Origin of the sequence: Rhizobium sp. CFBP 13726 (assembly GCF_014841925.1) — a bacterium.
GTDB lineage: Bacteria > Pseudomonadota > Alphaproteobacteria > Rhizobiales > Rhizobiaceae > Neorhizobium > Neorhizobium soli.
The window spans coordinates 115344-173014 of the sequence record NZ_JACYUU010000005.1 but is presented as its reverse complement, the minus strand read 5'-3'; the positions used below and the strand labels follow the sequence as shown (position 1 = coordinate 173014).

General features: G+C 59.0%; 51 protein-coding genes and 1 pseudogene (2 of these 52 cut by a window edge). 25 read left to right on the top strand and 27 right to left on the bottom strand.

What is annotated here, in order from left to right:
* From IFT66_RS19915 to IFT66_RS19895, 5 genes are all read right to left on the bottom strand, one after another.
* Positions 1–73: the start of a tripartite tricarboxylate transporter permease gene (locus IFT66_RS19915; RefSeq protein WP_092664340.1), read on the bottom strand. The gene continues 1442 nt to the left of window position 1, outside the view; 73 of the gene's 1515 nt are visible here — the first part of the coding sequence; the start codon lies at positions 71–73; its stop codon lies off the left edge, out of view.
* A 17-nt stretch (positions 74–90) separates the two neighbouring features.
* Positions 91–585 (bottom strand): tripartite tricarboxylate transporter TctB family protein, encoded by a 495-nt coding sequence (locus IFT66_RS19910; RefSeq protein WP_192078665.1) that lies wholly within the window; start codon positions 583–585, stop codon positions 91–93.
* Positions 586–655: 70 nt separating this feature from the next.
* Positions 656–1645 (bottom strand): Bug family tripartite tricarboxylate transporter substrate binding protein, encoded by a 990-nt coding sequence (locus IFT66_RS19905; RefSeq protein WP_192078664.1) that lies wholly within the window; start codon positions 1643–1645, stop codon positions 656–658.
* Between the two features lie 623 nt (positions 1646–2268).
* Positions 2269–3246: an amidohydrolase family protein gene (locus IFT66_RS19900; protein ID WP_113110112.1), complete on the bottom strand. Its 978-nt coding sequence runs from the start codon at positions 3244–3246 to the stop codon at positions 2269–2271.
* The gene (locus IFT66_RS19895; protein WP_192078663.1) at positions 3247–4566 is read right to left on the bottom strand and encodes an MFS transporter; all 1320 of its coding nucleotides are present in this window, start codon (positions 4564–4566) and stop codon (positions 3247–3249) included.
* Positions 4567–4701: 135 nt separating this feature from the next.
* Here IFT66_RS19895 and IFT66_RS19890 point away from each other — a divergent pair, with 135 nt between their 5' ends.
* Complete coding sequence (locus IFT66_RS19890) at positions 4702–5748, top strand: LysR family transcriptional regulator (RefSeq protein ID WP_249406518.1); 1047 nt, start codon at positions 4702–4704, stop codon at positions 5746–5748.
* Positions 5749–5789: 41 nt separating this feature from the next.
* Here IFT66_RS19890 and otnI read toward each other — a convergent pair whose 3' ends face one another.
* Positions 5790–6557 (bottom strand): 2-oxo-tetronate isomerase, encoded by a 768-nt coding sequence (gene otnI, locus IFT66_RS19885; protein WP_062458704.1) that lies wholly within the window; start codon positions 6555–6557, stop codon positions 5790–5792.
* 4 nt (positions 6558–6561) lie between these two features.
* On the bottom strand, positions 6562–7476 hold the full coding sequence (ltnD, locus tag IFT66_RS19880; protein ID WP_192078662.1) for an L-threonate dehydrogenase: 915 nt from the start codon (positions 7474–7476) through the stop codon (positions 6562–6564).
* Between the two features lie 123 nt (positions 7477–7599).
* Here ltnD and IFT66_RS19875 point away from each other — a divergent pair, with 123 nt between their 5' ends.
* Genes IFT66_RS19875 through otnC form a run of 3 tightly spaced genes read left to right on the top strand, consistent with a single transcriptional unit; the run spans position 7600 to position 10583 of the window.
* Positions 7600–8643 (top strand): LacI family DNA-binding transcriptional regulator, encoded by a 1044-nt coding sequence (locus tag IFT66_RS19875; RefSeq protein WP_249406517.1) that lies wholly within the window; start codon positions 7600–7602, stop codon positions 8641–8643.
* Between the two features lie 33 nt (positions 8644–8676).
* Complete coding sequence (gene otnK / locus IFT66_RS19870; protein WP_192078660.1) at positions 8677–9939, top strand: 3-oxo-tetronate kinase; 1263 nt, start codon at positions 8677–8679, stop codon at positions 9937–9939.
* Positions 9936–10583 (top strand): 3-oxo-tetronate 4-phosphate decarboxylase, encoded by a 648-nt coding sequence (gene otnC, locus IFT66_RS19865; protein ID WP_062458713.1) that lies wholly within the window; start codon positions 9936–9938, stop codon positions 10581–10583. The genes otnK and otnC overlap by 4 nt, the downstream gene beginning before the upstream one ends.
* A 32-nt stretch (positions 10584–10615) precedes the next feature.
* Here otnC and IFT66_RS19860 read toward each other — a convergent pair whose 3' ends face one another.
* From IFT66_RS19860 to IFT66_RS19850, 3 genes are all read right to left on the bottom strand, one after another.
* The gene (locus tag IFT66_RS19860; RefSeq protein ID WP_062576577.1) at positions 10616–10825 is read right to left on the bottom strand and encodes a hypothetical protein; all 210 of its coding nucleotides are present in this window, start codon (positions 10823–10825) and stop codon (positions 10616–10618) included.
* 145 nt (positions 10826–10970) lie between these two features.
* Positions 10971–11852, bottom strand: a complete 882-nt coding sequence (locus IFT66_RS19855) for an MBL fold metallo-hydrolase (RefSeq protein ID WP_192078659.1) — start codon at positions 11850–11852, stop codon at positions 10971–10973.
* A 46-nt stretch (positions 11853–11898) separates the two neighbouring features.
* Positions 11899–12099 (bottom strand): hypothetical protein, encoded by a 201-nt coding sequence (locus IFT66_RS19850; protein WP_062576573.1) that lies wholly within the window; start codon positions 12097–12099, stop codon positions 11899–11901.
* Between the two features lie 276 nt (positions 12100–12375).
* Here IFT66_RS19850 and IFT66_RS19845 point away from each other — a divergent pair, with 276 nt between their 5' ends.
* Together IFT66_RS19845 and IFT66_RS19840 are read left to right on the top strand one after the other, a co-directional pair.
* On the top strand, positions 12376–12711 hold the full coding sequence (locus IFT66_RS19845; RefSeq protein WP_062458725.1) for a hypothetical protein: 336 nt from the start codon (positions 12376–12378) through the stop codon (positions 12709–12711).
* Positions 12712–12910: 199 nt separating this feature from the next.
* Positions 12911–13315 (top strand): host attachment family protein, encoded by a 405-nt coding sequence (locus tag IFT66_RS19840; protein ID WP_062458727.1) that lies wholly within the window; start codon positions 12911–12913, stop codon positions 13313–13315.
* A gap of 134 nt (positions 13316–13449) precedes the next feature.
* Here the strand turns inward: IFT66_RS19840 and IFT66_RS19835 are convergent, their stop codons facing one another.
* The 6 genes from IFT66_RS19835 to IFT66_RS19810 form a co-directional block, all read right to left on the bottom strand.
* Positions 13450–13857 carry a response regulator gene (locus tag IFT66_RS19835; RefSeq protein WP_062458730.1) on the bottom strand — a complete coding sequence of 136 codons (408 nt, stop codon included), beginning with the start codon at positions 13855–13857 and terminating at the stop codon, positions 13450–13452.
* Positions 13858–13868: 11 nt separating this feature from the next.
* A complete protein-coding gene (locus tag IFT66_RS19830; protein ID WP_062458733.1) occupies positions 13869–14975 on the bottom strand; it encodes a PAS domain-containing protein in 1107 nt (368 codons plus the stop codon).
* Between the two features lie 182 nt (positions 14976–15157).
* Positions 15158–15694 (bottom strand): hypothetical protein, encoded by a 537-nt coding sequence (locus IFT66_RS19825; protein WP_192078658.1) that lies wholly within the window; start codon positions 15692–15694, stop codon positions 15158–15160.
* A 78-nt stretch (positions 15695–15772) separates the two neighbouring features.
* On the bottom strand, positions 15773–16534 hold the full coding sequence (locus IFT66_RS19820) for an amino acid ABC transporter ATP-binding protein (protein WP_113110105.1): 762 nt from the start codon (positions 16532–16534) through the stop codon (positions 15773–15775).
* On the bottom strand, positions 16531–17211 hold the full coding sequence (locus IFT66_RS19815) for an amino acid ABC transporter permease (RefSeq protein WP_062458746.1): 681 nt from the start codon (positions 17209–17211) through the stop codon (positions 16531–16533). Before IFT66_RS19815 ends, IFT66_RS19820 begins: the two co-directional genes overlap by 4 nt.
* A gap of 94 nt (positions 17212–17305) precedes the next feature.
* The gene (locus tag IFT66_RS19810; protein WP_113110284.1) at positions 17306–18079 is read right to left on the bottom strand and encodes an amino acid ABC transporter substrate-binding protein; all 774 of its coding nucleotides are present in this window, start codon (positions 18077–18079) and stop codon (positions 17306–17308) included.
* 272 nt (positions 18080–18351) lie between these two features.
* Here IFT66_RS19810 and IFT66_RS19805 point away from each other — a divergent pair, with 272 nt between their 5' ends.
* From IFT66_RS19805 to IFT66_RS19795, 3 genes are all read left to right on the top strand, one after another.
* Complete coding sequence (locus IFT66_RS19805) at positions 18352–18558, top strand: hypothetical protein (protein WP_174197460.1); 207 nt, start codon at positions 18352–18354, stop codon at positions 18556–18558.
* A 424-nt stretch (positions 18559–18982) separates the two neighbouring features.
* A complete protein-coding gene (locus tag IFT66_RS19800) occupies positions 18983–19648 on the top strand; it encodes a DUF6030 family protein (RefSeq protein ID WP_192078657.1) in 666 nt (221 codons plus the stop codon).
* 1251 nt (positions 19649–20899) lie between these two features.
* A complete protein-coding gene (locus IFT66_RS19795) occupies positions 20900–21580 on the top strand; it encodes a sugar transferase (protein WP_256413911.1) in 681 nt (226 codons plus the stop codon).
* Positions 21581–21665: 85 nt separating this feature from the next.
* On the opposite strand, the gene IFT66_RS19790 is transcribed toward IFT66_RS19795, so the two are convergent.
* The 4 genes and pseudogenes from IFT66_RS19790 to IFT66_RS19775 all read right to left on the bottom strand — a co-directional run bounded on the left by IFT66_RS19790 (position 21666) and on the right by IFT66_RS19775 (position 29566).
* Positions 21666–23903, bottom strand: a complete 2238-nt coding sequence (locus IFT66_RS19790) for a glycosyltransferase family 4 protein (RefSeq protein ID WP_192078656.1) — start codon at positions 23901–23903, stop codon at positions 21666–21668.
* The gene (locus IFT66_RS19785) at positions 23900–27133 is read right to left on the bottom strand and encodes a glycosyltransferase (protein ID WP_249406516.1); all 3234 of its coding nucleotides are present in this window, start codon (positions 27131–27133) and stop codon (positions 23900–23902) included. The genes IFT66_RS19790 and IFT66_RS19785 overlap by 4 nt, the downstream gene beginning before the upstream one ends.
* A gap of 52 nt (positions 27134–27185) precedes the next feature.
* Positions 27186–28352 (bottom strand): annotated as a pseudogene (locus tag IFT66_RS19780) (glycosyltransferase family 1 protein); the annotation flags it as partial.
* A 71-nt stretch (positions 28353–28423) separates the two neighbouring features.
* Positions 28424–29566, bottom strand: a complete 1143-nt coding sequence (locus IFT66_RS19775; RefSeq protein WP_192078655.1) for a glycosyltransferase family 4 protein — start codon at positions 29564–29566, stop codon at positions 28424–28426.
* A gap of 216 nt (positions 29567–29782) precedes the next feature.
* On the opposite strand from IFT66_RS19775, the gene IFT66_RS19770 reads away from it, so the two are divergent.
* A complete protein-coding gene (locus tag IFT66_RS19770) occupies positions 29783–31456 on the top strand; it encodes an FAD/NAD(P)-binding protein (protein WP_192078654.1) in 1674 nt (557 codons plus the stop codon).
* Positions 31457–31460: 4 nt separating this feature from the next.
* On the opposite strand, the gene IFT66_RS19765 is transcribed toward IFT66_RS19770, so the two are convergent.
* Positions 31461–32192 carry an MOSC domain-containing protein gene (locus tag IFT66_RS19765; protein WP_192078653.1) on the bottom strand — a complete coding sequence of 244 codons (732 nt, stop codon included), beginning with the start codon at positions 32190–32192 and terminating at the stop codon, positions 31461–31463.
* A 99-nt stretch (positions 32193–32291) separates the two neighbouring features.
* Here IFT66_RS19765 and IFT66_RS19760 point away from each other — a divergent pair, with 99 nt between their 5' ends.
* From IFT66_RS19760 to IFT66_RS19730, 7 genes are all read left to right on the top strand, one after another.
* Positions 32292–32693, top strand: a complete 402-nt coding sequence (locus IFT66_RS19760; RefSeq protein WP_192078652.1) for an NUDIX hydrolase — start codon at positions 32292–32294, stop codon at positions 32691–32693.
* 175 nt (positions 32694–32868) lie between these two features.
* Positions 32869–34692, top strand: a complete 1824-nt coding sequence (gene malQ, locus IFT66_RS19755) for a 4-alpha-glucanotransferase (RefSeq protein ID WP_249406515.1) — start codon at positions 32869–32871, stop codon at positions 34690–34692.
* Positions 34693–34854: 162 nt separating this feature from the next.
* The gene (locus tag IFT66_RS19750; RefSeq protein ID WP_249406514.1) at positions 34855–35769 is read left to right on the top strand and encodes a hypothetical protein; all 915 of its coding nucleotides are present in this window, start codon (positions 34855–34857) and stop codon (positions 35767–35769) included.
* A gap of 222 nt (positions 35770–35991) precedes the next feature.
* Entirely contained in the window at positions 35992–37020 is a 1029-nt protein-coding gene (locus tag IFT66_RS19745; protein ID WP_249406513.1) for an HWE histidine kinase domain-containing protein, read from the top strand.
* Positions 37021–37162: 142 nt separating this feature from the next.
* The gene (gene recX, locus IFT66_RS19740; protein ID WP_062576544.1) at positions 37163–37672 is read left to right on the top strand and encodes a recombination regulator RecX; all 510 of its coding nucleotides are present in this window, start codon (positions 37163–37165) and stop codon (positions 37670–37672) included.
* Between the two features lie 437 nt (positions 37673–38109).
* A complete protein-coding gene (locus IFT66_RS19735; protein WP_192078650.1) occupies positions 38110–39057 on the top strand; it encodes a class I mannose-6-phosphate isomerase in 948 nt (315 codons plus the stop codon).
* Positions 39054–41342 (top strand): glycosyltransferase family 4 protein, encoded by a 2289-nt coding sequence (locus IFT66_RS19730; protein ID WP_192078649.1) that lies wholly within the window; start codon positions 39054–39056, stop codon positions 41340–41342. Before IFT66_RS19735 ends, IFT66_RS19730 begins: the two co-directional genes overlap by 4 nt.
* A gap of 36 nt (positions 41343–41378) precedes the next feature.
* Here the strand turns inward: IFT66_RS19730 and IFT66_RS23960 are convergent, their stop codons facing one another.
* Positions 41379–41594 carry a hypothetical protein gene (locus IFT66_RS23960; protein WP_446737935.1) on the bottom strand — a complete coding sequence of 72 codons (216 nt, stop codon included), beginning with the start codon at positions 41592–41594 and terminating at the stop codon, positions 41379–41381.
* Positions 41595–41633: 39 nt separating this feature from the next.
* Between IFT66_RS23960 and IFT66_RS19725 the strand changes: the two genes are divergently transcribed.
* Positions 41634–42680, top strand: a complete 1047-nt coding sequence (locus tag IFT66_RS19725) for a glycoside hydrolase family 130 protein (protein WP_446737934.1) — start codon at positions 41634–41636, stop codon at positions 42678–42680.
* A gap of 49 nt (positions 42681–42729) precedes the next feature.
* Here the strand turns inward: IFT66_RS19725 and IFT66_RS19720 are convergent, their stop codons facing one another.
* Entirely contained in the window at positions 42730–43656 is a 927-nt protein-coding gene (locus IFT66_RS19720; protein ID WP_113110092.1) for a manganese catalase family protein, read from the bottom strand.
* A 216-nt stretch (positions 43657–43872) separates the two neighbouring features.
* Between IFT66_RS19720 and IFT66_RS19715 the strand changes: the two genes are divergently transcribed.
* Positions 43873–44784, top strand: coding sequence for a PhnA-like protein (locus IFT66_RS19715; RefSeq protein WP_174197472.1), 912 nt, complete (start codon positions 43873–43875; stop codon positions 44782–44784).
* A gap of 144 nt (positions 44785–44928) precedes the next feature.
* Here IFT66_RS19715 and IFT66_RS19710 read toward each other — a convergent pair whose 3' ends face one another.
* From IFT66_RS19710 to IFT66_RS19700, 3 genes are all read right to left on the bottom strand, one after another.
* Entirely contained in the window at positions 44929–45720 is a 792-nt protein-coding gene (locus tag IFT66_RS19710; RefSeq protein WP_192078648.1) for a metallophosphoesterase family protein, read from the bottom strand.
* Positions 45721–45821: 101 nt separating this feature from the next.
* Entirely contained in the window at positions 45822–47126 is a 1305-nt protein-coding gene (locus tag IFT66_RS19705; protein ID WP_062576530.1) for a UDP-glucose dehydrogenase family protein, read from the bottom strand.
* Positions 47127–47358: 232 nt separating this feature from the next.
* The gene (locus IFT66_RS19700; RefSeq protein ID WP_192078647.1) at positions 47359–48378 is read right to left on the bottom strand and encodes an Ldh family oxidoreductase; all 1020 of its coding nucleotides are present in this window, start codon (positions 48376–48378) and stop codon (positions 47359–47361) included.
* A 215-nt stretch (positions 48379–48593) separates the two neighbouring features.
* Between IFT66_RS19700 and IFT66_RS19695 the strand changes: the two genes are divergently transcribed.
* The 5 genes from IFT66_RS19695 to eutC all read left to right on the top strand — a co-directional run bounded on the left by IFT66_RS19695 (position 48594) and on the right by eutC (position 54283).
* The gene (locus IFT66_RS19695) at positions 48594–50888 is read left to right on the top strand and encodes an FdhF/YdeP family oxidoreductase (protein ID WP_192078646.1); all 2295 of its coding nucleotides are present in this window, start codon (positions 48594–48596) and stop codon (positions 50886–50888) included.
* Positions 50885–51175: a hypothetical protein gene (locus tag IFT66_RS19690; protein WP_342344800.1), complete on the top strand. Its 291-nt coding sequence runs from the start codon at positions 50885–50887 to the stop codon at positions 51173–51175. Before IFT66_RS19695 ends, IFT66_RS19690 begins: the two co-directional genes overlap by 4 nt.
* A gap of 605 nt (positions 51176–51780) precedes the next feature.
* The gene (locus IFT66_RS19685) at positions 51781–52035 is read left to right on the top strand and encodes a hypothetical protein (protein ID WP_244631534.1); all 255 of its coding nucleotides are present in this window, start codon (positions 51781–51783) and stop codon (positions 52033–52035) included.
* 74 nt (positions 52036–52109) lie between these two features.
* Positions 52110–53507 carry an ethanolamine ammonia-lyase subunit EutB gene (locus IFT66_RS19680; protein WP_192078645.1) on the top strand — a complete coding sequence of 466 codons (1398 nt, stop codon included), beginning with the start codon at positions 52110–52112 and terminating at the stop codon, positions 53505–53507.
* A complete protein-coding gene (gene eutC / locus IFT66_RS19675; protein ID WP_192078644.1) occupies positions 53504–54283 on the top strand; it encodes an ethanolamine ammonia-lyase subunit EutC in 780 nt (259 codons plus the stop codon). Before IFT66_RS19680 ends, eutC begins: the two co-directional genes overlap by 4 nt.
* 63 nt (positions 54284–54346) lie before the next feature.
* Here eutC and IFT66_RS19670 read toward each other — a convergent pair whose 3' ends face one another.
* Positions 54347–55675, bottom strand: coding sequence for a dicarboxylate/amino acid:cation symporter (locus IFT66_RS19670; protein ID WP_062458822.1), 1329 nt, complete (start codon positions 55673–55675; stop codon positions 54347–54349).
* 187 nt (positions 55676–55862) lie between these two features.
* Here IFT66_RS19670 and IFT66_RS19665 point away from each other — a divergent pair, with 187 nt between their 5' ends.
* Positions 55863–57671, top strand: partial view of a sensor histidine kinase gene (locus IFT66_RS19665; RefSeq protein ID WP_446737938.1) — the 5' portion only. The gene runs 108 nt beyond the window's last position; the window shows 1809 of its 1917 coding nt (coding positions 1–1809); the start codon lies at positions 55863–55865; its stop codon lies off the right edge, out of view.

Below are 57671 nucleotides of genomic sequence, written 5' to 3'. Positions count from 1 at the left end.
CGATCATCAGGGTGATGTGCATCGGCGTAAGTGCCGTCGCAAAGCCACCCATAAGCAGTTCAAAATTTTCCATGATCAAGCTCCGGGTGCTTAGTAAATGCCGAGCATTTCTTCGATCGGGCCCTTATGCAGCGGCACCTGGAACGCTTTTTCGAAGACGAAATAAAGCGCGATGGAGAAGACAACACCGATCAGGATCGCGATCCACGGCTTGTAGCCGCCGTTGCGCCAGGCAACGTAGAAGAGATACAGCGCCGTCCCGATATAGGTGCCGAGAAAGACCGTCACGATGACGAAGACGATCATCGGCAGAAGGAAGGAAAGAACCCTTCGCGTCTGTTCCGGTTCGAGGAACGTCTCGCGCATCTCCTCGCTGCCCATTTTCAACCTGAAAATGGCCTGGGCCGCACTGGCGAAAGCCGCAACGATCAGGATGATGCCGACGTAAAACGGAAAGTAGCCGGGCATGGGACCTGATTCACTCCAGCTGACGCCGAGTTCCAGGGCACCTGTTGCACCCAGCGCGCCGACGGCGGCAAGCGTGATGGCGGTGACGATCTCGACATGGAGTCGCTTGATATGCATGATTGTTTTCCCTCGATCGCAAGATCCGGCATGAAAATGCCGGATCTAAAATCGCATTGGCGTCAGGACTTTACTTAACCAGCCAACCTTCGGCCTCGAAGACACCGACGGCGTTCTTCTCGCTGGTCACAATGAAGTCCTGCAGCTTCTGGCCGGACATGAAATCGCCGGTCTGAGAGGTCTTGCGGACATAGTCGGCCCATTCCGGGGTCTCGCTGACCTTTTTCAGAACGTCGCTGTAGTAGGCGACCGCATCATCAGGCGTTCCTGCCGCGGTCCAGACCGTGCGGGGCATCTTGTAGGACGGAATGTTGACGCCGCTCGAGGCGCAGGTCGGGATGTCGCCCCAGCCCTTGCCGTCATGGACCGGGTCGCTCTTGGCCATCGGCTTGTCGGAGAAGACGCAAAGCGGCTTGATCGCACCCGCCTGCCACTGACCGACATTCTCGTTCGGATTGTTGACGTTGGCAGCGACATGGCCGCCAGCCAGCTGAACGCCGACTTCGCCACCGCCATTAAAGGGCAGATACTTGAAATTGGTGCCTGTCGTCTGCTCGATCAGAGCGACCAAGGTTTCATCCGTGTCCTTCGACTGGCTGCCGGCGAAGGAAAGCTTGTTCGGCGCGGCTTTCGCGGCATCGATGAGATCCGTCGGCGTCGCGTATTCGGAATCGGCCTTCACCCAAATCAGAAATTCGTCGAATGCGAGCGCTGCGACGGGACGCAGGTCCTCCATCGAATAGGCGAGCTTTGCGACATGCGGCAGGAGATAAGCGTTGTTGGTTCCGAAGTAGAGCTTGTTCGGATCGCCTTCATTCTTGCGAGCGTATAGGAACGCTTCCGCGCCGCTGCCGCCGCCCTTGTTGAGGACCACCATCGATTTTTCCATAAGCTTGTGCTTGGCGATGATCGACTGGATGGTACGGGCAAAGTTGTCGGTGCCGCCGCCCGGGCCGGATGCGACGACAAACTCGACGGGGCGTGTCGGTTCGAAGGCAAGCGCCTGTCCCGCCAGCACGACCGCGGCCGCAAATGTCAATCCTACGGATAGCTTCTTCATCTTATTCCTCCTTTAGATGAAATGGCTGCAGGTTTGCCTACAGCCGATCGGTCCTCGTGTTCACGAAGCGGCAGCGAACTGCGTCCTCGGCGCACCTCGTGATATCGACCCGGCAATGAGCGGCCAGGCAGACGCCGGCTGCGATCTCGTGATGTCGGGCAGTTCTTTGAATTCGAGTGAGAAAGAAGCGAGCGCGCTGAAGCCACTCTGATCGTGGCGGTTGGGCCTCGCCGAGACGCCTCTTGCGGGCGCAAGTCCGACTGATTTTGGGCTTCGTCCTGACGCCATAATCTCCTCCATCCGAGGAAAATCATAGGCCATCTATTAGCACACATCAAGTCTTCAGAATTTTGTATACAAAATTTTGCGGACAGGAGAGCGCAGGCGGCGATACGATCGATCAGCGCGATCTAATCGATTTGCTCTTGCTTTACGCGATAGCCCGACTGTTCAAACTCGCGTTTGCGAACGCGAGTTTGAACGGATCGCGAGATTTTTTTTAGCGAACTTAGGCTGATCGGCACCGGGAACCGTCATGCGGATAGCACAACAGCAACCTTAGATTCAGGTCCCGATCGGCGATTCGCGATCGCAGCCAGGTCTATTCAGCCTTCGACTGCGTGCTACCCAAAGAGAGCCGTCCGGGCGACCTCAGGCGCGGTGCCGGTCATGCCGGCTTCGTTCGCCATCGGCAGCCGGTAGTATTTGCGTGCAGTCCCCGCAAAGAGTTTTGCCTGATCTCTCAGGGAATAGCGTGCCGCCACGTCCTTGAAGCCCGAATAGATCGTGTCAAATGAACCGCATAGACTATCGACCGGGAAATTGCTGGCAAACATCGTCCGCTCGGCTGAGAACATAGCAATGGTTTCGGTAATGATGGCGCTGTTGTCCTCGATTGACCAAGGCCGCCCTTTCTGGCCGATCCCAGAAATCTTGACGCAGACATTGGGCATATCCGCAAACTTGCCCATCGCCGCGTGCCATCCCTTCATCCCTTCGCTGGATCGATCCGATGGCAGACCCGTGTGGTTGAGGATGATGGTCGTGGAAGGAAAATCCCGTGCCAGCAGCATGGCCTCGTCGAGATGCCACCAGTTCGTCTGGAGATCGAAGCTCAGTCCATGCGTCTCGAGAAGGGCGTAGCCTTTGCGCCAGGTCTCGTCGGTCATGAGAGTTCGGTGATCGGCAGCAACAGCGGCGCTTTCGGCGCCGCCCGGCTTGTGACGCACGCTGCGCACCAGCTCGAACGCTGCCTGATCGGCAAGGACATCAGCCACATCGGGCCTATCGAGCCATGCCTGGGCGACGATGGCATTGGGAAGCCCGAATTCATCCGCGACCTTGGTTGCGTATCGGCTTTCCCCAATGGGATCGGCCGGATCCCACTCGGTCTCGACATAGACCGTCTGCACGACGTTGTGACCTTCCGCGTCCTTCAGGTAGTCGGGCGGAAGATAGCGCCGCTTGATCGAGCTGTAGTCGCCATACCGAAAGGGGATTTTTGCCTCCGGCTTTAGCCAGGGATGGTCGTTGGCGACGGGGTCCCAGAAATGCTGATGCGCATCGACGATAGGGCCGTCCCAAAGAGGAAAGTCGTCCAATTAGCTGCCCTTCCGTTCACGAGTACCTTCGTTGAAGTCGATGGTGAGAGTGGCGATGACATAGACGACGGCGCAGCCCGCAAAGAAGCCGAGCACGGTGCCATAGGAGCCACCGGTCCATTGAAGGATGAAGCCTGTCAGGATCGGGACGATGATGCCGCTGACACTGCCGGCAAAGTTCATTGTGCCGCCGATGACGCCGACCCGGCTCTTCGGCGCGAGGATCGAGGGGAGGCTCCAGTAAAGGCTGCCGAAGTAGAGCAGGAATAGTGTGGCGGAGAGAAGCGCGACCGCGGCAACCGGGCTGCTCACATGCGGCAGAGCGATGAATGTGGCGGCGACGCCGAGGCCAGTGATGCCCAGAAGAAGCTTGTAGACGACGGATCGTTTGAACCCTGCGGCCACCATCTTGTCGGCGACGAAGCCGCTCGCGAGCGAACCCAGCATGCCGGCGAGGAAGATGACGAAAGTCGCTCCGCCCATTTCCTTGAGGTTGAAGTTGCGCGCCTGCGCAAGATAGCTCGGGCCCCAGGTCAGCAGACCGAAATTGATCATCGCCCATCCTGCGCGACCTGCCACGAGGCTGACGATCGACCGGCGAAGGATTTCGGTCGGTTCGCTTTCCGTAGCCTCGAACTTCGGTTGCCCCACTTCGTTGATGATATCCATTTCCGCAGCGTTGATGCCCGGATGCGTGGACGGATTGTCACGGAGGTAACGCCATGCGAGCCAGCCCAAAAGGATGGTCACGAGCCCGGCGACGATGAAGGCAAGCCGCCAGCTGCCGAGCGTAAGGATGAGCCAGCTGATCAGGACGCCGCCGATAGCAGCCCCGAGCGGGGCACCGCTATCCATGAAAACGGCACCGCGTGCCCGTTCCCGTTTCGAAAGCCAGATCGAATTGAGTTTTGCTCCGGCCGGGAAGAGAGGCGCTTCCGCCGCGCCGAGACCGATGCGGGTCAACAGAAGCGAGATGCCGCCGGTCGTGAAGCCCGCAATGGTCTGGAAGATACCCCAACCGAGTGTGGACACCGTGATGACCGAGCGTGCGCCAAAGCGGTCGATCAGCATGCCTCCGGGGATCTGCATCAATGCGTAGCTCCAGAAGAAGGAGCTCAGGATAAGACCCTGCATGGCGGGGCCGAGCGAGAATTCGGCGGCAATGCTGGGCATGGCGATCGACAGAGCCGTACGGTCGACCATGTTGATGACAACGAGCAGGAAAACGACGACGAAGATGTACCATCGTACATTCGTTGCCGCTTTACCCTTTAGCTCCACGCGGCCAGCGGCAACGGGTTGCTGTTCAATTTCGGACATAGATACAAATCCTCCCTGACTTGTCGGCGCAGGCCTCATCAGGCTTGCATCCACCCGGTTGTCACCGACCTCCTTGATCGGCGTTCCTCTCCACCGTGCATCCCGGGAATATAGTTGACTGGCTATGCCGAAATAATGAAATATACAGATCATGTGATCGGCTTTTCCGATCACGGCATCCGCCGGCTGAAATGGATTGCGCCAATGACATCAGAGCGTTTCGACCGCGGGCTGTCGCTCCTTCGCCATCTGAAAAGCACGCAACTCCTGCTTCTCATCGAGCTTGGAACGGTCGCGAGCCTGCGAAAAGCCGCCTCGGCTCTCAACATGACGCAGCCGACGGCGACGAAACTGATCCAGGATCTGGAAGCGGCCGTCGGCCATCCGCTGTTCGAGCGCAGTTCCAGGGGCATGCGCGCAACGCCCTATGGCGAGGTGATGATCAGACATGCGCGCCTGATGCAGATGGAGATCGTCCGGACGAGGGAGGATCTCGATTCGCTGTCGTCGGGCGCATCCGGCACGTTGCGGATCGGGGCTGTCATCAGCGCCGTTCCGTTTCTGCTGGCAAAGGCTGTCGCTGCGCTCAAGCGCGAGCATCCCGGCCTGCAGGTCTCGATCGATGCCGGAACGAGCGATGCGCTCGTTGGCTCCCTGTTGAACGGTCACCTCGATGTGCTGCTGGCACGACCGATCGTGCTCGGCGATCGCAACGACTTCGATTACGTCGATCTCATCGACGAACCGCTGAAAGTCGTCGGCCGGCGGGACCACCCGCTCGCGAGCAGGTCGTCCGTCACGGTGCGCGAGCTGGGCGAATGGCCCTGGACGCTTCTGCCGGCCGGAAGCCCCATGCGAAAGGTTCTGGCGCCTGTCTTTGCCGAAATGCGACTGTCCGGTCCCCAAAACATCGTCGAAACTTCGTCAATGATGACGATGGTGGCGCTGATGCACGAGAGCGACATGCTGGCCGTGATGCCCGGCGACGTATCGGACTTCTACATCCGCCATAACCTGCTGGTCGAGATCCCGGTCACGCTGCCTGCGGTAATGGGATCATACGGGATCGTCACGCGTCGAGATCGGCCGATGACGCCAGGCGTCGAGGCGTTCTTGACGCAACTCCAGACGGCGCTGCAAGAACAGCGACGGATCAGGGCGGAACTGACGAGCGACGGATGATGCAAGCCGGATGCATACTTCGGTAAAGGGGTGAGCCTGGTTCAGATCGAACTCATCCAGCCCAGTCCGTCCTCGGTTACTCCGGCAGGCCGGTATTCGCAGCCGACATAACCCTGATAGCCGAGCGCGTCGATCTCTTCGAAGATCATGCGGTCGTTGAGTTCGCCTGTCATGGGTTCATGCCGGGTAGGAACCGCCGCAATCTGGATATGCCCGATGCGCGGCGCCATCTGCCTCAAGGCTGTGATGACATCTCCATGCATGATCTGGCGGTGATAGATGTCGAACTGAAGACTGACATTGGGGCGATCGAGATCGACCACGAGATCAAATGCGCGATTGAAGTCGTTAAGAAAATAACCCGGCATATCGCGTTTGTTGATCGGCTCGATGACGAGACCGATCCCGGCCTCGGCCGTTGCATCGGCCGCCTTTTTCAGATTGTCCACATAGCAGGAAGCAGCGGTGGGATCATCCGCTGGCGCGATCCCGGCCATCATGTGAAGAAGCGGCGTTCCGAGCGCCTTGCCATAGGCAATTGCCTTGACCAGCGACGACTCGAACTCCTCGCGCCGGTCGGAAAGGCTCGCAAGACCCCGATCGCCGCCTGTCCAATTCCCGGGTGGCATGTTGAACAGGGCCTGGTTTAGCCCGGCATCACGAAGCTTCTCGGCGACGACCTCGGCCGGATAGTCGTAAGGGAAGAGATACTCGACGGCGCTAAAGCCAGCCGTGGCCGCAGCCGCGAACCGCTCCAGGAACGGTCGCTCGTTGAACATCATCGACAGGTTTGCGGCAAACTTCGGCATGGGCCTATTCTTTCTCTGGCATGCCGGGCAGGTGAAGCCCGGTGATCTGGGCGAGCAGCCGCGCAACCGAACTGTCGTCATCGCGACCCATCCCGGCGGCCTCGGTCATGATGAAGAGTTGCAATGCGGCCGCGGTGATCGGAAGCGGAAACTTCTGCTGGCAGCCTATGTCGGAGACGATGCCGAGATCCTTGGTGAAGATCGAAACGGCACTTTGGGGGCTGTAATCACCGTCGAGAACGTGCGTTATTCGGTTTTCGAACATCCAGCTATTGCCAGCCGATTTGGTGATGACGTCAAAGACCCTGGCAATGTCGAGATCGAGGCTTTTCGCGAATGTGATCGCTTCGCAGGCGACCGCTATATGGACACCTGCCAGCAACTGATTGACGATCTTGAAGGAGGAGCCGACACCCGGCTGGTCGCCAAGCTCGTAGACGGTGGCCGCCATCGCATCGAGCGCCGGCCGCGCCGCCTTGAATGCTTCAGGCGAGCCCGATGCCATGAAGGTCAGTTCTCCCGAATGCGCCTTCTTTGAGCCCCCGCTGATCGGGCCGTCGAGATAAAGCAGCCCGGCTGCCTCGGTCCGTGCGGCGAAGGATTTCGCATCGCTGGGCGAGACGGTGGCGCAGCAGACGATGACGCCGCCGGAATGCATCGCGCTGACGATCCCGGCCTTGCCGAAAAGGACTGTTTCCGTCTGTGCCGCATTGACGACCACGACGACCGCGATGTCAGCGCCTTCAACAGCATCGCCCGGCGAGGAGGCAGCAACGCCACCCTCATTTTCGAGGGTCGAAAGCGCGTCCCGGTTGACGTCGAAGCCGCGAACCTTGTGACCGGCGCTCAGCACAGAGCGTGCCTTGCCTAGTCCCATTGAGCCGAGGCCAATGATGGCGATAGTGGTTGGGCTGGACATGAGCGGCACCTCCATGAAGCGCTGTGTAGTTAGAATCTCAGCGCTAACATGTTTTCAACCACATCCTCTTGCCCTGTTCAAGCGACATATGTTAGCGCTGAGATAAATGGAGGAGAGAACGACTTGGACGGGGAGGGGAGGTCGATTGCAGACGATAGCGTGCCCTCGGCCGCTGAGACGCCGACGCTTGCGCATGTCGCTCGGCTGGCAAAAGTTAGCGAGAACACCGTCTCGCGCGTGATCCGCAACAAGGGGCCGATCGCACCGGAGACAAGACTCCGCGTCAATGCGGCAATCGACGCACTCGGCTATGTCCCTAACAGGGCTGCCGGTTCGCTTGCGTCCTCGTCTTCGCCGATCATCGGCGTCATCTTGCCGTCGTTGTCGAACATCGTTTTTCCCGAAGTGCTCAGGGGTATAAATGCTGGGCTGATCGGCACGTCCTATCGCCCGATGATCGGTGTGACCGATTACAGTCTCGAGACCGAGCAGGATATTATTTCGTCGCTTCTGGCCTGGCATCCGGCGGCGATCATCACCACAGGTTTCGAGCATACCACGGCCGCAAGACGCATGCTTGAAGGCAGCCGGGTGCGGATCGCCGAACTGATGGATATCGATGACCGGCCCATCGACCTTGCGGTCGGCCTGTCGCATCGCGACGCCGGCCGCGCGATGGCACGCCATCTCGTTCAGCGCGGCTATTCGAGGATCGGCTATGTCGGCCATGACTGGGCTGCGGATCGGCGCGCGCGTTTGCGGTATGAGGGGCTTTGCGAAGGTTTGTCTGAGACGGGCTTGTCACTGGTCTCGGAGTATCGGACAGAGGCGCCAAGTTCGACGCTCGAAGGACGTCGAGCTCTGGCGAGTCTTCTTGCCGACGGTGCCGCCATCGATGCGGCGGCGTTTTCCAACGACGACATGGCGGTGGGCGGTTTCATGCACTGCATGGCGGCCGGAATGCCGGTGCCGGACGGTCTCGCGCTGATGGGCTTCAACGGGCTCGAGATCGGACAGGTTCTGCCAAAGCCGCTGACGACGGTGCTTTCCAATCGCTTTGCCATCGGCAAGACGGCAATCGAAGCCTTGCTGGAGACGCCTCAGCGTCCGCAGGAGGCAAGGATCATCGACACGGGATTTTCAATTATAGAGGGGGCAACCGCCTGAAGGCGGAGCCCATCCTCAAGACGGGAGAATGATATGCTGCTTGGCGCAATCGCCGATGATCTGACCGGCGCAACGGACCTTGCCCTGATGCTGTCGAGGGAGGGCATGCGCACGATCCAGACGGTGGGCGTTCCGCCCGCCGATTTCGATCTGAGCGATGTCGACGCGGTCGTCGTCGCCCTTAAATCCCGTACCAATCCCGCTGAAATGGCCATCGCGATGTCGCTCGAGGCACTGCGATGGCTGAAGACGGCCGGTGCCCGCCAGATCATCTTCAAATACTGCTCGACCTTCGATTCGACGCCGAAGGGCAATATCGGGCCGGTTACCGATGCGCTCGCACGCGAGCTTGGGACGGATCTGACGATCGTTTGCCCTGCTTTCCCTGCCAACCGCCGGACGATCTACAAGGGTCATCTCTTCGTGGCAGATCAACTGCTGTCGGATAGCCCCATGCGCCATCACCCCCTGACGCCGATGACGGATTCGTCGCTGGTGCGTCTGATGGCGGCACAATCCAAACTTCAGGTCGGCCTTGTCTCACATGAGAACGTCGCAAAGGGTGCCGAGAGCGTTCGTGCGGCCTTCGACGAGGCGCGTCGGCGTGGTGACGGCGTCGTGGTCGTCGACGCGATTACCGACCAGGATCTGCGCGTGATCGGTGAAGCAGTCGCGGAGTTCCCGCTTATCACCGGCGGTTCCGGCATCGCAATCGGTCTGCCCGAGAACTTTCGGCGCGCGGGGCTTTTGCAACGAGACATCACGGCAGGACAGTTTCAGGCGCCGGACGGGAGGGCCGCCATTCTTGCCGGTTCCTGTTCAGAGGCGACACGGGGCCAGATCAAGGCCGCTATCGAGGCCGGCATGCCCACGCTCAAGCTCGATCCGGTCGATATCGCACAAGGGCGTATGGACGTTGACGAAGCGATCAGATGGGCTCTGGCGCAGGAAGGCGTTCCACTGATCTACTCGAGCGCTGATCCGAAGGATGTTCTGGCAGCTCAAGAGAGCCTTGGACAGGAAAAGGCTGGCGAGATCGTCGAGCAGTTCCTCGCAAAAACCGCCATCGGACTGCGCGAAAACGGGGTCCGGAGGCTGATCGTCGCCGGCGGAGAAACGTCAGGCGCCGTCGTTGGAGCACTGGCGCCGTCCGCCTTGTTTATCGGCCGCGAGATCGATCCGGGTGTGCCCTGGACACTGACGATGGGTGATGGCGCACCTATGGCGCTTGCACTCAAATCCGGCAATTTCGGCACCGCCGACTTCTTCCTCAAGGCGTGGGAGCTTTTGAAATGACGGCAGTTCTTTCCGAGGAAACAAAGCTTCGCGACGAGATCGTCACGGTTGGCAAGTCGCTTTTCGACCGGTGCTTCACGTTCGGATCGACCGGCAACATCAGTGCACGGCTATCGAATGGCGATATGCTGATGACGCCGACAAACGCATCGCTTGGCGCGCTCGATCCGGCGCGCCTTTCGAAATTCTCCGCTGAGGGCGTGCATGTCTCCGGCGACAAACCGACCAAGGAAGCGTTTCTGCACCAGTGCATGTATTGCGAACGCAGCACGGCTTCAGCGGTCGTTCACCTTCACTCGACGAATGCCGTCGCGATCAGCCTCATCGAAGGACTGAACCCGGAGGATCTTCTTCCGCCACTGACGGCTTATTACGTCATGCGGGTGGGAAAACTGCCGATGGCTCCGTATTTCCCGCCAGGCGATGCCGCTTTGGCGGAGGCGGTGCGGGAGCGTGCTCGCGACAGTCACGCCGTCCTGCTCGCCAATCACGGGCCGGTAGTTGCCGGGAAATCGCTTCGCGAGGCGCAATACGCGACCGAAGAGCTCGAGGAAACGGCGAAACTGTTCCTGATGCTGCGTGGCGAGAAAATCAGGCCACTGACGCAGGAGCAGCGTGACGATCTTATGGAGCGCCACGGCTGATCCTGCTGGCGTAGGTGACCGCGTGCTGTGCTTCAGCCGCGGAAACTGCCTTCGTTCATGTCCTTGGGGTCATAGTTGAGATCGAAATCTTTGTCGGATTTCTTTCCCGGCGCATCGCGGTGAACGGTCGCGTCTTCAGAGCCCGTCACGACTGTCGGCTTTGCGCTGTGAACCCCTGTCGCCTTGCGATCGGCCTGGGACGGGGCGTACTGACCCTTTGCATCGTCTTCCGGTTTACTCATTTCAGTGCTCCTTTTCTGTCCTATCCAACAGGTAGCAAGAGCAGGAGTTCCGTGAGGCTCAGCCTGATACTCGCAAAAGGGGAACGAAGATTGTGCTCTCGCTCCGTCCGGTTCGAGCAAACACGCGTGCCGGAGGACGAACGGTTCAGATATAAGCGACACCGGCCTTCCGGGCTTCCGCTGTCGCATAAAGGTTGGACCGATGGCAGCGTTCGTAAAATGCTGCCGTCTCGCCCGGCATATCCTCTGGCAGGCTCACGAAGTCCCGCAGGCGCAAGCCGTCTTTCTGGTCGAGATCAGCGTTGGCCAACGCGGAGCCGTCAAGAGCGGCGATGCGGTCGTGCAGTCGTGAGAAGTAAGCAAGGTTCGCTTCGACGATCGACGGTGCGGAGGTCTGGCCGTGAGCTAGAACGACGTGGCGGGCATCAAGATCACGGATTGTTTTCAACGAGCAGCAAAGCGCCTTGAGATCGTGAGGATCCTTGCTCCAGACCTCGGGGATCGGCCACTCGACGGCATCGACCGCAAGACAGGTTTGGATGGAAGGGATCCAGACCGCGACATGATCCGGCGTATGTCCGGGCGTGTGAAGCAATTCGAGGACCAGATCGCCGCCATCCAGGATCATGCTCTCGCCAGTGAAGCATAGATTGGGGGCAACAATCTCGACATCCCGAAATCGTGCGTCGCGCTGTTTTTCGACAAGCTTATCTCGTGCAGCGGGATCGTTTAGCCGCTCCAGCGCCTTGGCGTGCGCGATGATCGGTATGCGATCGTCAAGCCCGGAATTGCCCCAAAAGTGGTCCCAGTCCATGTGGGAGTTGATGACCAGCAGAGGCCGGTCGCCCATCTGGTCGTCGAGCAGTGCTAGCGCTTCCCGACACAGGGATGGGGTGCCAAGCGTATCGACGAGGACATTGAACCGATCAGTCCGCACGAAGACGGCATCGACCTCGTCGCCAGCCCTCACGATGACAATCCGATCATCGAGGCCAGGGTAAGTCGTGAGCCGAACCGAAATATTCATCGCCAATCCCTTGCGATGCGTCACTTGAAAAGGCGATGGCCCGCCGTCAGCGGAACGAGGGCAACCCATGACTAGGTTTCGGCATATCCAGCTTCGGCAGAGAATTCGCGAGAGCCGCAGCCTCGCCGGAATAAGGGAAGTCATCGCCCAACTGGCGATCGCCTTCGTACACCTTGAAGGATGGCCCATCGACCTCGACGATCTTGTAACCGTTCACGTATTCGACCTTTGGCGTTTTCCAACCCATATCGATCTCTCTTTCTTGAAAGCTGACGCGACGGTCAGCGCGATGTCATGACGGTCGATCCGTTGGCAAAGGTCTAACAGGTACACGCTCAAACGCCTAATCATGACCGAGCGGCAGCCGAGTGCTTGATCGGCGCAGGAAATCGATAAGGCCACCACGCCGTGCGTATCCTGTTGTGCCACAATCGGCGCGGCTTAGCCTCAGGGTGGAAGGGAACAAATCGAGGTCAAATGCATTCGAAGTCGCAGTCAATGCCGACTTTTCTTGGGGGCCCTTATGAAACGACTTTCCGTGACCGCCTTTGCCGCTCTTTGCCTCACCGCCGGAGCAACCTATGCCCAGACGAACAACGACGAGGCAGCCCAGGCATGCCAATCGACCGGCTTGCTGGCGCTGCAGGAAAAATCGTCCGCCATCACCGACCTGGTGCTCGACATGGAAACCCTGGCCGTGAGCTCCGCGGATACCAAGGTCGAGAATGTCGCGGTGAAGACCGTCGTCATGGGCGATGCCTATATCGCACGCGGCGGCGAAACCGGTAAGCCTGATCGTTTCGTCTGCCTTCTGGGCGAAAAAGGAAAAGTGCTTCTGACGTTTTTTACCGCGCAGTAGCCGACGGAGCCGCGTCGCAGTTGGTGCCGGATTTGCGACAGTTCCGTCAGGTACGGCGGGTGTCAAGGATCAGATAACTCAGCGCTATCCACGTCGTTTGCTCGGAACCGATCCGCCGCTGCGGGATTACTGTAGGCCTCGAAACATGCACCGGCTGGTTCCTCGAAGGAAGCAGGCGGTGCTGACTATGGAGACCCTTATGCAGCTACCACAGAACACGATCGTTGCCGTTGCCGATGGCGAAAAGCTCAGCCTTTTCAAGAATGAAGGTGACGCAGCAAACGTCAAGCTGAGAGCGATGCCGGCCACGGACATCGACAGCTCGAAAATCTCTTCCGGTGCGCGCCATTCCAGCAGCTCCGCAAACCCGGATGACAGCCAGCAGGACGAAGACGGTTTCAGCAACGGCATTGCCGACATGCTGAACAAGCATGTGCTGGATGGAAAGATCAAAAATCTTGTTGTCGTGGCGGCGCCCCGCACACTCGGTGAAATGCGCAAGAGCTACCACAAGTCGCTGTCTGACGTTCTGATTGGCGAACTCGACAAGGACCTTACGGGCCATTCGATCCAGGATATCGAAAAGGCGCTGGCTGCAGCCTGATCGCTACAACAGCACCAGAAGTGGAGGCCCTGCAGCAGCGGGGCCCTACTTTCGAGAAGTGAAGGCCATCAGTATCCGATGTCTGCGGATAGATGGACACTGTTAGAAAGGGCGGCGCCCACGCTTCTAAACAGTCAGGCGACCTCGGAGGCCAGGATTAGGCCAGGAGGGGGGCTCGGTACTTCCCCACCTTCGACCCGTAGCGCCAGATAATCCAAGGCGTTCTGCAGTCCGTTCATCGTGTACGGCTTCTCGATTGCGCCGAGCGCGCCTGCAAAATCGTCCGGGATCCGCTTCAAATTTCCTGAAACAAATATGTAAGGGACGTTTTTCGAAGCAAGGAATTTTCCGACGTCGATCCCTGTCGGGCCATCAAGAAGTTGGATGTCGACGAAAGCGAAGTCAGGCGCAGTCTTTTCAGCAAGTTCGTATGCGGTCGAGCTTGAAGCCGCCTGGCCGACAACATCGTGACCCGCAGCCTCGACCTCAGTTTCAAGTTCGAGCGCCAGCAGCGCCTCGTCTTCCACGATCATCACGCGCAAAATTCTGTTCCTTACTCATTGACCATCAGGGTAACGCTCACTTCTGTGCGCTTGCCATCCGTTTTCCGTTCGATTTCAGCGCCCAGCTGCCTGGCACAGGTCTCCAGCATCAGTCTGCCGAAGTCGTGTTCGCGCTGGTCAAAGACAACGGGGGTGACCGTGTCGACGACCCTTACCAAGAAGTGTCCGTTCAGGCGTCTCACTTCCAGGTGAATTTCGCCGCCGCCATCGCTCAAGCCGCGTCGAACGACATCACCGATCAGCTCGTTCAAGATAAGAGCGAGAGGTGATGCCTTGTCAGCCGGGACGATGACTTCGTGCAGGTCGGTTGTCATCACAATGTCAGATCGCCTAAGCGCACCGACCACATCGACGATCAGGTCGCCTGCGAACTCTGCAACATCGAAATGGCCGACATCATCGTCATTCAGAAGCTTGCGGTGAACAGTGCTCAGCGCCTCGACGCGGCTGAGGACGGAAAACAGGGTCCGCTTTGCCACTTCGTCCTCCGCCATCCGCGCCTGGAGCTTGACGATCGAGGCGATGGTCAGAAGATTGTTTTTGACGCGGTGGTCGACTTCGTGAACGAGCGCGGTCTTCGTTGTCAGCGCGTCCGTCAGGTCCGCTGTGCGCCTTGCGACTTCCTCTTCCGCGATATGCCGAGCCGCCGCTAGTTCTGCCTCTTTGCTCTTGATGTTGGTAAAGTCCAACTGAGACGCGAAGAAGTAGATGACTTGCCCATCTTCGTTTCGAACCGGGCTGACGAACAGAGCATTCCAGAAGGTCGTGCCGTCGCGCCGATAGTTGAGAATGTCGATCGCAAGATCCCGCTCTTGCGACACCGCTTCCCGAATTTTGGCAACAGCCGCAGGGTCAGTTTGCGGACCCTGTAAGAGGCGGCAGTTGCGCCCAACAAGTTCCTGCGCCGAGTACCCGGTTAACTTCGAGAACGCTCGATTTGAAAAGATGATCGGGTTATCGACCTGGCGTGGATCGGTGATGATCATCGGCATGCGTGTTGCTTTGAAAGCTGCTGCGAACGGATCTCCGGATGCGTGGGCGGCGATTAGCCGGTCGCCTGCGTCTCTTGCGCCGCGAACATCTTTTTCCACAGCCATAAAGTCCGTCGCCCCTCATAAGCGTTGCGAAAAATAATGCTTTAACCGCGGACAGGTTCCGACATCCTGTTAAAATTGACGGTCGTCAGCAATCCGCTCCATTCTCTAGGGAAAACCTGAAAATTCCGTGTTTCCAGATGTTGCGGAGATTAGGCACTGTGCAGTCGCGGGATCACAAATGGTTAGTGGCGCTCACGTCTGGTCTCAAGACCGGCATAACGTATGGCAATAAAGGCCATCAGGCATGCGACCGAGAACATGTTGAGCCTGAGCAGGATGGCAAGGTCAGGATCGCTCCAGACCCGCAATGGTGGACCGAGAAGATACTGCGAGAATAGAAACACAGCGAAGACAAAGGCCGCCATGCTGCGCTGCCACCACTTCTCCTGGGCAAAAAAGGACAGTGCGGAAAGCATGAAGCAGGCACCAAAAAAAAGCGCCGTCCCCGAACCATGCCCGAACAGTTTTGTCTCGAACAACGTGTCGAGCGTGCCGACGATTGGCAACGCCAACCGCGCCATAAAGGGTGATTGGCGAGCAATGAAAGGGATCGCGAGAAACAGGGGGGCGGCAAGCAAGGTAGCGCATGACGCAGCCACGCCATTGCCGACGAGATACCAGACATAGACGGGATAGAATGGCTTGTTGAATACGATCACCCAGGCGATCGTGACCGTCGCCTGGGTGAGGGGATCGAGTGGCGGTCGTGTCTGTGTCATCGCTCGGCAACCCCTGTCTTTGAATATGCAAACAACGGCCGCACGCGGTTTCAGCAGTGGCGTGCAGCACCGGAATGGCTACGCCGAGAAGGTCTGCGCGGCGTTGATCGACGACACGAACTGACGTGTGCGTTCGTGGACAGGGTTGCGAAAGACCTGTTCGGCGCTGCCGATCTCGACGACCTGCCCCGCCTCGAGAAAGACAACGAGATTGGCAACCTGCGAGGCAAGTCGCAGATCGTGCGTCGCCATCACCATGGTCGTGCCCTCTTTGGCAAGGGTGCCGAGCACGTCGACGACCTCGGCGGAAAGCTCCGGGTCAAGCGCCGAAGTCGGTTCGTCGCACAAAAGAACCTTCGGCGAGGGCGCGAGCGCCCGTGCAATTGCCACACGCTGCTGCTGGCCGCCTGAGAGATTGGCGGGCCAGGCATCGGCCTTGTGTTCCATGCCGACTTTCGTCAGCAATTCCAGGGCGCGCGCCCTGGCTTTTTCGCGGGACCATTTCTGGACGACAAGCAGCCCTTCCATGACGTTTTCGATGGCCGTGCGATGTGGGAAAAGCTGGAAGTTCTGAAACACCATTCCCGTCTGGCTGCGCACTTTCTGAATGGATTGCCACGGCGCCTTGCGGCCGGGTGCAAAGTCGACGCTCTCAGCGCCGATGCGCACGCTTCCGGCGGTCGGTTGCTCCAGGAGGTTGATGCAGCGGAGCAAGGTACTCTTGCCGCCGCCCGACGGTCCGACCAGAGCCGAAACGCTGCCCTCCGGAAAGCTGAGAGAGATATCCTTCAGAATGACGGCGTCGCCGAAACGCTTTTCGATATGCGACAGTTCGATCATCGGTTGGCCTCCAGCATGCCGCCGTATCGGGCAAAGCGAAATTCGAGCCGGGACTGCAGGTGAGACAGGATGGAGCTCAAAGCGAGATAGATGATGGCGGCCTCGATATAGAGGATGAGCGGCTCATACGTCGTGGCAACGATACGCTGCGCGGACTGGAAAAGTTCGGGCACCGTGATTGCCGCGGCAAGCGAGGTATCCTTGACCAGTGATATGAACGTGTTTGACAGAGGCGGCACGGATACCCGGCTTGCCTGCGGCAGGATCGTGCGCCGCATCGCCTGGCGCCAGTTCATGCCGGTGGAATAGGCGGCTTCCCACTGACCCTTGGGGACGGAGGAGATGGCGGCACGGATGATTTCCGACGTGTAGGCACCGACATTGAGCGTAAAGCCGATCAGGGCCGCCGTAAAGGCATCAAGCAGAATTCCCACACTCGGCAGGCCGTAGAAGATGACGAAGAGCTGCACAAGGAGTGGTGTACCGCGAATGATCCATACATAGAAGCGAGCGATTGCTGAAACCGGCCACGGCCCGAACAACCGTGCGACCGCGGTGACAAGCCCCAGCGATAGGCCCAGCACAAAGGAAAGGAGTGTCAGCGGGATCGTAAATTTCACGCCGGCCCACAGAAGTGTCGGCAACGAATCGATCATCAATTGAAGCCAGTGCGGCACGGCGAACCTCAAAACATATGACGCCCGGCGATGGTCGCCGAGCGCTCTGATCTCAATACATATGGCGCAGTTTCAAGAACGGAACAGTCCGTTCTTACTTCGAGACGTCCTGACCGAAATACTTGTCAGAAATCGTCTTGTAGGTTCCGTCCGCCTTGATGTCGGCGAGCGCCTTGTTGATGGCTGAAACCAGCTCGTCGTCGCCCTTGCGAACGATGATGCCAGAGAAATCGGCATCCGCCTTTTCGGCAACGATCTTAACGGGAGCCTGAGGCTGCTTCTTCTTGAAATCGAGGAAGGAGAGGCTGTCGTTGATCGTGGCATCGGCGCGGCGGGTCAGAACCAGCTGGATCGACTGGTCAAAGCCGTCGGTGCCGACGAGCTCTGCTCCAGACGCCTCGGCCAGCTTGCCGAAGTTGCTGGTCAGCGACTGTGCCGACTTCTTGCCCTTTAGGCTTTCGAACCCTTTGATCTCCTCGTCATTGCTGCGAACGATCAGCACGGCCTTGGACGCGATATAGGGGTCGGAGAAGGCATATTTCTGCTTGCGGGCTTCGGTGATGCCGACCTGATTGATGACGGCATCATAGCGTTTGGCATCGATGCCAGCGATGAGGCCATCCCACTTGCCTTCGATGAATTCTGCCTTCACGCCAAGCTTGTTGGCGACAGCCTCGCCGATCTCGACGTCGAAGCCGGTCAGCTTGTTGGCGCTGTCGTGGAAAGTGAAGGGGGCATAGGTGCCTTCCGTCCCGATCTTGATCACGCCGGCGGCCTTGATCTGGTCGAGGTTTTCGCCAGCGACAGATGGGGTGATGGCAACGGCCTGCAGCATGGCGGCAGCAGCGATGGATTTCAGCCAGTTCATGGTCATTCCTTTCGGGCATCAGGCCTGATGGCCTTTCGATGCGGTGTTATCTAGGAAAACCTGTGCTGTTGGAGGAGAGGATCGAGCAAATAAAACAGGCAAATGAGATTATTTTGCTCATTTTTCTTCGCGCATGACCCGACGCAACCACGACACAGCCTTCGCGCAGGATTTCCGGCAAGACGCCATCGTGCCGCAATCTGCTGTCCCGGAAGACCCGGGCGGAACCCTTGCGTTCTCTAGCTGTTGTTTCGCCGAACAGGAGCAACATCATGACCGACGAAAAACGCGACGTAACCGGCAATGAGGAGGCACAGGCGGAAGGGAGCCCGCAGGGCGAGCATAGCCCGGAGCGCGAGCAGACGGCGAGCGATTCAAAGCCTCATAGCAGCTCGCCGCAGACGTGGTCGGCCGATCACGGCGGAGGTGTTTCGCCGCCAACCAGCAAGCCGGTGAGTTCAGACGATAAGGCGGATTAGGCGTCTGAACATCTAAAGCCTTCGAACTGTACCAACGCCCTCGCCAACGGATTTTGGCCGGAGGCTGTGATGACCCGCGTCTAAGCTCGAATCATTCTTCGTTTAGTAGCAGCTGAATAATAAAACGCCTCTAGCGTGCGCTGCGGTAGCGAGATATTATGCTTTCCGTTAGCGCATGCGCTCGGGTTCAGTGCAAACGTAATATTGGAATAATAAAACGATCGATATTGCCATTTCTGTAAATAAGAAAGTCGGGTTCGCGCATTTCTAATGCACGCCAGATTGTTCTCAGTTTTTATTTCCTAAGTACCTTTCCTGTTTTTTGCAGTGCTCACGAGGTTTTCTTGGCTTGAGCAGATATTACAACGATAGGCGGTTCGCGGAAGGGGGAAGGCATCGGGGGCCGGGAGGTCTCGTCGTCTTCATGCTCCTGTTCGCCGCCTTCTCAAGCGCAATCGGTGCAAGCCTCCTCCTGTCCAATGATCACACGCGTCTCAAGCTTTTGTTGCTGCGGCTGGGTTTCCAGCAAAGCAGCGTTGCGAACCTGAGCGTGCCCTTTGTCAATGCACAGTCCGCCGCGCAGGCAAGCATGGGGGTGTCGGTGGTCTTTGCAAAGAAAGCCCGCCTCTTGAAGGGCCGCGCCCCGATACGTGCTGACGAGCAGTGCGCTACTCTTGCAGCCCTTGCCGAGGTGGAGCCTGTGTTTACCCTCGAAGATGGTGGCGCCAAATGGGAATGCAGCTATCTCGTGACGGGAGCGGATTTGGGACGTCAGTCATCGATATTCGTCCAGATCCGGGGTAGGGAGGCTGCAGGGAACGCGACATTTCGGCTGAAAATAAGCTTCGGACCTTTGTCCGAACGGGAAGCGCTCGCCTATCAGGCGTCCGCAATTGCAGCACGCTTGCTCGATCTCGATGCGTATCTGTCCATTTCGCTCGGAGACGCCTTGGCGCGCGGGCAAGATTTTCGCAGAGAGATTGCGGCGGCGACCATTTCATATAGGCGGGAAATGCTGGATGAAAGTCGATACAATCTCGTTGGAACGTATCCGCTTCCGAAAGCCCCTGCTCAGCAAGTCAAAAACTGAGTTGCTTTTCGTATCTACTTGATACTTGCCGTGACAGTCGTGTCGTGAGGCGTGCCGATGTGCTCGGCAATCTGGCTGATGCCTTGGATGATGACAGCCCAGAGAGCAATGGAGACACCGAAAGCAAATGACAGATTTCTGAAACGACGTGACATTTTTCCCTCACAAGATGAGGAATATGTACCGCACAATAGTTCGAATACAGTTAGTGTGATCGGTCAAATTGAAGCGAACTGTAGCGCCCGCCAATCGACCATGAAAACGCTCGCCGAGAAACTTCGCGCTCAGAAAATCGGCGGGTAACAGACCCTGACGATTTCGATCTGGCGCGGTTCTTGGTAGGTGATCTCAAGCAGTTCGCATTCCTCTGTGACGTAGCTCGAGCGGACAAGATGTGTGTTCGGTTGCGTCTCGTTATACCTCGACCGCTGAATGATGTCCGCCGCGTATGCCGACGCCCCGAGCGAAGCTGAGAGGAGTAATGTCGCAATAGTTAACTTCGAAATTACGTGTAAAGCGGCCATCTCAACCTCTCTAATCACCCGTGCTTTGCGTCTATATCTAGTATATTTTTCAGATTAAAACGCAAGACGCAAATAACATCACGCCGAATGGATCGTCGCTGTTGGCGAGTGATGTGACCATTGTCCTGGAGTGCTGCGGCAAGAGCCTGATCGAAGGTCGGAGCGATCACCTTTTCTGGTGATCATTTCAAAGCGCGTGGCGTCAGTTTCGACGCTCACGCAATCTTTCTGTCCGTTCGGAAATCGCAGGCAGATCTTGCCGTTGTCGATCTTGTACCCGATCGTCTTACCCGTTTGGTAAGTATACCCGTCCCCTTTTTTTGCAGCGTTCCCCGAACCTTCGCTCATGCGCCCGGGGATTTCTGCTTGGAAGCAACGCACATCTCGGTATGTGCATACTGTGCGGGAAACGACGAAATTATTGCGGCAATGATAGCTAAAACTGTGCAGCGGATAACTTGATCGATCTCTCAAGTCGTCGCCGCAAAATATCACGGTTCTCTCGAACGAACCGGAGGGCTTCGCCGCACGTTGCTGCGAATCTACGTATCGAATCTAATTTCATATGTAATAATAAAGCAATATTGCTTGTTTTATATTTAACCATTTATTAAGTTCCGGGCTGACTCGTGTTTAGAATCGAGATATGGAGTATTGATAAGACGGTCATATATTAACTCTCGTATATTGGATGGTTCCCTTGAGTGCTGTGGAGCTTGTGGTACAACTGGATGCTAGTGAGTACCTCGCCGGTAGTTCGGCGAATGATAATTATAAGCTTACATACAGTGATCAGCCTGCGGCTTGGGAATTTGCGGCCAAGCGCGCAGTCGACATGCTGATATCCCTGATTGCCCTGGTTACGCTTCTTCCCCTGTTCGTCCTGATATGCGCGATCATCCGTGCCGAGAGCAGAGGGTCACCGCTGTTTTCCCAGATTCGATGGGGGAAGGACGGTCGCAAAATTAAAATCTATAAGTTCAGATCGATGTTTACCGACCGGGGAGATGTGTCTGGCGTCGCACAGACAACTCGGAACGATCCCCGGATTACACGGGTCGGCCAATTCATTCGCAAATCCAATATCGACGAACTGCCGCAACTCATCAACGTGCTCAAAGGGGACATGTCTCTTGTCGGTCCGAGATGCCACGCCGTCGGCATGCTTGCGGCCGGCGTTACCTATGAGGAACTCGTTCCGGATTATCACCAGCGACACAGCATGCGGCCTGGTCTTACCGGGCTGGCGCAAATGCGCGGCCTGCGAGGGCCAACGGATCGTGCTTCGAAAGCCCGGGCTCGCATCGCCTGCGATCTCTATTATGTTGCCAATTTCTCGATCTGGCTTGACGTCTACATCATCCTCCAAACCATCAGGATGGAACTGACGAATGGCAAGGGCTTCTAAGCCAACCGTTCTTCGAACCGATCTAATAGCAAACGGCGGCACACTCGTGCCGCCGTCGCTTGTTTGATATTTCGGCGGTTGGGTCTCAATCAACGCTGCCTTGGATCGCCGACGACAACCCGGGGTCAACCGCTCGGCCCCCTGAAGACACAACGCTTGCTAGCAATCCGTTTTGACAAGCCCGTCCGTCGTCCCATCCCGGATGATTGGCGATCGGGTAAAGGCAAATCCCCTCGAACGGGACACCGGACTGCATGGCACGTTTTGCCTGATCCGAGACATAACGGTACCAAGGCCCACGCCGCTCGTCCTCGATGCCAGTTTCTGCAATCAAAATCGGCTTGCCATAACGCGCGTAGGTTTCGGCAAGGATCCTGCTCAGCGGCTTGTAGCTGGGATGACCGATGTCGATCGGCGGCCCGCCATGGATCCATTGGTTGTTGAAATAGTAGTTGACGCCAATGATATCGAGAAACCGCTCCTGACCGCCGATCTGCGGCCACATGCGGCCGGCGATGAGGTCCCATCCCTGGAACTGCGACTGCCTGTGACCTTCAGCAACGCCTGACTCGAAAGGTCTCGATTGGTCCGCCACGACATTGATAACCGGATCGCAGTGAACGAAGCGCGCGCGGGGGTCGACCAACAGGATTTCCTCCATGGCAGCGATTGCGGCCCGGGCAAGCTGAACCTTGAGCTCGAATCCTCGACCACGCGCGAACGGGTTGAGATAGGCGGCATCTCCGCCGCCCCACGAGAAGAATGAGATTTCGTTGACGGGGCAGTAGAACGGCACTTCGCTTGTGTTGTCGCGAACCAACCGTGCGCAGGCGCCGGCGAAGGCTGCAAACCGATCGACGAATTGCGGCGACCAGATATCGAGATCGTCAGGCCATCCGTAGTGTAAGAGGTCCCAGATGACCTGCGTGCCGGTTTTCTGCGCGGCTTCGATCATCGGCAATACGCTCGACCAGTCATAGGTCCTGGACTTTTCGATCAGATGCCAGCGAAAACCATCGCGGACCGTACGGATTCCAAGTCCTGCAAGCTGACGATAATCCTGCTCCGCAAAGCGATCGTGCTCGATTGCCGCAATCATATCCAGGCGTCGACCGGTTGTTTCGCCGTCAGCGGGACTTAGCCGATGCGTCGAGCATTCGAAACCGCCCATCAGAAACGATTTGAAGATGCCGGTCGGCCCCTGCGGCGATTTCTCCGCAAGGACGTCGCTGAAAAGCTGTGTCCACTGCGGCAACACGGCCTCGATCGAGTAGCTCGCCTCGACCTTGCGCCGCAACGCTTGTCCGAGAGAACGGCGGAAACCTTCGTCGCCCGCAAGTAAGCGGATCTTGTCAGCGACGGCGGCCGGATCGTTATAGGGCACGAAGAGGCCGGAGACCTGGTCGTCGATCTGCTGCTGGGCGCCGTTGTCAGGTGTTGCGATGACGGGCAGGGCGGCGGCACCTGCCTCGGCAATGACATGCGGCATGCCTTCGCCGCGCGACAGCCAGACAAATATGTCGAACGCCGACAGAAGCTCGGCCACATCCTTGCGATCGCCTAAAAACGTGACCCTGTCTGCCAAGCCCAGCCGGCGGGTGAGATCCTTCAAGTGATCGGCATAGTCCGGCATGAAAGCATCGGGTCCGCCGACGATGACGAACTGCGCATGCGCATTATCTCTGACGACCAGTGCGGCGGCATGGATGAAGTCCTCGACATTCTTTTTCGGATCCAGCCGACCGACCCAGCCGATGACAACCTGCTCATCCCGGAACCCAAGCTTTGACCGCATGACCGAGCGGTTCGCCGAATTGAACTCGGAGAGATCGACCATCGAGGGTATCTCGAGCGCGTGCTGCTCGCGGCCGGGCATTCTTGACGCAGCCGCGTCGCGGATGGAGCGGCAGACGCCGACATACCGGTTCGTGAGGTGCTTCGGGCCAGCTTCCGCCTCCGAAACAAGACCGCCATGCTCGATCAGCGGGGGGCGGAGATGGAGCCGTTCGAGCGCCGGATAGATGTCGGCAACGTTCTGGCTGGAAACGACGATGTCGTATCCAGGAACCTTGCCGGCCAGATAGCCAACCGTATCTTCGAAGGACAGATCGTAAGGCGTCGTATCGACATCGACCCCGAGCGCCCGCAGTTGCTCGTGAGTCTGCTCCGGCATTCCGGGCTTGCGGAAGCAGGCAACGACATCGATCCGGTAGAGATCAGGATCGAGGTTTGCCGCGAGGAGCCGCACTTCGGTCTCCTCGCCGCCGACCACCAACCACGCGAAGACGAACAGAATCCGTACAGGCTGAGGTTCAGGTGTCATTCGCCCACCTTGAAGACAACCTGCAGGAATTCCGGACGGTTTTCGATCAGGTCCGTCAGGAAGGCCGGCGCGTCGTCTATCGGAATGACGTGGGTGATCATCTGCTCGCGGATGATGTCGCCATGCGTCCGGAGAAGATCGACCGTTGCGCGGGCGAGCCGGCCGCGGTTCCAGAGCGCACCAAGACCACGCGGAACGCGGTTGATCTGCGCGCAACGGATGTTGAGGCCGTTGTGGTGGAACTCTTCGCCCAACCGCAACTGATCCGCGCCGCCTTGGTAGAAGGCAAGGTCGATCACCGTGCCCTGCGGCCGCAGGGCTTTCAGCGCCGTGTTGAGGCTGCCTGAATACGCACGTGTCTGGAACACCAGATCTGCACCGCGTCCCATCGCGCCATCATGCCAGCGGGCCTTGGCATGCTGCCACGCGTGCTCCTCGGTCATGGCCTGAAGGCCCATCGCTTCCGCTTTTTGACGGCGGAACTCCGATGGGTCGGTCACGATAACCTCGGATGCACCCAGGGATTTCGCAAACAGGGCAGTCATCAGCCCCACTGTTCCGGCGCCGATCACGATAACCGGGCGATCCTTCACGCCCGCACCGAGGAAGGGCACGTGAGCCCCATAGGCTTCGGCATCGGCATGCAGAATGCCGTTTGCGGCAATCGGCCCCATCTGGGCGACGAGGACGCCGAGCACGGGATCTATTTCGGCCGGCAACGGCACCAGCAGATCGTGGAACGGGTTGGCCGTGTGGCCCGATTTATGGCCGTAGGCGGATGCGACCACCTCGCCTTGCGCAAAACCGCCTGTGCGCGATTCCGAGACCCTCGCAACTTCCATGTAGCCGAGGAACGGGACCGGATAGTGCAGGTCCGGTTCGTTCTCGATAAACACCCCGCGCTCGCCGTCAAAGCGCGAGCGGAAATAGGGATTGGTGTTTTTGAGGAACGTCAGTTCGGTCCCTGCGGAAAGACCGGTGTAGAGCGTGTCGAGCCGAACCTGGCCATCGCCGGGAGGGCCTTCCTCGTATTCGAAGAAATAGGACCGCCCGGGGGCCTCGACGCCGAGCGAGCGGATGATCCGGTGGCCCGGTGCCAAGCCCGGCGCGGGTGCTTCCGGCCGAGGCTGGAATTGCAAAGGCAGAGGCTCGGGCTGCCGCATCTCTGGCGGCGCGATCGAAACCGGCTTGCCTTCCTGCACAGAGGCAACGACAGCCAGCGCCAGCCGGTGCGTTGCAAGGGCTTCGGAATAGGGGCAGCGGATCCGGTTTTCCCCGCCGCGAACGGCATCGATGAAGTCGCGGTCTTCGCGCCACACGGGGTCGCCGTCTGCGCCACGGACCGGCCGGCCTCGGCCGACATCCACCATGATGTCGCGGTCGGTAAGCTCGATTGCGAGACGGTCTGCGAAGATGTGAAGCCCGACGCGATGGCTCCAGCCGAGAAGGCAGGTGGAGGCAACGTTTGCGACGACGCCGGTTTCGAATGTCAGAGTGGCCGTCGTCACGGTGGGCACGTCGAGGCCGGGAAATTCGGGCCTGTCCGTGTGACCGGCACGTCCGTAAACCTCGGTCACCTCACCAACAAGAAAACGCGCAAGGTCGAGAAGATGGGTCGCCTGCTCCACCATCTGTCCGCCGGACTTGTCCTGCTTCCACCACCACTGCGGCGGAGGCGTGCTATCCAGCCAGTAGCCGGACAGAAGCTGGGCGGGATTGTCCTTGAGGAGATTGCGGGCCTCATCGACGATGTCGAGGTAGCGCCAGTGGTAGCCGACGCCGGTCACGAGACCCTTCGCCGTCACGGCAGCCGAGATCTCTTCGGCCGTCTCGATGTCAAGCGAAACCGGCTTTTCGACGAAGAAAGGAATGCCGCGCTCGATCAGGTCCCGCTCCGGTTCCCCGTGCGCAAACGGCGGCACGCAGACATAGACGGCATCAGGGCGGACGGCGTCCAGCATGTCGCGGTGGTGGGCGAAGGATTTCGCTCCGAAGCGCGCTGCGGCCTGATCGGCGCGGCCGATATCCGGATCCGCGAACCCGACGAGTTCCACATCGTCGAAGCCGGAGATGACATCGAGATGGCGGTGCGCGATACCTCCAACGCCGATAAAGGCGAGGCGTGTCTTCTGCATGGATAGGTCCTTTTGCATGAGATTGGCAGGCTGGGAAATGAACTGGTCGTAGACCGCTCTCGTTTCCCTCGCCATGCGATGTGCGGAAAAGTGATTGTCGAAGCGGACGCGCGCAGCCTCGGCGACATGCGCAAGTCTCTGCCGATCCGAAAGCGCCGCGATGACGACAGAGGCCATCGAAGCGGAACTGCCGGGTGTGGCGAAAAGCGGGTGGTCCTCCCCGAGCGCCTCGACGGTGCCGCCGATCCGGGTGGCAACGACCGGGCAGCCGAGCGACATCGCCTCGAGCACCGCAAGCGGCAGGCCTTCGAACAGCGATGGCAGAACGAAGAGGTCGCCAAGAGCGATGATGTTGGCGACATCCGGGCGATGTCCGGTAAATCGAATGCGGTCGGAGATGCCGAGCTCATCCGCCAAAGCCCCGAGCCTCACGCGTTCCTCGCCGGATCCGACCAGAAGAAGGCACAAGGAGGGGTGCGCCTCCAGAATCTGCGGCATGGCTTCGAGGAGTGTCTTGTGATCCTTCTGCGCGGTCAACCGTGCAATGGTCACGAGCACGATCTCGTCACGCACATCGAGGTCCCGACGAAGTGCGTCGCCTGTTGCCGTCTGCTGCGGCACGAAGATGCCGTTGCGGATAACCGTCAGTCGGTCGGGCGCAATGTGCCCGCGAAAACTGTCCCGGGAGGCTTCCGAAACCACGACGTGATGGGCGACATCCCGCGTGCGTCGCTGATACTCGTCCTGCTGGTCGCGGTCGGTGAGGAGATAAGGAAGATGCTCCGTGCGAATGACCGGGATACCGGCTCGGTTCGCGGCCTCGACCAGCGCGTGCCCCTCCCATCCGATCCCCGCATGGACATGCAGGAGGTCGACATTGCTGCTGGACAGCCATTGAGCAAAGTCATCGATGTCATCCGCAAGTTTGATGCCGAGGCCGAGACGGGCAGCGCGCGGGAGCAATCCTGCCCGGTCTTCCGACAATAGCGCAATGAACACATCAGCCTGCCCGCACAGCCCGCGCGCCAAGGCAAGCATATGCTCGCCCATGCCCGATGGGTCCAGGCTATCCGTCGCAAGGACTATCCGCGGCATCCTAGTCACGCTCGGAATGCACCAGAATGTCGTTTTTGCCGAGCAGCGCAGATGGCAATGGAGGATCTACAGCCGTCTGGTCGACGATCATCGCCATGCTCTTGAACGTGGCATCCCAGGACGAGCGCGCGAGCATCCTGTCAACCGCTTCGAGCCAGGACGTATCGGCGAGGGCAATGGCAAGCGCGGCATCGCATCCGCTGACAAAGCTGTCGGCATCGTCGGCAAAAAACACGCCCGGCGTATCACCGTAGGTACGAACGACGTCTGCAATCTTTGTGCTGACGACCGGTCGCCCTGCCGCCAGATATTCAGGCGTCTTGGTGGGGCTGATGAAACGGGTTGCCTCGTTGAGCGCAAACGGCATGAGCGCCGCATCCCAACCCGCCAGATAGGACGGCAGGTCGGCATAGGACTTGTGCCCGAGGTAGTGAATATTGGCCGCGCGAGGCAGATCGGACGGCGATATCTTGGCGATCGGACCGAGAAAAACGAAGGAGTAGTCCGGTCGCGCTGCAGCCGCTGCGCGGATCAGGTCGAGATCGAGGCGTTCGTCGATGACGCCGTAGAAGCCTAACCGTGGGTGAGAGATCTTTGCCTGATCGCTTGGATCGGCAACCGAGTTTCGTGCTGCGCGGAAATGGTGCGAATCGACACTGGATGGGAAGGCATGGATGTTGTCATGCAGATCGCGCTTTGCCTCGTAGAGGCTCACCCCGCCGGTAAAGACCGCGTCCGCGCGCGCCATCAGCGCGTTTTCCATATCTTTCAGCTGAGGCGGCGCAAACTTGAAGTTGGCCAGCTCGTCCATGCAGTCGTAGACAACCGCCGCCGCGTCCACATGCTGCGCGAAAGAATACATCATCGGCGTGTAGAACCAGAGTATCGGCCGCCGCCCACCGTGAAGCAGGATGAGATCGTCGAGCAGGCGGCTAAGCGCCCGATCCCGCTCGGCTTCGCTCCACCAATGCGGAACTCTTGGCCGGATCGCCTTGACGGACGTATCGGCGAATGGGTGAATTTCCAGGTAGGCAAGATGATGATCGGTTGGAATGAATTCCTCGAAAAAGAAGACCTGACGATCCTGAGAAAAGCGCTGCATCAGGTGCTGCGGCCGCTGCAGGACAAAGTCCCAGCGCAGATGCGAGAAGCAGATGAGCGGCGTATCGATAGGCAGGGAGGCATCAGGCGTTTGCGGGAAGGAATTCAGAACGTTCATCAAGCACCTCGAAACAGATGCCGCCAAACAAAGCCTGGGCAGCAAAGTTCCGGACGCTCATCATAATTCTGTTACCTGTCGTTCATCAAATCTCGCAGGCGGCTGATGCTATGCTGCCACGTCCAGTTTTCCAGCACTGTCTCGCGTGGTTTCATCCCGTCGGCGAGCCCGAGCAGATCCCGGATACCGTCGTGAAAGTCCTGCTCTGAAGCCATTCGGCCCGTCTCCGGCATGATGTATTGTAAACCGCACCGAAGCGCGCTGTTGGCGAGGACGGGAATGCCGGCCAGCATATATTCGGTGAGAATGGCAGGTGCCCCATCGTCGACACCGCAGACGACGCCGATCCGTGACTGGTTCATCAACCGGTTGACGTCGTCGAAGACTATTCCCGGCGGCTCAATGAAATCGACATTGATGCCCAGCGCGTCCGCATGGCGCCTCAACTCCGGTACGAGTTCTCCGTAACCGAAGACGCAAAGGGTCCGGAGCGACCGCGGTAGCTTACCCAGCGCTTCGAAGAGCATGTCGTGGCGCTTGTAGGGCTGGGCGGCGGCCACATAGATCACGTCATAGATCTTCGGAAGGTTCAGCGGCCGGAATGTCATCTCGGATGCGAATTCCGGTCCGATCGGCATCACGACTGTGCGCATGTCAGGATGCCGGGCGCGAACAACCTCCGACTGCCACTCCGCTCCCGTGATCACGAGATCGAAATGACGGCTGACCTCGAACGGCACGCGAAGTGCCGGAGCGTCGATGGAGTTGTAGATCTTAAAGCTGTCGCGGCAGGCAAGCATGATCTCCTCGCTCACCCCAAGTCCCCAGACACACAGTATGTCGGGAGCGCCGAACGCCTCGATATGCCCGAGCATGTCGTTCGAGGCAAAGGGAGCCTCCGGACCGTTCATCCGGAATGAACGGCGCACCAGCGACGGATTGCCGGAACGCCACTCTGGCGGAGGATCACCGCCGCGCCAATGCGTCCAGATTTCCGCGCAATCGACCAGCCCGTCCTTGAGGGCTGCGAGGGGAAGCCGCTCGATATAGCCGCCGTCGACAACCACGTCGTTCGTATCCGGAATGGAAAGGGGAGGAGATCCGCGTGAACCTGATGACCATAGCGTTCCAAAGCTTCGAGGAGACGGGAGGTCTTCGCCGCTCCAGCTTCCATCCTGAAAATCACTGATGACGACAATACGCCGTGGTCTCATACACGTCTCTAATCATTGACACTGAAGAACGGGATGGCGATGTTCGACGTCACAAACTTCCGGAAATGGGAACGGTTCCACTGTCAGGCAGACATACAGCCGGACCTTAATCCTGACGTGGAGCGGCGATCATTGCGTCGTGACGGAACCTCGAGGCATCAGCCTTGTTGGCGCAGTCTCCAGACTTTCTGGTTCCTGCAAGGATAGATCGGGCATATGTCATTGAGAGTTGCAATCATCGGATCCGGTCCGACCGGCATCTACACGCTGAAGGGCCTCATCGGGAAGTCTGAACCGCTCGAGATCACCATCTTCGAAAGCGACGCGGAACCTGGCAAGGGAACCCCCTATCGCCCCGATCTCAACGATGCGGCGATGCTCTCCAACATTGCCAGCATCGAGCTGCCGCCAATCTGCGAAACGTTGACCGAGTGGCTTCGCCGTCAGACGGATATGGAGTTGCAGAATCTCGGCGTCGAACGCGATGCCATCAGCGAGCGGGAGTTTTATCCGCGCGTGGTTCTAGGAGAGTTCCTGCACGCGGAGTTCCAGCAGCTTCTGAATGCCGCCACCGCCAACGGCCACGCCATCCACCTCAAGGCGCGGCATCGTGTCGTCGATATCGAGCTGCGCGCAGACGATATCCGGTTGAGCGTAAAAGCCTTGGACGACGAACCGGCGGAATTCGGTTTCGATCACGTGGTGATGGCAACGGGCCACGACTGGCCGGAGACCACCGAGGTGCGGCCCGGATACTTCATCTCGCCCTGGCCGGCACCGCTTCTCAAAACCATACCTCCATGCAATCTCGGCATTCTGGGCACGTCGCTGAGCGGCATCGATGCGCTGATCACCGTCTCGACTGCGCATGGTGCCTTCATGCTCGATGGGCAGGGTGATCTTCAATACGAGCCCCTGCCGGGAACCGAAGCCTTCCGCGCAACGATGATGTCGCGCAAAGGGGTGCTGCCAGAAGCCGACTTCTACTGCGAGATCCCGTACCGCCCGCTGACAATCTGTACCGAACCGGCGATCGAAAACGCGATCGCCACGCGGAAGCTCGATCTTCTGGATGCGATCTTCGACCTGTTCAAGCAGGAGCTGGTGGCCTGCGATCCGGATTATGCAGCAAGCATCGGCCTGTCGCTTCTGACCGTTGAGACGATCGCGCCCGCCTATTTCCGCGCTCGGGAAACCAACGACCCGTTTGCCTGGGCTGCTCGCAACCTCGCCGAAGCCGACCTGAACAAGAAGCTGAAGCAGACGGTGGAATGGCGCTATGCCATCCTGCGGATGCATGAGGTGATTGCGAAGGCGATACCGCATCTAGACGCTGATGACCTCAAGCGGTTCCACAAGCACTTCAAGACCGTCTTCATCGATGACTACGCGACGGTTCCGCATGAATCGATCCGCCGATTGCTCGCTCTCCATCGCACCGGCAAGCTTGCGATCGTAGCGCTCAGAAACAGCAGCGAGATCGACAACAAGAGCGTCGAGCGCGGAGCTGTCGTTCGCACGGAAGGCCGGGAGCTTCGGTTTGAGGCTTTCATCGACGCCACAGGACAGCACGAGCTGTCGGCCCGCGACATTCCGTTCCCGACGCTCGTTGGCCAGGGTGTCGTTCGAAAAGCGGCAACAAAGGCTGCGTTTTCTCTTGATGGCGCCGAGCAGGAGATCGTCCGGACAGGAGGGATCGATCTCGACGACGATTTCCGTCTGGTGTTCGAAGACAATCTCTCGAACAACCTCTACTGCGGTTCGATCGCTTTTCTGCTGCACAAGCTTCCGTTCGTGCAGGGAATCACCAGCGCACGCGATATCGGCGAGGTGATTTCGAAAGCGATCCTGAAATCGAACGCGCCGCCTCTGATCGTCGCGCAAGCTTAAGGCGTCAGCCCGTCACGATCTCGACCGGGTCACCCAATGTCAGCTTCCCGGGTATCTCGACATCGCCGTAGATGCCGAAGTTTCGCTTGTTTTGTCGCAACAGCGAGCGAAGCACGTCGGGGTTTTCGGGAAGCCCGGGTTGCGCGATCAGCGTCATTCCGCACCGCTTGGCTTCTTCGCAGATGTGGATGGTCGCTTCTCCCATCTGCATCCGGCTTCCAAGCCATGACTTCTCCTCAAAGCCCTCGGCCGCAGGCGTTCGCAGCACGACGTTGGGGCGAAACCGGCGGCTGTCGATATCGTCGGTTCCGACGATCGTGGACAAGTGTCGAAGGGAGTTGGTCGTCACGAGATGGACCGGGCTCACTTCATAACGGTTGACGGCCGTCTGTGCATCGCCGGTCGCGAAATAGGGACGCGTTGCGACCTCGAAGCCGAAATAGAGGGTCAGCTTCGCATCGGTATCTCCCTCTCCGACACGCAGCCACTCCCCATCCGGAAATCCGATTTCAGGCCGGTCTCGACCTGACCTCGAGTGGAGGAAAAGTGCCGGTTTCCAGCGAGATTCTTTCTCGGGCGCCGCCGGATGGCCGGACTGCGCATCAGCAACGCACCATGAACGATCGCCCTCGATTCCGTCCGTTCCCAGCTCGACGGAGGTCAAACGCTCGCCGCCAAGCGAGCTTACCGGGTAGCGCCAGATCTCTTCGATAGTTCCAAATTGCGGCGGTGCCATTCATTCCCTCGTCAATGCGTCTCAAGGGCAGGGAACTGAATTTGCCACAGGTGGTTCCCTCAATGCCTGCGAACGCTTCGACAGGACAGAGGAGAAACAATGGCGAAGATCGTATGCGCAGGTTTTGTCGAAAATGGAAAGATCCTGCTTGTCCGGCGCGCATCGCACCGAAAGTGGTCGGCAAATTTGTGGGATCTGGTCGGCGGTCATGTCGAAAAAGGCGAGGGCCTGGACGAGGCTCTGGTGCGGGAATGCGAGGAAGAGGTGGGGCTCACGCCACTTGCCTTCAACAAGGTCGCTACATTGTACGAGAGCCGTGACGAAAAGCAGAAATCGCCCTTCCACACCTATGCGGTACCGCTCTGGAAAGGTGGACAGGCTTCCCTGCTCGGCACCGAGCATTCCGAATTGGGCTGGTTTGGCCGGGAAGACCTCGAGGCAATGGAACTGGCCATGCCGGAGTATCGCTCTGTCATCCTGCAAATGCTGGTGGACTCGTAGCGCAATTTCGTCCGCTGCAGCGTGATGTACCTCGCAGAGCAGAAACTCTTTCCTAGTCCGGGCATTGCGCCGGGGAACTTCCTCAACCCGCAGACGGTTTTGGGCTCAGAAATCGACGTTGGAGGAAAGCTGCATGCTTTGCCTGCCGACCGTATAATATTGACGAGGTGGGCTAATGAAGCAGAATATTGACGACGCCATGCTCGATCGGGGCCAGAGCTCCGAGGCCTACGATATCGAAAACAAAAGACCCTCACCCCAGGGCAATGACGTGCCCGTTTCGACAGCCGGCCGGGCGAAAATCCTCGCGTCGCTGGAGCGGTACCCGCAAAACAACGACCAGGACCAGGCCACCTCGGTCGAAGCTTCCGGTCAACCCCAGTGCTTTCTTCCTGATCTGCAGGGCGAGCGGGTCTGGGGCGTGGCGCTGCAGCTTTACGAACTGAGATCGCGCCGAAACTGGGGGATCGGCGATTTTGACGACCTGTCCACTTTCATCGATCTCGCCGCAGGCTGGGGTGCCGACTTCGTCGGTCTCAATCCGCTCCATGCGCCGTTCATGGCCGCTGCCGAACGGTGCAGTCCTTACGAACCCTCCAACCGGCGTTTTCTCAATCCCCTCTACATTGCTGTCGATCGGATCGACGGCTTCGCAAGCTCGCCTGAGCTGGAGGAAGATATTGCCCGGTTGCAACGAACGGAACTGGTCGACTACGGGAATGTCGCGCGGATCAAGCGCGAGGTGCTCTACAGAATCTGGACGACAGAAAAACGCCGAGAGGACCCCGCGTTTCAGGATTTCTGCAGGGAAGGCGACGCTGAACTGAGGCTGCACGCCCTGTTCGAGGCGATCTCGGAGACCCTTGTCGCATCTGGGGGCAGCGTCGGTTGGAAGGCGTGGCCGCAAGAATATCAGGATCCGCAGTCGGAGACGGTAAAGCTGTTTGCGGAAACGCACGGCGATCGCGTCGATTTCCACCTGTGGCTCCAGTACCTGGCACATGGGCAGCTCACCGAGGCTTCAGCTCGTGCAAAGGCTGCAGGCATGCGCGTCGGCCTCTATCTCGACGTCGCCGTCGGCGAGGCACTGGACGGATCGGCCACCTGGAGCAGCCGTCATGCCTATGTCGAAGGTGCCAGCATCGGCAGTCCGCCAGATCCCATGGCGGTTTACGGTCAGGACTGGCAGCTTGCAGCGTTTCACCCTTCGGCGATCGCTTCGGGAAATCCGTCCCCATTTGAGACCACGATGGAAGGTGTCATGCGCTACGCGGGCGCGGTTCGCATCGATCATGCAGCAGCTCTGCGGCGCCTTTTCCTTGTGCCATCGGGAGAAAGCCCCGAAGAGGGTGCCTATGTCGGCTACCCCCAACAAGCGTTGATCAACACGCTTGCGGACCTCTCCAACACATATGGCTGCCTCGTCATCGGAGAAGATCTCGGCAATCTGCCGCAAGGGCTGCAGGGAGAATTGGAGGCAGCCAACATTCTCTCCTACAGAATTCTCTCCTACGAGCAGGGAAAGCAGGGCTTCCATCCGCCCGACCAGTATCCGGCGCTGGCCTTGGCATGTGTATCAACCCATGACCACCAGACGTTTTCCGGCTGGTGGCGGGCAGCTGACGTCATGATGCGGGAAAAGAACGATCTCGTGCCCGAAGACGCTGCCCGTCAGCAGAAGAGCGAGAGAAAGAGCGAAAGGCGCGACGTGCTTTCCGCATTCCGGGCGGCCGATCTTATGGGGTCGGAAGCGGTCGATCACTCCAGTCGTAGAAATCTGGCGGCGACTGCCCATGCCTTCGTTGCCAGAACCCCATCCCTCCTGATGGCTGTACGGCTCGCCGATCTCACGGACGAAAAGCAGCCCACCAACGTCCCTGGCACGAGCGACAGTTATCCGAACTGGAAACCGAAACTGTCCGTCATGCTGGAAGAGCTCGACGCACTTCCGGAACTGCATGACATCCTGGGTGAGGTCGCGGCCGCGCGGCGAAAATAAAAGCTAGGTCTTGGGAGCAATAGAGGCGCGCCGTCACTCGGTGACCGGTGCGCTTCCGATGCGATGATCCTGCGTCCGCTCGTCTGCCGGCTCTAATGTTGGGGCAAAAGGAACAACCGAAACCGCTGCATGTTCTCCCCGTGCAACGAATCGGAGTTTCATTTGTCCATTTCATCGAACGACACGAATTTTGCGGCGCGCGATGCCGCCGTAGCGATCAACACCTACACGACCGTCCTTCGTCGTCCAAAAGTGCCGCACGAAACGTTCGCCAATTATTGGCGCGATGTGCATGGCCCGCTCTGTTCCCGGATCCCCGGGCTTGGATGGTATGTACAAAACCACTTCAACCGCGAACAGGACGCGCATCTCTGGCCTGAAATCGACGGGGTTTCGCCATTTGAAAACTATGTCCTGGACGGCGGCGTCGAGATCGGCTTCGAGACGGCGGCCGACCAGGAGGAATTCAATGACGCCTGCTCGATCCTGTTTGCGGACGAGCAGAACATGTTTGCAGCAACCGTTGCCTATGCCCTTCCCAAGGGCTCAACCACACTCATCGATCGCAGCGCCGACCCGGTTCCCAACGGAGACGACGGACTTGATCGCATCCACGTCCATCTCGGCTCCAGGACAGGCGATGCGTTCGCCTTTGCAACGTTCATGACGAACCTTGCCGAGAAGATTTCCTCAGACCCTGCCGCTATGAAAGTGCGTCTGCACCTGCCCGATGTCTACGACAATGCAAAACCCGCACCGCCTGCTCCCGGCGTCGATCATACTGTTCCAGACGAGCGCCGGCACATTGCGGTGTTGGAGCTCGCATTCGCCAGCCCGCTTGCTCGTCGGCAGTTCTACGGCGGCGATCTGTTCCAGAGCACGCTCTCCGACCAGAAAGCGCAGATCAGCCATGCGACTGCCTTCGCAGTGAGCGGCATCTATACCTTTGTCCGCGACAAGCTGCTGACGACCGCGGGATTGAGAGGAAGCCGACAGGCGCAGCTGATCGAGACGCTGGGAGCCGCCAACCAGGTCTCCGACGATGTTCGCACCCTTCTTCATAAGGGCGAATTGTAAGACTGGCTGTCGGTGCTTTCCTCCGCTGTATGGCTCGGGCGGGAGACGCCGACGATGTGAACCGTCGTCTCGCCGCCAGCTTCGAGATCGGGTCGCCTATGGCGGCTCGACGGGAGGCCGATCTTGTGCCACACGATTTCCACGATCCTCTTTGAATAGGGATTGCAGATAGTGCTAAAATTCCCCAGTTGAGCTGGTTCGTGCCACCACGTTGGGACCGATATGGCGAAAGACCAGTTGATGAAGATCGAGATACCCACAGACAAGATTTCCTCAAGAGAGCGGTATCTCGAAGCCATCGTCCAGAGCGCGATCGATTACGCGATCATTTCGATGGATCTCGATGGTCTCGTGACCAGTTGGAACGAGGGTGCTCGGCGTGTTCTCGGCTGGGATGCAGACGAGATGGTGGGCAGGCCGGCCACAGCTTTTTTCACGCTTGAGGATCGCGAGCAGGGCATTCCGCAACGGGAGATGACTGCCGCCCTGAGCCAGGGGCGTGGTAGCGACGAGCGATGGCATCTGCGCGAGGACGGTTCAACCTTCTGGGCGTCCGGCGAGATGATGGCGTTGCGATCCGATGACGATACCGTCATAGGCTTCATCAAAATCCTTCGCGACAGAACGCAGGAAAGACAACAGGCCGACCAGCAACGCCTGCTCATGCTCGAGCTCGGTCACCGGATGAAAAACACCATCTCGGTGGTGCAGTCGATTGCAACGCAGTCGATCCGCAATGCGGCCTCGCTCGAAGATGCCGGCGAGAAGCTCCAGTCGCGCATGTCGGCCTATGCCTCGGCACACGATATTTTGCTTCAGAAGAACTGGGTGAGCGCAACGCTTGGCCAGATCGTGAACGCCGCAACGATCAACATTGGTCTTGAGGGTTCCGACCGCGTCCGGATCGAGGGACCGGAGATCGAGCTTGATCCCCAGGCTGCCCTGTCGTTCTCGCTGGTGCTGCACGAGCTTTTCACGAATGCCTCCAAGTACGGCGCACTCTCCGAGAGCAATGGCCACATCGAGATTGCATGGACAATCGAAGCCCGGGAGGGAGAGGATTTTCTAATCTCGTCTTGGCGGGAAGTCGGCGGGCCACCCGTCGCTATCCCGACCAGAAAGGGATTTGGCTCTCGGCTCATCGCGTCCAGTCTGAACTCTTACGGAACCGCCACGACCGATTACGAGCCGGACGGTGTCGTCGTGACAACTGCGATGCCCTTGTCCAGGATCCAGTTCGAAAAAACCTGACCGCGGTTGATACAACAAGGTTCTCTGATTGTCAGTTATCGCGTGATACAACTGGAACAAGGACTTGATTTTGGAGCCTTTACCAGACGATAGCAGCAACGAGCTTGCTGAAAAACCCGTATCGGATATCCCGACGACGCGTATGCTGTCATGGGCGCGGAACTCCGCTATCTATCGTCTGTCCAAAAGGATGCACACGGAAAAGCAGCTCCGGCAAGCGATCACGCGCAAGGCGCGGGAAAAGTTCGAAGACATCGGCGATGCGCAGGTCGAGGCGCTTGCGGCGTTTGCCGTGAAGTTCGGATATGACAACAGCGCTCTCGATGATCAGGCTTACGCAGAAGTCGCGACCCGTTCTGCGCAACGAAGCGGCCGGTCGAAACGCGCGATTTCGCAGCGGCTCGTGATCAAGGGAATAGACCGGGAAACCGCCTCCGAGGCAGTCGCTGACGTGAACGATCTGCGTGCCGCGGTCGTGCTCGCGCGAAAGCGGGCATTTGGCCCGTTCAGGAGAGTGGAGCTCGATCAGAAACGCAAGGCCAAGGAGCTCGCATCGTTTGCACGCGCAGGCTTCAGCTCGGAAATCGGGAGGCAGGTTTTCGAGATGCATCGCGACGATGCCGAGGTAGTCCTGAGCGAAGACGTGGTGTGAAGGAGCGCCGAACAGCTCTCCGGTCATTGGGGCGATGCTGGCTAGATGTTGCAGCGTATTCCTAAGTCGTGGAAATGCGTGTTGATATTACACTTTTGCATTTTTCGCGCTTTTAAAGCGTATCTCATCAGTACAAGATAAGTAAATTACCAATATACTTATAATTTATAAAATCTCTGATGCGTGAAAAATCTTATTTTTTGCGGTTGGTGGCTGATTTTATTTAAAAATTGAAATCCGCAGGACATAACCCTATATCAGGTATGCCTGCGCAAAGCCTGACAGGCTGCCGGCGCGAATGGCCCGGCGGGTTCCGATATCCCAGGGCGCGTTTCAAAACCTGACATCGTTGCGATAGCGACCGTTCCACCCTGATTTGCTGGCGCAGCTACCGACCTCAGATCGAACTGATCTTAGCGGCATACCCACGAGGTATCATGACGGTAGAACATCTAGGCGTGCAGCCCGCAGCAAAGCCGTGGGGCCGTCGTGAACTGAAGCCGTGGAGCCAGTCGGACGGCACGACTGTCATTGGCGAGCTGCGCTACGCGCGCAACGGTCCAGACCGTGACGCTTCTGCACTGCTGCTCAAGTTGCTGTTCACGTCTCAGGCGCTGTCGATCCAGGTTCATCCGGATGACGCGGCCGCGCAGGGAGTCGGCATGAGGAACGGCAAGACGGAAGCCTGGTACGTCCTTTCTGCTGACGACGGCGCCGAAGTGGGGATCGGGTTGAAAACGCCCGTGTCCACGGAGGAGTTGCGCGACGCCATTTCCGACGGTTCGATCGGTAGCCTGCTCAACTGGCAAAAAGCCTATGCGGGCGATGCGTTCTTCGTCCCTGCCGGAACCATCCACGCGATCGGTGCGGGGCTCGTCATTGCCGAAATCCAGCAGGCGAGTGACACGACATACCGTCTCTTCGACCATGGAAGCGCGCGTGAACTCCATATCGAACAGGCAGTTTCAGTGGCGCAGCTGGGACCGGCACCGCGCCAGGAACCGATGCGTCATCTGACGAAAGAGAGAACGCTACTCGTCTCCTGCGACTTCTTAGTGCTCGAGCGGGTGACACTTGCTGCAAACACGCTGTGGCAACTCAAGGCCGAAAGCGAATGCTGGCTGCTTCTCCTTGCGGGCGAAGCGTCGATAGGATCGATGCAGCTGAAGCTTGGTGATGCCGTTTTCCTGGAAGCGGAAGACGCATCTATACAAGCCGGTGCTGCTCCGATCACAGCTTTGCTCGCCTATGCCGGCAAAGACGCCCGGGAAAACCTGCTGCAGTACGTCGGTCCGCTCCGGGACATGCCGGATCTCAGGAAGACGACCATTGTTCAACCCTTAGCGGACGTTCCAGCGTTCCCTTCAACGGAGACGCTGTCATGACCCAGACCAGGAAAATCGCTTTCGTCGGCAACTCGCTGCCGCGCCGCTGCGGTATCGCGACCTTCACGACGGATCTTGAGCAAGCGGTATCGAAAACGTCAGCAAACGTCGAAACGGCGATTGTTGCCATGACGGATCATGGCCAGGTGTATGACTATCCGCACAGCGTCCATCTGCAGATCGCGGACGACGACCTCGCGGAATATGTCGCAGCCGCGAAATACCTGAACGCTGAGAAATTCGATATCGTCTGCCTCCAGCACGAGTTCGGCATCTTCGGAGGCAATGACGGAAGTCATATCCTGGCGCTGCTGTCACGGCTGACGATGCCTGTCGTAACGACGTTGCATACGGTTCTTGCCGAACCGACACCATCTCAGCGCCGGGTCTTCAACAATATCGTCGATATCTCGTCGAAGGTGGTGGTGATGGCCGCGCGGGGGCGCGAGCTGCTGCAGGAAGTCTATGATGTGCCGGCGGAGAAAATCGAGTTCGTCCCGCACGGAATCCCGGAAATCGCCTTCAGCGAGCCGGACGAGGCGAAGACCAAACTCGGCTTTGAGGGTCGATCCGTTATCCTGACGTTCGGCCTGTTGTCACCCAACAAGGGCATCGAGGTCATGATCGACGCGATGCCGGTGATCCTGCAGAGCAGGCCGGACGCAGTCTACGTCGTGCTTGGCGCGACCCACCCGAATCTTGTGCGGACCGAGGGCGAGACGTATCGACAGTCGCTCGTAGCGCGTGCAAAGGATCTCGGCATCGAAGACCATGTGGTCTTCCTCGACCGTTTCGTCGACCTGCCGACCCTCCTCGACTTCATTTCGATGTGCGACGTCTACGCGACGCCTTATCTCAACGAAGCCCAGATGACCTCAGGCACGCTTGCTTACAGTTTCGGGCTCGGCAAAGCCGTTGTATCGACCCCGTACTGGCACGCGAGCGAGCTCCTTGCGGATGGCTCCGGCGTTCTCGTACCGTTCGGCGATTCCGAGGCGATCGGTCAGGAAATCGCAGCATTGCTGACCGACGATGACAGTCGCAACGCGATACGCCGTCGGGCCTATGCCGCCAGTCGCTCGATGACCTGGCAGCGCACGGGCCAGCGATACCTCTCGCTGTTCGAGGCGGTCATACAGCCAAAAATCCGGCCCGGTGCTGTCCCGCCCGTTGGCCGCAAGCCGTCGGCCCTCGGCTCGCCCGGTGTGCCCGAGCTCCAGTTCGCGTACCTCTTGTCGATGTGTGACGACACCGGACTATTCCAGCATGCCGTCCATTCTGTCCCGGACCGGTCGCATGGTTACTGCGTCGACGACAATGCCAGGGCGCTGCTGCTTTCAGTCACTCTCATGGCCTCCGGCGAAACCCAGTTGCCCGATATCCTGACCACGCGGTTTGCGTCCTTTGTCCAGCATGCGTGGAACCCGGATCAAAAGCACTTTCGCAATTTCATGGGTTTTGACCGGCGATGGCTGGAAGACAAGGGCTCGGAAGACAGCCATGGCCGCACGCTGTGGGCGCTTGGACAGTGCGCGCTCAACGACACCAGTTCGGCGAGACGCAACTGGGCTGCCGATCTGTTTGCCGAAGCCTTGCCGACAGCAGTCGATTTCACCTCTCCTCGCGCCTGGGCATTCACGTTGCTGGGATTGGACGGATATTGCGCGGCCCGGCGCCACGACATCAATGCCCGACGGATTCGGTCCACTTTTGCAGATCGGCTGATGGCGCTTTTTTCGCATGTGGCCACACCGGATCGGCCGTGGTTTGAAGAGGGGTTGTCCTATGACAACGCCCGTCTGCCTCAAGCTCTGATCCTTGCGGGTCTGGCCGCTGAGAAGCCAACCCATATCTCCGCTGGCCTGCAGAGCCTGCGCTGGCTGATGACGATGCAGACTGCACGGACAGGGCATTTCCGCCCGGTCGGTTCGGATGGTTTTGGTGATGTCGACTTGCCGCCACAGCATTTCGACCAGCAGCCGGTCGAGGCGGCCGCAACCATCTCTGCCTGCCTGACGGCCTGGCATGCCGAGAAACGCCCTGAATGGCAAAGCAATGCACGGATGGCGTTGGACTGGTTTACGGGTGCCAATGACCTTACCCTCCCGCTCGTGGACATCGACACCGGAAGTTGTCGCGATGGGCTGCATCGCGCACGCCCCAACGAGAACAGGGGGGCCGAGTCCGTGCTCGCTTACCTCTTAGGCCTCGTCGAATACCGCAGGATCGTGCGGAGCGGCAGTCAATCGGCAACCTCCTCCCAATTGCACGCCCTGAGTGCCTGATCCCGAATTCCGTTCAAATGAAATGAGATCGCTTTGTCAAAAGCCGTTGTTGTCAACCGCCAATCGCTCTTCCTGCGACCCGATTCCTCCCGCGTGGTCGTGCGTCCGTTCAAGCCCGCTACCGAACCCCGGGATCTGAATCCGACGGATAAAACCCGGGCGAACCTTATTGTCGATCGGGTGCTGGCGCTGGAACCGCAGGCCGCCGATCTTCTTCTTGCGGACGTGCTCGAGAATTTTGAGGGCCGCCACCGTAACCTCCTGGCGACGTTCGAAGCACGCGCGAAGGAGATGGAACAAGCCTTTGCGCCGCACACGGTTTTCAGCCCGACGCAGCGACAGCTGATCGGGGCCTACTTCCTCAACGAATATTCGTTTGAAGCCTCGGCACTGTTCAACCCCAGTATCGTCGCTCATCCGGATCAATCGGGCGTGCCGGAGGGTAGCCGCCGGTTTGTCTTGAGCCTGCGAGCCGTCGGCGAGGGGCATGTCTCCTCGTTGACGTTCCGCACGGGACTGATCGCGCCCGATGGCGGCGTGGAGATAGAACCGACTGCACGGCTTGCATCCACCCCAACGATCCAAACGCCACTGTCAGGCTCACCGGATGAGAGCGTCGAACTCAGTTTCAGCGCCGACCAGCATATCAGCGAACGCGTCATCTTTCCGGTGACACCAGCTCAGTCGAACGGCATCGAAGATGCACGCTTCGTCGAATTCGAGACGGAGGAGAATGAGGAAAAGACGTTCTATGCGACCTATACCGCTTACAGCGGCAAGGCCATCCGGTCGGAATTGCTCCAGACCAGCGACTTCATCTCGTTCAAGATGACGCCGTTGACCGGCACCGCGGCGATGAACAAAGGGATGGCGCTGTTTCCGCGGAAGATTGATGGTCGCTACGCGATGATCGGTCGGCAGGACAACGAAAATCTCTACCTGATCTACTCCGACGACCTGCACGAATGGAACGGCGGCCAAGCGATCCTGCGTCCGAAATTTCCCTGGGAGTTCGTACAGATGGGAAATTGCGGATCCCCAATCGAGCTCGACGAAGGATGGTTGCTTCTCACACACGGTGTGGGCCCGGTCCGTCGGTATGCGATCGGGGCCGCACTTCTCGACAAGAAGGATCCCTCGAAGGTTCTCGCCCGGTCACGCGATCCGCTCGTTCGTCCGGAAAAGTCGGAACGTGAGGGGTACGTCCCGAACGTCGTCTACACATGCGGTGGAATGCGGCACGGCGACCTGATCATATTGCCATACGCAGTCTGCGATACGGTTTCCAACTTCTCGACGATCAGGATTTCGGAGCTGCTGCAGACCCTGGACGGGTGACACGTCCAATGAAAAACGGCGGGGACCAAAGTCCCCGCCGCCGACTGAATTAACGCGACTTCTTGTAAAGCTTTTCTGCGATCTCGAACATTTCTTCCGGCGCGTAATCCGGCGTGAATGCCGAGGGAACGCCGGTCAACTGATGGATCTTGCCACCGTCGGGCATGCCATCGATCACTTCGAGTTCGCCCGGAGGATCGTTCGGAAGAGCGACTTCGCCATTCCCCCAGATGCCCGCCATTTCCTTGTAGTCGTTCGGGCTGAACGTGTAGAGCCGGCGATGCGAACCCTCATCCAGGTATTTCTGGCATTCCGGGATCTTGGAAAGCGGAATGTTCGGCGTCGGCAGGAACTTTTCGATTTCAACGCCGGTGATTTTCTTCAGCGCCAACGCGTAGGCATGGGCGTGAACCGAACCGCGCACGAGAAGATAGCCGCAGACTTCGCGACCTGTCGGGTCCGTCAGCGTTTCGTACACGCGCAGCTTGTGCAGTCGAGCACCGCATTCCAGATGGAAATTGTGCAAGAGATCGACGACGACATTGCCCGTGCTGGTGATGAAATCGTTATTCCACGATACGCCGTTGCTGTTGATCGGAGCCGCTCCACCGCCACCGGACAGAAAAGCCGCGGCCAACCGCATATCCTTCATATCCTCGAAGGGTGCACCCGAAATATCGCCGCCGTCGCCTTCGTCGCCGCCTGGAATGTCCGGGCCGTTGTTGAGCATTCCAACGCCATTGCTGACAAGCTCGACATGGCCAAGTTCTTCTGCAGTGATACTGGCAACAAGGCTGTAGAACGGCTTCAGTTTCTCCTTTGACCGAAAGTTGAAGCTCTGAAACATGTAGTTTCCAAGCGTCGACATTTCTCCATATTTCCCGCCAAGCAATTCCTGGAGTGCTGCGGCAGCATTGGGGTCAGCACGTTTCGGTGCCGGCAGATTTGCCTGCAGCTGATCAACTCGCATGAACATTGAGGTATTCCTTTGGTTGTAGGTCTCGTCCCAACCACCGGGCAAGATGCTTGTTCCCCGGAAATATTACTCATGCTCAGAATTAACCGTCGAAGGTGATTATGTTGCTTTTGTTCCAATATTTCGTGTTGGCCGACGATTTTGACGGAACTTGAATGAGGCGAAACTGTTAACGGCGCACTCACGCGTCTGTGAGGCGCTTTAAGGATCACCATCATGGTAACACCAGTCACAACCCATCTACCGCACGAAACCGCTCATGGCGTCTCAGTCAATGCGACGTCGGCACTGAACAAAGTATCCTGGGGAGCAATCTTTGCAGGCGTCGTCATCGCGCTTGCAGTGCAGTTCCTGCTCAATCTTCTCGGCGTCGGTCTTGGTGCCGCGGTTCTTGATCCGGTCACGTCCGACAACCCGACTGCCAGCACCTTCTCCATCGCCGGCGGCATCTGGTTTGTCATCGCCGGGATCATTGCGGCCTTCGTTGGCGGCTACGTCTCGAGCCGCCTGTCCGGCCGCCCCAGCAACTCGACGGGCGGTTACCATGGTCTGACGACCTGGGCTGTTACAACGCTCGTGGTCCTCTATATGCTGACAACCTCGATCGGCGCACTCGTCGGCGGCGCATTCAGCGGCCTGTCGAGCGTCATCGGTGGCGTTGGCCAGACGGCAGCAACGGCTGCGTCGACCGCAGCGCCTGCAATTGCCAATTCCGCCAACCCGATGGCCGGTATCGAGCAGCAGATCCGCAGCACAACCGGTAACGATCCGCAGGCTCTCCAGAACGCTGCAGTTGCCGCTGTTCAGGCAGCCGTAACCGGCGACCAGGCAAAGGCAGAAGATGCCCGCAACCGTGCCGCTGAAGCAATCGCTCGCTCGCAGAACATCCCGGTCGAACAGGCTCGCCAGCAGGTTCAGCAGTATGAGGCAACGTACCGCGAGAACGTCGAAGCTGCAAAGCAGCAGGCACTTGAAGCAGCAGAAGCCACGGCAACTGCCGTATCTGCTGGTGCAATCCTTGGCTTCATCGCCCTGGCACTCGGTGCAATCGCCGGCTGGGTCGGTGGCAGCTTCGGTACGAAGAAGAACGTGGTCGTAACGGAGACCGTCGGTCGCCGCACGGTCTGATCTGACAAGCAAAACAACGAGCCCGCGCCAACGGTAGATGCCGATGGCGCGGGTTTTTTCATGCGAACAATGTCTGCTCGAAGTCGTGGCGCAGATGGGTCTCGCCAGCGCATTCGCTGGTAACGAGTGCAGAAGGCTTGGTCCTCACTGCAGAATCGAGATCTCCTCACCATCGATACGCAGAACTGTCAGTTTTCCGGAATAGACTGCTCCGGTATCGATCCCGATGCGACCGATCCCATAATCAGGATCTTCCTGCGGCGTATGCCCGTGGACGACGATGAGATGTGGAAGTTCGGGCCCTTGCTTGAGGAACGCCCCGCGGATCCACATCATATCCTCATCGCGCTGCTCTTCGATCGGTATGGCCGGTGCCACGCCCGCATGAACGAACAGGACTTGGCCGGCCTTGAGGCTGACAGGCAGGTCCATAAGAAATGATCGGTGCGTTTCAGGTACCGCCTCCTGCAAGACATGCGTTAGAGACGCACCGCTACCTTTGCGGCGGAGGTTCAGATGCTGCAGATCCACGCCGTAGGATGCGAGCGTCTTGTCGCCGCCCATTTCCAGCCAGTGCATATACGCATCGGGACGCTCCAGAAAGCGCAGGAACAGATCGTCGTGGTTGCCGCAAAGCGTCACGCGTTTCAAACCGAGAGCGCTGGGGCTCGAGAGATGTTCGAGCACCTGCGCCGATGCGGGTCCACGATCGACGTAATCGCCGAGAAGAACAATGAGCCCGGGGCGTCCCAATCGCCTCATGTCATCCGCGATGACGGCTTCAGCCCTTTTCAACAGGTCCAGACAGCCGTGAACATCGCCGATCGCGTAGAGCGGGTAGGGTAATGGTTCGCTTCCAAGGTCGAGCCTTCGCCTGCGCTGCTCGCCAAGTTGCGGTGAGGCGCGCAAGGTCAACCAGCGGATCATCTTTCGCATGCGCCGTAATCCCCGTTCGAAATCCGCCAGGGATTACGGTCGCTTTGAAGGTTTTCGCTTGTCCCGCTCAAGGCAACACCGCCATGTGCCGGATCCCGGGTTCAGATGCTCTTGCCCACACCCGTATAGGCAAAGCCGTGTGCTTCAACTTCCTGAGCGCGATAGACATTGCGCAAGTCGACGAGAACCGGCGTTTTCATGATGGACTTCAGGCGGTCGAGGTCGAGGGCTCGGAACGCATTCCATTCGGTCACGAGCACGGCGACATCCGCACCTTCAGCCGCTTCATAGGGTCCCGCTGCGAACTCGATGTCCATCATCTGCCTGGCATTCGCCATGCCTTCGGGGTCATAGCCGGACACGATCGCGCCGGCATCCTGCAGTGCCTGAACGACGGCGATTGCCGGGCTGTCGCGCATGTCGTCGGTATTCGGTTTGAAGGTAAGGCCGAACAGAGCGACTTTCTTGCCGCGCACATCGCCACCGGCAGCGGCGATCACCTTGCGGCCCATGGCACGCTTGCGGCTGTCGTTGACAGCAATCGTGGTCTCGATCAGACGCACGGGTGCGTCAAAGTCCTGTGCCGTCTTGGCAAGCGCCAGCGTGTCCTTTGGAAAGCAGGATCCGCCATAGCCCGGACCTGCGTGCAGAAATTTCGATCCGATGCGACCGTCGAGGCCGATCCCGCGCGAAACGTCCTGAACGTCGGCTCCGACCTTCTCGCAAAGGTCCGCCATCTCGTTGATGAAGGTGATTTTCATAGCGAGAAAACCATTGGCGGCATATTTGATCAGTTCGGATGTGCGGCGTGATGTAAACAGCAGCGGCGACTGGTTTATGAACAGCGGCCGGTAGACCTCGGTCATCACAGCCTTGGCACGGTCATCCGAGAGGCCGACAACGATGCGGTCCGGACGTTTGAAGTCATCGATCGCTGCCCCTTCGCGCAGGAATTCCGGGTTGGAGACAACGGCGACATCCGCATCCGGATTTGCTTCCCGGATGATCCGCTCGACTTCGTCGCCGGTGCCGACAGGCACGGTGGACTTCGTCACGACGACGGTAAAGCCCTTGATCGAAGCTGCGATCTCTTTTGCGGCAGCATAGACGTAACCGAGGTCGGCATGACCATCGCCACGACGCGAGGGGGTGCCAACGGCGATGAAGATGACGTCGGCTTCGCTGACAGCCGGCGCAAGCTCGGTCGTGAAGGAAAGACGGCCGGACCTGGCATTGCTTTCGACCAAGGAATCAAGGCCGGGCTCGAAGATCGGGATGACGCCATTCTTCAGGGCATCGATCTTTTCCGCGGCCTTGTCGACGCAGATCACGTCATGGCCGAAATCTGCAAAACACGCTCCGGACACAAGCCCGACATAGCCCGATCCAACCATTACGATACGCATGAAATCTCCTGAGAATTGGGTCGCTTATATTTGCGCAAGTTAAAATGTAGTAGGTCAGGCTAAAGATTGTCGATGTAAATTGATTCCAAGCATTCCTTACATGCCTCCTTATGTTTTCTTGCAAGCAAAAGGCAAAGGGTTTGCTGCGTTATAGTTACCCCCGATGACAAGTTTTTTCTCTTCCGCGCGGTGAAGTTCATATTCGCGAAATTGCATCTGCAAATACGAGACATCAGGGTGTAGCGAGAGCCATCAGCATGTCATGGTTTTGGGGCGAGAGCGGTATGCCATGTGCGAGGGCAGCCTTTCGAGTGTTATGTCTCCGCTCCCCGGGAAGACGATCTTGACCGGCATCGAGGACAAGGTCGCAGATCTGCGCAACACGGTCGGCAAAGGCGTGATTGCCGCCCCGCTCGGGATCGATAACCACAAAAAACTGGCCAGTGAATGGCGTCTGCGCACCCTTGTGGCCACTCCAGTCGAACTCACCTGAAAAATAACCGCCGGTCAGGGCCGCACTGAGGATTTCGATCATCAACGCGATCGAATTGCCTTTATGCCCGCCGAATGGCAGCAGAGCACCGCCGTCAAGAATTGCCTTCGGGTCGGTTGTCGGTTCTCCGTTGCGGTCGACACCCATCCCGGGCTTCAGGTCATGCCCGGCGCGTGCCGCGATCTGCACGTCGCCGTGAGCGATCGCTGAAGACGCCTGGTCGAAGACGAATGGAGCAGAGCCCGCGCGCGGCGCGGCGAAGGCAATCGGGTTGGTGCCAAACACCGCCTTGTGGCCACCGTGCGGTACAACACAGGCCATGCTGTTGACGACGCTCAGGGCGACAAGCCCCTCATCCGCAAACGGTTCGACATCCGGCCAAAGCGCGCTGAAGTGATGCGAGCGACGGATAGCAAGGACCGCAACGCCGTTGGCTTTGACTTTTTCGATCAGGTGGGACCGCGCGGCGAAGAACGCCGGCTGGGTAAATCCGCCCTTGGCATCGACGCGGAGAAAGGCCGGGGCGACGTCCTCCACCTCCGGCACGGCTTTGCCATCGACCCAGCCGCTCTTCAGAGAGGATACATATCCCGGCATGCGGAAAATCCCGTGACTCAAAGAGCCATCCCGCTCACAGCCGGCACAGTTTTCGGCAAGGATCTGGGCATTTGGCTCAGATACGCCGTTGCGAACGAAAATCGTCTTCAGCAAAGCGACCAGATCGTCAAAGCCGATATGGATGGCGGCACTTTCGGTCATGTTCTCTCCTGCGTAGCCGTTCCGCTCGGTATCTAGATGTCGCTTCAGTTCGGCGCGAGAATAGCCGCAGACGCCGCGCTTTCAATCCCGGTGATGAGAAGTTCCGCGACGGACCACTATAAATCGGAGCCCCTTAGAAGGACGATAGATATTTCCTATCAAGCCATGCTGTTCTGCCGCTTGATCAAATCGTCCCCGCGACAAATAGATGCAGCATGGATACAGGATTTATCGGTAAAAAATCGTCGGCCGCAGGCGGCTGGGGCGCATTGAAAAGCTGCGGCAAGCAGCTGCTGAACAGCGGCTCTCCGCTGTCCGGTGCAAGGGCAATGCTGAAGGCCAATCAGCCTGACGGTTTCGACTGTCCCGGCTGCGCCTGGGGCGATCCGGAGCATGGCTCCTCGTTCGAATTTTGCGAGAACGGCGTGAAGGCCGTCTCGTGGGAGGCGACCGAAAAGCGCGCCACACCGGCATTTTTCGCGGCACACACCGTTTCCGAGCTGCGCCGTCAGTCCGACTATGAGCTTGAGCTCAACGGTCGTCTCACTCATCCGATGCGTTACGACGCGGCAAGCGATCGCTATCTCCCCGTCACATGGCAGGACGCGTTCGCCGAGATCGGCGACATCCTCAAGGGATTCGACAGCCCAGACCGCGCTGAATTCTACACGTCCGGCCGCGCCAGCAACGAAGCGGCATTTCTCTACCAGCTGTTCGTGCGCGCCTACGGCACCAACAATTTCCCCGACTGTTCCAACATGTGCCATGAGGCGAGCGGCGTGGCTCTTCGCCAGTCGATCGGCGTCGGCAAGGGAACGGTCCTGCTCGAGGATTTCGAGAAGGCCGACGCGATCTTCGTGATTGGCCAGAACCCGGGTACCAACCATCCGCGCATGCTGGGCGACCTGCGGCGCGCGGCGGTCCGCGGTGCCCAGATCGTCGTCTTCAACCCGGTCAAGGAGCGCGGTCTGGAGCGGTTCTCGGATCCGCAGGACAAGCTGCAGATGCTGCGTGGCGGCGCGACCGATATCGCCAGCGACTATCTTCAGCCGCAACTGGGCGGCGACATGGCCGCCGTGCGCGGGATGTCGAAAGCGGTTCTGGCCGCGGAAGCAGCAGCTGTTGCAGCCGGCCGTCCGTCCGTGCTCGATCACGCGTTTATCGCCGAACACTGCGAAGGCTTCGACGCCTATCTGGCCGCGGTCGAGGCTACCAGCTGGGATGAGATCATCTCGCAGTCTGGCCTGACCCGCGAAGCGATCGAACGCGCTGCAGACGTCTACATGCAGGCAGAGCGCGTCATCTGCACCTGGGCCATGGGTATCACCCAGCATCTGCACTCGGTCGCGACCATTCGCGAAATCTCGAACTTCATGCTCCTGCGCGGCAATGTCGGCAAGCCGGGAGCCGGACTGTGCCCTGTGCGCGGTCATTCCAATGTTCAGGGCGACCGGACGGTCGGTATCAATGAGAAGCCGCCGGCTGCCTTCCTCGACGCGCTTGAGAAAGAATTCGGTTTCGCGGTTCCACGTGCGAACGGTCATAACGTGATCGCTGCAATCGGTGCTATGCTGGATGGTTCCGCACAGGCGTTCATCGGGCTCGGCGGCAATTTTGCCCGTGCCACGCCCGATAGCGCACTGGTCGAGCAGGCGCTTCGCAAGCTTAAACTCACCGTGCATGTCGCGACCAAGCCCAACCATTCGCATCTGATGCCGGGCGATGTCTCGTTCATCCTGCCCTGCCTTGGCCGCACCGAGATCGATCTTAACTCTGCCGGCAATTCGCAGCTCGTCAGCGTCGAGGATTCGATGAGCATGGTGCATGGCTCGGCCGGCATCAACAGGCCTGCCTCGCCGCATCTTCTCTCGGAAGTGGCGATCGTTGCCGGCATGGCCGCGTCCACAGTCGGCTCGAACATGATCAACTGGGCGGCTCTGGCCGACGATTACGACCTGATCCGCAAGCATATCGAGGCGACCATTCCGGGCTTTGAGGATTTCAACGCGCGTCTGCGCAAGCCGCGCGGCTTCCACCTGCGCAACACGGCTGCCCATCGCGAGTGGGTCACGCCGACGGGCAAGGCATCCTTCTCCGATATCGCCCTGCCGTCCGAGACCGTCAATCAGGCCGCCCTCAAGCGGCACGATCACTTTGCACTGCAGACGTTCCGCTCGCATGACCAGTACAACACGACGGTCTACGGTCTCGACGATCGCTATCGTGGCGTTTACGGCGAAAGACAGGTCATCTTCATGCACCCCGAGGACGTGAAGGCGCTGTCCGCAAAGGCTGGGGAACGCGTCGACGTCGTCTGCGAGTACACTGACGGCATCGCCCGCGTTGCATCTGATTTCCGCCTTGTTCCCTACGACATTCCGCGGGGCAGCATCGCCGGCTATTATCCCGAACTGAATGTTCTCGTACCGATCGGAAGCGCGGGCGAAGAGAGCGATACGCCCACATCCAAATCGGTGATGGTCTCCGTTCGCCGTCGCGAGGCGGCGTGACGGGAAACCCGCCGGATCCAGACCGGTTTATGGCGCTCACTGCCAGGCTGCAACAGCAGGATCCCCGCCTCAGCGGCATTCAGGCGGGGATGATCATTGCCCTCGATCTCGATGTTGCCAAGGACAGCCGCAGCTTTTCGCGGCTGTTCGGCATCGAGCATTCGATCGTTCTGCGTGAACTGACGGAGATTCCGGGTGCCTGGCTTCAGGTCACCAGCAAGGATGAACGCACGCTCAGGACATTTTACCGCAGGCCTGACGACGGGGCGGCTGTTCCCGTCGAATAAAAAGCTTTGGTGGAGGCGGTTGCAACCTCCTTCCCACGCTGACCTTCGGTGCGGGCATGAGGACGTCATGTCTCACCATGGTCCCATTGCCTATAAGGTGCTGCAATCGAAGTCCGGGTGATCGAGCCCGGGCTTCTGTGCGTCGGTGACTGGTATCCACACGGCAAAGTCCGTCGCCTCCATCTCTCGCATCGCTCAATGGCGGGACATTCCTGCCGTGCGCGTGGGTTCGTTCGTCTTGTATCCGCCGACGTTCGCCAACCTCGTTAATGATGCTTTCCCTAAGTGCTGTGCTAGCTGGCGAGTTGTCTCAACCTTGCGACGCTTGTTGTCGCCGCAATGGCACTTTCTGCGTCTTGCTTCGTTTCAGTTGCGATCTTGACTGAGGTTGTGTCCCTGAAAGTCGTGACAGTCAGATCTGTGCATTGCAGCAACGAGTGAAAGGGCTGTCGGCGCTGTCGATGGTGCTTTGCTCGTGACCGCGAGGATTGTGCGTTGCAACTAACTTCTTGCGGTTGCAGAGGTTTTTCCGCACGGGCCTGGAACTTATCTCATTTGTAAGAAAGTGATGACCCGCCTCTTGAAGCTTGCATCGCATCGACCAAATGATGGCCGTCACTGAGAAGTTTGAGTTTGTCATGCCCGCATTTATGGAAAAGACCTTCGGCCCCACGGAACTTGAAGTCCTCGATATCGTACTCGAGAATTGGCGAGCGAAGTATCATCTCGAGAGGAGCGATCCGGACGTCAGTATCGCAGCTGCGGTCATGATCAACCTGTTCCGGGAAGGCAATCACACGATTCCGGAACTGGAAACAGCGCTTGCCGGCCACAAAGCGCTCGCTGATCTCATTTCATGACGCTTGCCGCTTGCATCGGTCGGAGCCTGGCGTGATGATGGACGTAATGTTCCTCTGAGCCGGTAAATCGCCTGATGCCCTACCAGACCACGATCGAGCAGACGGTCTTTCGTTTCCGTGATCTGAAGGATCTCTTGGCCAAGGCGACGCCCGAGCGGTCTGGTGACCAGCTTGCGGGGGTGGCGGCAGAGGGTCCGGTAGAGCGGCTTGCGGCGCAGATCACACTCGCAGACCTGCCGCTTAAGGCATTCCTCGCCGAGGAGCTGATCGCGGCCGAGACCGACGAGGTCTCGCAACTGATTGCCGACCAGCACGACCTTTCGGCATTCGCACCGATCTCGTCGCTGACGGTCGGCGAGTTCCGCGAATGGCTGTTGAAGCCCGAGACGGGGCAGCGTCAGCTGGAGGCAATCACGTTCGGCCTGACGCCTGAAATGGTGGCAGCGGTCTCCAAGATCATGCGTGTTCAGGGCCTGATCTCGGTTGCGGCCAAACGCGAGGTCGTGACACGCTTTCGCTCGACGATCGGTCTTTCGGGCCGGCTTTCGACCCGCAACCAGCCCAATCATCCAACGGATGACTCGCGCGGTATCGCAGCGTCCGCCGTCGACGGTCTACTGATGGGGTCGGGCGATGCAGTGATCGGCGTCAATCCTGCAACCGATAGCATTGAGGATTACGTCCGGATCGTCTCCCTGCTCGATGAGTTGCGCTCCCGTCTGTCGATCCCTACCCAGACCTGCTGCCTCGGCCATGTCACGACAGCCATCCGGGCAATCGAGCAACAGGCTCCTGTCGATCTGGTATTCCAGTCGATCGCCGGCTCGCAAAAGGCAAACGAAGGTTTCGGTGTCAATCTGGCGATGCTAAAGGAAGCCCATGACGCGGCGCGGGCTCTCAAACGCGGCCCTGTCGATGCGAACCTGATGTATTTCGAAACCGGACAGGGTGCGGCGCTTTCCGCCGATGCGCATTTCGGTGTGGATCAGCAGACGATGGAAGTGCGCGCCTATGCGGTTGCTCGGGCGTTCGATCCACTTCTGGTCAACACGGTCGTCGGCTTTATCGGACCCGAATATCTCTTCAACGGCAAGCAAATCATCCGCGCCGGGTTGGAGGACCACTTCTGCGGCAAGCTCATGGGTCTGCCGATGGGGGTCGACGTCTGCTACACAAACCATGCGGATGCTGACCAGGAAGACATGGATACGCTCCTGACCCTGCTCTGTGCCGCCAATGTGAACTTCGTCATCACCGTGCCAGGCGCTGACGATATCATGCTCAATTACCAGTCTCTGTCGCACCACGACGCCGTTTACTGCCGCGAGACTCTAAAACGCCCGCCTGCACCGGAATTCGAAGCATGGTTGAACGAGATGGGGCTCACCGATCCGGCAGGCTATTTGAAGGACGATCCGGTGCGGCTGACCCGGCACCTGTCCGAGCTTGCTCTTCTTGGAGCCTCGGCATGACGGATCGCGATCAGCCTGTCCCGGTGGAAGACACGGAAAGGCGCAGCCTCGATCTCAGGTCGATGACCGCGGCCCGGGTATCGCTCGGACGCTTCGGCGCCGGTCAGCCGACAAAGGTGCAACTCGCGTTCCTGATGGATCACGCACGGGCGCGCGAGGCGGTGTGGAGCGGGATGGATCGCCATGGCCTTTCGCAGCGTCTGAAGTCGATGGGCCTTGGCGCAATCGAGGTCGCAAGCCTTGCGGAAGATCGCGGAACATACGTCCGTCGCCCGGATCTTGGCCGGCAACTTTCCGGACCGTCTGTCGATTTGCTTCGTTCGGTGAGACCCGAAAGCGGCGACAATTTCGATGTGGTCATCGTTGTCGCCGATGGGTTGTCGTCCAATGCGGTGGAAATTAACGCAACGCCGCTGATCGAGGCGCTTCAAACACGCTTGAAGGAATTGAATCTTTCCCTGGCGCCGATCGTTCTGGCTGAAAATGCGCGGGTTGCGCTGGCCGACCCGGTCGGCGAGGCACTGGGCGCCAAGCTATCGATCATTCTGATCGGGGAGCGACCGGGGCTTTCGGCAGCCGACAGTCTCGGCGCCTATGTCACCTACGAACCGAGGTCAGGCACGCCTGATTCCCGACGCAACTGCATATCGAACATCCGCGACGGCGGGATGTCGATTGCCAGCGCGGCCGATGCGATCACGGCTCTGGTCAAGGCGATGATGCAGACCGGTATCAGCGGCGTTGCCCTGCGCGACGCAGCAGCGCTCCTGGGTTAGGCCACATATCAAAAGGGCGGCACCTTAGAAAGGTACCGCCCTTTTGACGCTTGGGAGCGTATCTTATTCCGCCGGCTGCAGGACCGGGGCTACCGGATCGCCGGTCAGCTCACCGGCCATCGCCTTGTCCAGCATGTCCTTGTCCAGCTCGTTTTCCCAGCGTGCGACGACAATGGTCGCAACCGCGTTGCCGACGAGGTTGGTCAGGGCGCGGCACTCCGACATGAAGCGGTCGATGCCGAGGATGAGCGCCATGCCGGCGACTGGGACGGAGGGAACAACCGATAGCGTTGCAGCCAGCGTGATGAAGCCTGCACCGGTGATGCCGGCGGCACCCTTGGAACTCAGCATGGCAACGAGCAGAAGCAGGATCTGATCACCAAGTGACAGGTCGATTCCCGTCGCCTGGGCGATGAAGAGTGCTGCCAGCGTCATGTAAATGTTGGTGCCGTCGAGGTTGAACGAGTAACCGGTCGGGATGACCAGGCCGACAACCGAGCGCTTGCAGCCCGCACGTTCCATCTTCTGCATCAGGCCGGGAAGCGCTGCTTCCGACGACGAGGTGCCGAGAACGAGCAGCAGTTCCTCTTTGATGTAGCGGATCAGCGAGAAGATCGAGAAACCGTTATACTTCGCCACGGCGCCCAGCACCACGATCACGAACAGAAGTGCGGTGATGTAGAATGTCAGGATCAGGTAGGCGAGGTTGGCGACCGAGCCGATGCCGTATTTGCCGATGGTAAATGCCATCGCGCCGAAGGCGCCGATCGGAGCGGCCTTCATCAGGATCGCAACAAGACGGAAGATCGGAGCGGTGAGCGAGATCAGGAAGTCGGTGACCGGCTTGCCCTTTTCGCCGACCATGCCGAGCGAGATACCGAACAGGACCGAGAAGAACAGGACCTGAAGAATGTCACCCTGGGCAAACGCGCCGACAATGGTTTCCGGGATGATGTTCATCAGGAAGCCGGTGATCGTCGTCTCATGCGCCTTGGTTGCGTAGGTCGCCACAGCCTTGCCGTCCAGCGTGGACGGATCGATGTTCATTCCGGCACCTGGGTGCAGCAGGTTGCCGACAATCAGGCCGACGATCAGTGCGAGCGTCGAGAAGGTCAGGAAGTAGAGCATCGCCTTGCCGGCGACCCGGCCAACCTTCTTCAGGTCGGACATGCCGGCGATGCCGGTTGCCACGGTGAGGAAGATCACGGGAGCGATGATCATCTTGACCAGCCGGATGAAGGCGTCGCCAAGCGGCTTCAGGCTGGCGCCGAATTCAGGCCAGAAGTGGCCGATCAGCATGCCCGCGATGATCGCGACGATAACCTGGAAATACAGGTGGCGATAGAATGGCAGTGCCGCCGGCTTGCCGGCAGCGGGTGTCGAGATATCCATAAAGTCCTCCAGTCGCCCCGCTCAAGGTTCCCACCCGGGGCATGTTCTTAGAATCGAACTTGAGGCGAGCAAGGGACGTGCCAGATCCGCACGGATCGACTAAGTTATTGAATTAACTTGACGGCGCTATCCTAACCCGCTGTCACGAAAAACGGTTTGTGCGGAGTACCGCACTCGTCCTTGATATCTGTGCGAAATTATGCTCATAGGGGCGATGTCCTACACAAACGATCCTCATCCTGCTGAGCACCTGGTTCGGAAATTTCGGCTGGCCTGGATCGTGTTTGGCTTCGCTGCGATCAGCATCGTGGTCGCTGCAGGGTTTGCGGTCGAGCGCTACGGCCGTGCATCAGCTTTAACGCGACTGGAAGCGCAGGCTCGAACGGATGCGGACTTGAAGGTTGCTCTCCTGCAGGCCGTCCTCGAGCGACCGCGGGCGCTACCGTTGCTTCTGGCCGGTGACCGCGAGGTCCGCGACGCTTTGGTCGACCTGAGCGCCGATGCGGCTATCGCGAAGAGAGAGGCACTGGATGCCAAACTCGAAGACCTGGTCGTTAAGACCAATGCCAGCGTGATCTATGTCGTTGGCCCGGACGGGATTGCGATCTCGTCGAGCAATTGGCGGGAGCCAACAAGCTTCGTCGGCAACGACTATACGTTCCGTGCCTATTTCACGCGGGCGATGCAGGAGGGAGCGGCTGAACATTTCGCACTGGGCAGCGTCAGCAAACGGCCCGGTCTCTACATCTCGCAACGCGTCGGTCCGGCCGAAGCGCCGCTCGGCGTGGTCGTTGCAAAGATGGAGTTCGATCAGCTGGAAGCGGACTGGCGCAACTCGCAGCGCCCTTCGTTTGTTGTTGATTCCAGCAACGTCGTACTGATCACCAGCCTCCCATCCTGGCGGTTCATGACGACCGAGCCGCTGGATCCGGACGATCTCGGCGCCATTCGCCAAAGTCTGCAATTCGGCGATGCGCCGCTTCTCCCCCTCCCATTCATCCGCCAGCAGCCGGTCGGAGACAACGCGCGGACGCTGCAGGCTATTCTTCCGGGAGGCGCGGGAGCAGAAGACTTCCTGGAGATCACGACCCCGATCCCGTCCACCCCCTGGCGCTTCGAATATCTTCTGCCAATTTCCAAGGCGCTGTCCGATGCGCTTCGCGAAACGCGGCTGATGGCGATCCTGGCCGTAACGACACTATTGGCGCTGGCAGCCTTCCTGCTGCGTCGGCGGCAGGTGACTGAGATGGCGATTGCCCAGCAGAGGCTTGCGCGGGAAGATCTCGAAAATCGGGTTGCAGCGCGCACGATCGACCTCAGTCTGGCGCGCGACAGGCTCGAAGCGGAGATCATGGATCACAAGCAGACCGAGAGCCGGCTGCAATCCGTCCAGCAGGATCTGGTACATGCCAACAGGCTTGCCATCCTCGGCCAGGTTGCAGCCGGTGTCGCCCACGAGATCAACCAGCCTGTCGCGACGATCCGCGCCTATGCGGACAATTCCAAGGTACTGCTCGAACGGGGCAGGGCCGAGACTGCGGTCGAAAATCTGGATCACATCGCGTCTCTCACGGAACGGATCGGTGCGATTACGGATGATCTGAAGGCACTTGCGCGCAAAGGTCGACCGGCTCCGGAACCGGTCCTGCTGCAGGAAGTCTTCGACGGTGCGACCATGCTGGTTCGCAGCCGCTTCACCGGACGAATGGATACGCTGAAGATCACGCCGCCGCCAAGCGGGCTGGTCGTGATGGGGAGCCGGTTGCGGCTGGAACAGGTGTTTATCAATCTGTTCCAGAATGCGCTGGAGGCTGTTGAGGGCCGACCGGATGCGCTGATCCAGGTGACGACGGATGTGTCTGCCGATCGGGTGCTGGTGCATGTCTGCGACAACGGTCCCGGCATCGCGCCGCAGATTCTCAAGGCTCTGTTCGAGCCCTTCAACTCGTCGAAGGAAAAAGGGCTGGGGCTCGGCCTCGTCATCTCCAAAGACATC

Excerpts from the sequence above, each read along its gene's own strand:
- IFT66_RS19910 (WP_192078665.1), bottom strand. The coding sequence starts at position 585 with ATGCATATCAAGCGACTCCATGTCGAGATCGTCACCGCCATCACGCTT.
- IFT66_RS19905 (WP_192078664.1), bottom strand. The coding sequence starts at position 1,645 with ATGAAGAAGCTATCCGTAGGATTGACATTTGCGGCCGCGGTCGTGCTG.
- IFT66_RS19895 (WP_192078663.1), bottom strand. The coding sequence starts at position 4,566 with ATGTCCGAAATTGAACAGCAACCCGTTGCCGCTGGCCGCGTGGAGCTA.
- IFT66_RS19890 (WP_249406518.1), top strand. The coding sequence starts at position 4,702 with ATGAAATATACAGATCATGTGATCGGCTTTTCCGATCACGGCATCCGC.
- otnI (WP_062458704.1), bottom strand. The coding sequence starts at position 6,557 with ATGCCGAAGTTTGCCGCAAACCTGTCGATGATGTTCAACGAGCGACCG.
- ltnD (WP_192078662.1), bottom strand. The coding sequence starts at position 7,476 with ATGTCCAGCCCAACCACTATCGCCATCATTGGCCTCGGCTCAATGGGA.
- otnK (WP_192078660.1), top strand. The coding sequence starts at position 8,677 with ATGCTGCTTGGCGCAATCGCCGATGATCTGACCGGCGCAACGGACCTT.
- otnC (WP_062458713.1), top strand. The coding sequence starts at position 9,936 with ATGACGGCAGTTCTTTCCGAGGAAACAAAGCTTCGCGACGAGATCGTC.
- IFT66_RS19860 (WP_062576577.1), bottom strand. The coding sequence starts at position 10,825 with ATGAGTAAACCGGAAGACGATGCAAAGGGTCAGTACGCCCCGTCCCAG.
- IFT66_RS19855 (WP_192078659.1), bottom strand. The coding sequence starts at position 11,852 with ATGAATATTTCGGTTCGGCTCACGACTTACCCTGGCCTCGATGATCGG.
- IFT66_RS19850 (WP_062576573.1), bottom strand. The coding sequence starts at position 12,099 with ATGGGTTGGAAAACGCCAAAGGTCGAATACGTGAACGGTTACAAGATC.
- IFT66_RS19845 (WP_062458725.1), top strand. The coding sequence starts at position 12,376 with ATGAAACGACTTTCCGTGACCGCCTTTGCCGCTCTTTGCCTCACCGCC.
- IFT66_RS19840 (WP_062458727.1), top strand. The coding sequence starts at position 12,911 with ATGCAGCTACCACAGAACACGATCGTTGCCGTTGCCGATGGCGAAAAG.
- IFT66_RS19830 (WP_062458733.1), bottom strand. The coding sequence starts at position 14,975 with ATGGCTGTGGAAAAAGATGTTCGCGGCGCAAGAGACGCAGGCGACCGG.
- IFT66_RS19825 (WP_192078658.1), bottom strand. The coding sequence starts at position 15,694 with ATGACACAGACACGACCGCCACTCGATCCCCTCACCCAGGCGACGGTC.
- IFT66_RS19820 (WP_113110105.1), bottom strand. The coding sequence starts at position 16,534 with ATGATCGAACTGTCGCATATCGAAAAGCGTTTCGGCGACGCCGTCATT.
- IFT66_RS19810 (WP_113110284.1), bottom strand. The coding sequence starts at position 18,079 with ATGAACTGGCTGAAATCCATCGCTGCTGCCGCCATGCTGCAGGCCGTT.
- IFT66_RS19805 (WP_174197460.1), top strand. The coding sequence starts at position 18,352 with ATGACCGACGAAAAACGCGACGTAACCGGCAATGAGGAGGCACAGGCG.
- IFT66_RS19800 (WP_192078657.1), top strand. The coding sequence starts at position 18,983 with ATGCTCCTGTTCGCCGCCTTCTCAAGCGCAATCGGTGCAAGCCTCCTC.
- IFT66_RS19790 (WP_192078656.1), bottom strand. The coding sequence starts at position 23,903 with ATGACACCTGAACCTCAGCCTGTACGGATTCTGTTCGTCTTCGCGTGG.
- IFT66_RS19785 (WP_249406516.1), bottom strand. The coding sequence starts at position 27,133 with ATGCCGCGGATAGTCCTTGCGACGGATAGCCTGGACCCATCGGGCATG.
- IFT66_RS19775 (WP_192078655.1), bottom strand. The coding sequence starts at position 29,566 with ATGAGACCACGGCGTATTGTCGTCATCAGTGATTTTCAGGATGGAAGC.
- IFT66_RS19770 (WP_192078654.1), top strand. The coding sequence starts at position 29,783 with ATGTCATTGAGAGTTGCAATCATCGGATCCGGTCCGACCGGCATCTAC.
- IFT66_RS19765 (WP_192078653.1), bottom strand. The coding sequence starts at position 32,192 with ATGGCACCGCCGCAATTTGGAACTATCGAAGAGATCTGGCGCTACCCG.
- IFT66_RS19760 (WP_192078652.1), top strand. The coding sequence starts at position 32,292 with ATGGCGAAGATCGTATGCGCAGGTTTTGTCGAAAATGGAAAGATCCTG.
- malQ (WP_249406515.1), top strand. The coding sequence starts at position 32,869 with ATGAAGCAGAATATTGACGACGCCATGCTCGATCGGGGCCAGAGCTCC.
- IFT66_RS19745 (WP_249406513.1), top strand. The coding sequence starts at position 35,992 with ATGGCGAAAGACCAGTTGATGAAGATCGAGATACCCACAGACAAGATT.
- recX (WP_062576544.1), top strand. The coding sequence starts at position 37,163 with ATGCTGTCATGGGCGCGGAACTCCGCTATCTATCGTCTGTCCAAAAGG.
- IFT66_RS19735 (WP_192078650.1), top strand. The coding sequence starts at position 38,110 with ATGACGGTAGAACATCTAGGCGTGCAGCCCGCAGCAAAGCCGTGGGGC.
- IFT66_RS19730 (WP_192078649.1), top strand. The coding sequence starts at position 39,054 with ATGACCCAGACCAGGAAAATCGCTTTCGTCGGCAACTCGCTGCCGCGC.
- IFT66_RS19725 (WP_446737934.1), top strand. The coding sequence starts at position 41,634 with ATGGAACAAGCCTTTGCGCCGCACACGGTTTTCAGCCCGACGCAGCGA.
- IFT66_RS19720 (WP_113110092.1), bottom strand. The coding sequence starts at position 43,656 with ATGTTCATGCGAGTTGATCAGCTGCAGGCAAATCTGCCGGCACCGAAA.
- IFT66_RS19715 (WP_174197472.1), top strand. The coding sequence starts at position 43,873 with ATGGTAACACCAGTCACAACCCATCTACCGCACGAAACCGCTCATGGC.
- IFT66_RS19710 (WP_192078648.1), bottom strand. The coding sequence starts at position 45,720 with ATGCGAAAGATGATCCGCTGGTTGACCTTGCGCGCCTCACCGCAACTT.
- IFT66_RS19705 (WP_062576530.1), bottom strand. The coding sequence starts at position 47,126 with ATGCGTATCGTAATGGTTGGATCGGGCTATGTCGGGCTTGTGTCCGGA.
- IFT66_RS19700 (WP_192078647.1), bottom strand. The coding sequence starts at position 48,378 with ATGACCGAAAGTGCCGCCATCCATATCGGCTTTGACGATCTGGTCGCT.
- IFT66_RS19695 (WP_192078646.1), top strand. The coding sequence starts at position 48,594 with ATGGATACAGGATTTATCGGTAAAAAATCGTCGGCCGCAGGCGGCTGG.
- IFT66_RS19685 (WP_244631534.1), top strand. The coding sequence starts at position 51,781 with ATGATGGCCGTCACTGAGAAGTTTGAGTTTGTCATGCCCGCATTTATG.
- IFT66_RS19680 (WP_192078645.1), top strand. The coding sequence starts at position 52,110 with ATGCCCTACCAGACCACGATCGAGCAGACGGTCTTTCGTTTCCGTGAT.
- eutC (WP_192078644.1), top strand. The coding sequence starts at position 53,504 with ATGACGGATCGCGATCAGCCTGTCCCGGTGGAAGACACGGAAAGGCGC.
- IFT66_RS19670 (WP_062458822.1), bottom strand. The coding sequence starts at position 55,675 with ATGGATATCTCGACACCCGCTGCCGGCAAGCCGGCGGCACTGCCATTC.